The sequence below is a fragment of the Lentzea sp. NPDC051208 genome (assembly GCF_040682435.1).
Lineage (GTDB): Bacteria > Actinomycetota > Actinomycetes > Mycobacteriales > Pseudonocardiaceae > Lentzea > Lentzea kristufekii.
In genome coordinates, this window is the sequence record NZ_JBFBAW010000009.1 from 296,484 (window position 1) to 352,597 (window position 56,114).

Here is a 56,114-nt window from a genome sequence, read left to right on the forward strand (position 1 = left end):
TTTTGGGCCGGTTTTTGGGGGGGGCGGGGGGTTTTTTTTCGGGGGGGGTTGGGGGGGGGGCCCCCTACTCTCGTGACGGGACCCCACCGCCCTTGCCTTCTGGTAGGGACGGCTCGCCTTCGGCTTCGCGTGTTGTTAGGTCTTGCTTCTGTTTGCTGCGTATGCGGCTAGTGACACCAGTTGGGCTGGGTCCAGGGATGGGCGCACTACGGTTCGTGCTTTTGCCAGGTGGGCTTGTGTTACTTCTGCTGCTTCCAGGGATTCCCGCATTGCCGTCAGTGCTGCTTCTCGTACTAGGGCTGCGCAGTCTGCCGCTGAGTACATGTCCAGTTCGCCTGCCAGGGTGGCCAGGTCCACGTCTTCTGACAGTGGTGTGTTGCGGGATGAGGCCTTGAGGATTTCTGTGCGGGCCTCTGCGTCTGGTGGTGGCACGTAGACGAGGCGTTCCAGGCGGCCTGGGCGGAGCAGGGCCGGGTCGATCAGCTCTGGGCGGTTCGTTGCGGCGATCACCACTACGTCGCGGAGGGGTTCTACGCCGTCCAGTTCCGTCAGGAGGGCGGCTACTACCCGGTCTGCTACGCCTGAGTCTGATGACTGGCCTCGGCGTGGGGCGAGGGCGTCCACCTCGTCCAGGAAGATCAGGGCTGGTGCTGCGTCTGCTGCTCTGCGGAAGAGTTCTCGTACCGCTCGTTCCGACTCGCCTACGAACTTGTCCATCAGTTCTGCGCCCTTGACGGTCAGGACGTTCAGCTGGCCTGAGCCTGCCAGGGCTCGGACCAGGAACGTCTTGCCGCATCCCGGTGGGCCGTAGAGCAGGACGCCTCGTGGGGGTTCTACTCCCAGGCGGGCGAAGGAGTCCGGGTAGCGCAGGGGCCAGAGCGCTGCCTCGGTGAGGGCCTGCTTGACCTCCTTCATGTCGCCCACGTCGTCCAGCGTGAGGCCGCCGGTCTGGACTGTGTCCGAGGCCGACATGGAGATCGGGCGGACTGTGTTCAGGGCTCCCAGCAGGTCTTCCTGGCCCACTCGGGGTTCTGCCACCTCGCGTTGGCGCAGGGCTGCTCGTACTGCTGCCTCTCGGCGTAGGGCGCAAAGGTCTGCCGCCACGAAGCCCGGGGTGCGGGCGGCCACCTCGCCGAAGTCCACATCGGACTCCAGGGGGACGTCGCGGAGCAGTACGCGCAGGAGTTCTGTTCTGCCCGCTGTGTCCGGGAGGGGGAGGGTCAGTTCGCGGTCCACGAGGTCTGGGGCTCGTAGGCGGGCGTCCACTGATTCTGCCCTTGCCGAGGTGACCACCAGGGCGAGGTTCGGGCGGGAGATCGCCGTGCGGAGGATGTCCAGGACGACGGTGGCCACCGGGGGCGGGGTGGTGGGCAGCAGGGCGTCGATGTCGGTCAGGAGCAGGACCGTGGGCTGTTCCGGGACACCTGAGATCGCGTCGCCCAGCTGTTTGGCCATTGCGCCCGGTTCCAGGACGGCGATGCTCGGGGCGGCCAGTTCTACCAGCGAGGCGTCCAGTTGACGGGCCACCGCGCGGACGAGCGTTGCCTTGCCTACGCCTTCCGGGCCGCTGACCATTGCGGCCAGCCTTGCGGAGGCGCCCAGCTTCGTGAGGAGGTCGGGCTGGCGGAACATCAGTTCCAGCCACTCGGTGAGGCGGCGGGCCTGGTCGCGCTGGCCCACCAGGTCGGCGACGGAGAGTGCCTCGTGCTTCTCCTGCACCACGACCGGGGTCACCTCGGCCGCGGGGGCCTGCGCTGAGCGCCAGCCCACGACGCTCGACGGCTGCACGGCCACCGGACCCGCCGGGTCGGTCGAGGTGATGGTGATGAGTTCGTTGGTCCACGTCATGCCGATGGCGTTGGACAGCTTGCGGCGCGTCTCGGAGACGTTGGCGCCGGGCGGCGGCGCGAGGTCCTGGGGGAGCAGCGAGACGTTGTCGCCGACGGTGAGCACCTTGCCCGTCAACGCCATGCGCACGTGTTCCGGCGTGAGGGCCGTGGTGGCCAGGCGGGAGCCCGCGACGGTGATCGAGCGCGCGGCCGTGACCTGGACGGGGGCCACGACGATCTCCGAGCCCTCGACCACGCCCAGGTTGGTGAGCGTGACGTCGTCGACCAGGACGACGCCGGGCGGTTGGTCGCCGGCCGCGGCCAGGGCGGCGCTCACGCGGGCACCGGTCAGCTTCACCGCGTCCCAGGCGCGCAGGCCCAGGGCGTCGAGCACCTCCGGGTGGAGGCGGACTACGCCGCGCCGGGTGTCCAGTGCGGACGGGGACAGGCGAGCCGTCAGCGTGATCACGACGACGACTCTAGTTCCTCCGCGACCCTAAGATGCGGCCGTGAGCGAGCCTGGGGAGATTCCTGTTTCGGAGAACGGCGGTTCCCTGTTCAAGGTGGCCTTCGACCTTCAGGACGAGGGGGACTGGCCTCCTGTCCTGATCGAACGGATGTGGGCGGAGAAGACCGGCAAGTCGCAGCTGAAGGTGCTGAACACGCCGTTCTTCGCGCGCGGCATCGCGTTCGGCGACCTGATCTCGGCTCGTCCCGATCACGAGCGCAGGGAACTCGTCTTCGACGGTGTCGTGTCCGAGTCCGACCACTCGACCGTCCGCGTGGTCTTCATGTCGGACGATCACCGGGAGGCGGTCGAGACCAGGCTCCGCGAAGCCGGGTGCACCATCGCGACCTTGAGCCAGTTCGGAAGCCTGATCGCGGTCGACGTCCCGCCCACCACCGACTACGCGGAGCTGCGGGCGTGGCTGCTGCCGCAGGAGGCGGACGAGGCCATCGGTTTCGAAGAAGGCGCGATTTCGGCTGTGCACCGAGCCCAGCTGGCGGAGGGCTTCGAGGCGCGATGATCGAATCTTTCGGCTCGACGCGTAGCGGGAACGTGGTGCCACAACGGCGAAGGCCCCCGAACACGTGACGTGTTCGGGGGCCTTCACCGTCTGTCTCAACGCTTCGGCTGGCGCCTGAGTCCCAGCTGACGCCACGAACGGCGGCGCCCGTTGGCGCTGGGCGCCGCACCTTCCGCCGCCGCAGCGGTGGAGGCGTCACGCCGTGGCCGGCGCACCGCGCGCATGGCGGCACCGGCGACGCGACCGTGCAACGGCTGACGCAGGCCGAGACGGCGTGCGGCGACGCCGTGCGCGCGCTTGATGGCGCGGCGGTCTGCGCCCGTGACGGTCCACGCCTCGGGGTGCTTGGACAGCCACATGTACCGGCGCACCGAGTACGGCAGGTGCGCGAGGTACACGACCATCGCGATGATCAGTGCCACCAGCGGGTAGGTGATGATCGCCGCGGCCAGCAGTCCGATGAGGACCAGCAGAGGTGCGACCGCGCGCGGCGGCACCTTCACGGTCTTCACGGAGAGCGTCGGGATGCGCGACACCAGCAGCATCGCGACCACGACGGTCCAGACGCCGACGACGATCGGGCTGTTCCACCAGCCGTCGGTGCGCACCTGCTCCTCGATGATGAGGGGGAGCAGCAGCAACAGGCCGCCTGCCGGAGCGGGGACGCCGACGAAGAACTCCTTCGCGAACGGCGGTTGTTCCTTCTCCAGCAGCGTGTTGAAGCGGGCCAGGCGGACCACCATGCAGACCGCGAAGATCAGCGCGATGACCCAGCCCGCGCGGCTGCCCTCGAACTTCCAGAGGTAGACCGCGAGTGCGGGCGCGACGCCGAACGAGATGGCGTCGGCCAGCGAGTCGAGCTCCGCGCCCATCTTCGACGTCGCGTCCAGCATGCGGGCGATGCGGCCGTCCAGGCCGTCGAACACGGCCGCTGCCGCGATCGCGGCGATGGCCGCGCCCCACATGCCGACGTTCGCGAAGTGCACTGCGGACAGGCCCGAGCACATGGCCAGGACCGTGATCGCGTTCGGCAGCAGGCGAACGCCGGGCCCGCTGGGCGCCATCAGGCCTCCGGGAGTTCGGCGAGAACGGTCTCGCCGCCGATCGTGCGCTGGCCGGCCTCGACCAGGACACGGCTGCCACGCGGGACGTAGAGGTCGACGCGCGAACCGAAGCGGATCAGGCCGTAGGTCTGGCCGGCGGTGACCTTCTCGCCCTCGGCGACCTCGCACACGATGCGGCGCGCGACCAGGCCGGCGATCTGCACGACGACGAGGTCGTGGCCGTCGACGGTGCGCAGCCACACGGTGTTGCGCTCGTTCTCCTCGGAGGCCTTGTCGAGGTCGGCCGAGAGGAACTTGCCGGGGTGGTACGAGACCTGGACGACCTCGCCGTCCGCGGGCACGCGCTGCACGTGCACGTCGAAGACGGAGAGGAACACGCTCACGCGCGTCATCGGCTGGGAGCCGAGACCGAGCTCGGCGGGCGGGACGGCGTCGACCACGTGCGAGACGGTGCCGTCGGCCGGGGCCACGGCGAGGTTCGGACGGGTCGGCGTCACGCGCTTCGGCTCGCGGAAGAACCACGCCACCCACGCCGTGACCAGCGCGAGGACGACGCCCAGGCGCTTGAAGCGCAGCCGGACGAGGAGGGTCGCGATCGCCGCACCGGCGACGAACGGGCGCCCAGCCGGGTGCATCGGCGGCACCATGCCGCGCGCGAGTTCGAGGAAGTGTGAGACGGGCTTCTCGCTGCTCATCGTGTCTGTGGGTTCCGTAGCTTCCGTGGATTGTCGGGCGGCATCACGCTACGGCAACACGCCAAACCGCCCATCAGGACTGCCGGAAAGACAAGTGGCCGGTCGGCTCGTGCATCCCCCGACGAATGCACGGGCCGACCGGCACCTGCGGTCAGTGTAATCCCCGTCACATGGCGTGAACAACGTCGCTGGGTGAGCGTTCCGTCACAATCCGTCGATGCCGAGTGCCTGAAGTCTGAACCGCACGTCAGGTACCTGGTCAGGGTCCCGCACGGCGGGCGCGACCAGGTCCTCCGGGTAGAATGCAGCTCCGTCCGGCATCCGCAGCACGAACAGTCCGCCCCAGTTGAGTTCCAGCGTCGCGCGGTCAGTGGATACGAGCATGTCAGCGACCATGCACCCGAAGAGTTCCGTCACGGCGTCGACGGCGGCCTCGTGCACCTCGTCCCGGGTCAGCGACGCGTCCACCGGTGCTCCGGTCAGCTTGTGCAGCTGCGCGCCCTCCAACGCCCTGAGCACGTCGGCGACCGTCTCGCCGACCCTGCTCACCCGGCCCGCGTGCCGCAGCAGGTCGGCGTGGCGGCGGACCAGCACCGGCCCGGCCAGCGGGGCGAGCTCCTCCCAGGTGATCGGCGGCCCCTGCACGCCGACCAGCGCCGCGACCTCCTCCGGTGGCGTGCCGCCGAGCAACGGCCACGACGAGCGCTCGTCCATCGCCTCGGCGACGCCGCCGGTCCACGGGTACTGCCGCGCGATGGTGGCCACCCGTTCCCGGATCGGCGGGTGGCTGTTGAACACCGACGACGGTTCCTGCGCGGCCAGCAGCGGTTCGATCTCGCGCAGCTGGTGCACGCGTCGCGGGTGGTCGAGGTAGGCGCGGAAGCCCTCCAGCAACGGAGGCGTGCGCCCTGCCAGCACGGCCAGCGACACGTACCAGCGCTTGTAGTCCTCCCAGGCGACGCCCAGCGGGCCGCCGCGCAGCAACGACCGCACCGAGGCCTCGCGGCCGGCCGCCGCCACGGACACCTCGTCGGCGAAGCGCTCGTGCTTGCGGCTCTCCGAGGCCGCCGCCAGCGCGTACAGCTTCGCCCACGCGTAGAGGACGCCGACGAAGGCGGTGTCCGTCCTCGACACCAGCCCGAGGGCGGTCTGCGCGCGGGAGGTGAGCGCGGAGACCCGCGTGTGCCCGCCGCCGTAGTGGCCGAGCTCGTGCGCGAGCACCGACCTCAGTTCGCCGATCGTCATCCCGGCCAGCCACGGCAGGCCGAGCTCCATGTACCGGGTGCCCCGGCGTTCCCACACACCCGCGTTCGCCTTGTCGACGAGCCGGAGCTCGTCCGGGCTGCGGGTGCCCGCGATCGCCGCGAGCTCGTCGACGTGCCGCCACAGCTCCGGGTGCGTCGCGCGGGTCAGCGGGACGCCCTCCGCCCGCGGTCGCGCCCAGAGGGCCACCGCGACCGCGTACAGCATCGGTGCGCCCACCAGGACCGCCAGCGCCACGAGCCACCAGCCGCCCTCGGTCTGTCCCCGGTCGAACAGGACGGCCGCGAGCACGCCCAACGCCGTGACGATGCCCGCCCCGAGCACGAAGAACCCGGCGAGCATCACCAGTGCCAGCGCCGCTCTCATTTCCTGCTTCCCCCAGATCGTTCTGCTGCTTATTGCAGGTATCTCACGGTGACCTCGGCCCCCGCAGCCAGTTCGGTCACGTCCTCGGGCACCTCGATCAGGCAGTTCGACAGCGCGAGCGCCGACAGCAGGTGCGATCCCGGACCGCCGACCGGCGTCACGACCTGGCCGGACGACGGGTCGTGCAGGCCGCGCCGGAACTGCGTCTTGCCCGCCGGAGACGTCAGCCCCGTCGTGATCCTCGCCCGCGCGGTGGGGCGTTCGGTCTGCTTGTGGCCCATGGACGCCATCAGGGCCGGCCGCACGAACACCTCGAACGACACCTGCGCGCTCACGGGGTTGCCCGGCAGCGACAGCACCGGCACGCCCTCGTAGCGGCCGGAGCCCTGCGGCCCGCCCGGCTGCATCGCGACCTTGGTGAACTGCACGTCGTGGTCCGCGAAGGCGTCCTTGACCACCTCGTACGCACCCGCGCTGACCCCGCCGGACGTCATGATCACGTCCACCGAGCCCAGGTACGGCTTCAGCGCCTGGTGGAACGCCTCGACGTCGTCCGGCACGAACCGCAGCTGGACGGCGACGCCGCCCGCGTCCCGCACCGAGGAGGCGAGCATCATGCCGTTCGACTCGTAGATCTGGCCGAGCTCCAGCGGCCTGCCCGGTTCGACCAGCTCGGAGCCCGTCGACAGGACCAGCACGCGCGGGCGGCGGCGCACCGGCAGTTCGGGCAGGCCGAGCGCGGAGGCGAGGCCGAGCGTGGACGGGCGCAGCACGGTGCCCGCGGCCAGCACCGCGTCACCCTTCTGCACGTCGTCGCCGCCGATCCGGATGTTCTGGCCCGGCTGCACGGCCCGGTTGATCGTCACGGTCTCGGTGCCGCCGTCGGTCCACTCGACCTGGACCACCGCGTCCGCGCCGGGAGGCAGCGGGGCGCCGGTCATGATCCGCTGCACCGTGCCGGGCTCCAGCGGGTTCAGCTCCGTGCGGCCCGCCGGGATGTCGTCGGCCACGACGAGGCGGACCGGTCCGTCCGGGTCCAGGTCCGCGGCCCGCACGGCGTACCCGTCCATCGCGGAGTTGTCGAACGGCGGCAGGGCGAGCGGCGCGATGACGTCGGCGGCGAGCACGAGCCCGAGGCACTCCTCGAGCGGGAGCTGCAGCACGGGCATCGACCCGACGAGCTCCGCGACGCGCTGGCGGTGTTCGGCGACAGTGGTGGGGGACACGACTGCATACTGCCAACGTCGCGGTGATCGTGACGATCGACTTGCCCCTTTTCCTCCCGGAGGTGTTGTCAGTGCAGGTCCGGACCAGGCACACACCGACGTTCGGCGTGGCGAGACTCGTGCTCGCACCCGGCGAGGCGGTGCTGGCCGACCCGCTGACCATCGCGGCCACCAGCTACGGGCTCGTCGTCGAGGTGAAGGGCGCGGGCGTCAAGGCCGTCGCGCTGTGCACCGCGGGCGCGGAGGGCGGCTGGATCGACGCGGCGCCCGTGCTGCCCGGAGACCTGCACCAGATCGAACTCGACGGGACGCACGGCTGGTGCCTCGCCCGGCACAGCTGGATCGCGTCGAGCAGCACCGTCGCGATGAACCCCGGGGCGCCGCCGATGCAGGCGATCTTCGGGGGCGCAGAGGGATTCATGAACTACGCGCACGGCCAGGGCGCGGTGGTGCTCGCCTGCTACGGCGCACTCGACCTCGTGACGCTGGAAGCGGGCGAAGCGGTGACCGTCAGCAGCGATCACGTCGTGGCGTTCGCGGACACCGTGCAATGCCGTCTTCGGCCCTCCGCACCTGATGGCGTGCAATCCATTCAGACAGGTGAGGGCCTGGTGTTCGACTTCGCCGGTCCCGGTGCCGTGCTGACCCAGGCACGCGGTCCCCGCCGGCTCACCACCTGGTTGCGCGCCAACGGAGTCAGCCCTCGTTCATGACTCCGTAAGGAGGTATCCGCGTGAGATTTCTTTCTTTAGCGTTGCGTTCTGCGCTTTGCGTGAGATGCGTGATCTGAAGGAGGACGTCTTGGCTCTCGGTACCGTCAAGTGGTTCAACTCCGAAAAGGGATACGGCTTCATCGCAACCGATGGCGGGCCCGACGTGTTCGTGCACTACTCGGCGATCCAGATGGAAGGCTTCCGGACGCTCTCAGAGGGCGACCGGGTGGAGTTCGAGGTGCAGGCCGGACGGGACGGGCGCAGCCAGGCCTCGGACGTGCGCCGCGCCAGTTAGAACCGACCTGATCACAGCTTGGGCCAACCCCCGGCACGCCGATCCGGCCGGACGTTAGGCTGCCTCGCGTGTCGGAGGACCTGAGCGGACGGCGAATCGCCCATTACCGGATCGACGGTGTGCTGGGTCGCGGTGGCATGAGCGTGACGTACCGGGCCACGGACGTGAGACTGGGCCGGAAGGTCGCGCTCAAGGTCATCGGTGAGCACTTGGCGCCCGACGCGGAGTTCCGCGAGCGGTTCGTCGACGAGGCGCGCAACACGTCCGCGATCGACCACGCGAACATCGTGCCGCTGTACGACTTCGACGAGGTCGACGGCCTGCTCTACATCGCGATGCGGCTCGTGGACGGCCAGGACCTGTCCGGGCACATCAAGGAGGGGCCGCTCACCCCCGCGCGCACGTTGTCGCTGCTCGCCCAGGTGGCCGAAGCGCTCGACATGCTGCACGGCAAGGGCCTCGTGCACCTCGACGTGAAGCCGGCCAACGTGCTGGTGACCCAGAAGGAGGGCGTGCGCGAGCACGTCTACGTCGCCGACTTCGGCCTGACCCGCCGCGGCGCCACCGGCCACCGCACCCGAACGGGTGATTTCCTCGGCTCGCCGACCTACGCGGCGCCGGAGCACCTGCGCGGTGAGCCCGTCGACGGCCGCACCGACCAGTACGCGCTCGCCTGCATGCTCTTCGCCTGCCTCTCCGGCCGTCCCCCGTTCCAGGGCGGCGTGCAGGAGGTCATCGCGGGCCACCTCAGCAACGTCGTCCCGGCGTTGTCGCACCTCGTGGCGCTGCCGCCGGCGATCGACGACGTGATCCGCAAGGGCACCTCGAAGGACCCGTCGCAGCGGTACGCGAACTGCGCCGAGCTCATCAACGCCGCCCGTGTCGCTCTCGCCGGGGTCGCGCAGGGCTCGGCTCCCGCTCAACTCGGGCCGCAGTCCGGCTCGTTCCCCGCTCAGGCGCCGGTCTCCGGGCCGATGCCGGCGCAGCAGCAGGGGCAGTACCAGGGCGGCTACCAGCAGCAGTTGCAGGACCCGGTCCGGCTGCGCCCGCCGAACCAGGTGGGCGTGAGCGCGTTCACGTCGTCCGGCAAGAAGGAACGTCCCGCGTGGTTCGCGCCGGTCGTCGCGGCCGCGGTGGCGATCGTGGTGATCATCATCGTGGTGGTCATCCTCTCGCCTGGTGACGAGCCCGCCCGGCAGCCCAAGACGAGCTCGGCCCCGTCGCTGAACATCGGCGACGAGACGACCTCGAACAAGCCGCTGCCGACCTCTGTGCCGGTGCGCACATCACGCTGAGAGTCGCCTGCGAGTCGTCCGGAGCCGCTTGCACTCGACCGTGCCGAGTGCTAAACACGAACTAGCACTCGGCACCATCGAGTGCCAAGTAGTGAGGCTAGGACTGGTGAGGCCCTCCGGGGTCGTCCGTCGCGGGCACCGAGCCTGGCCACGCGAATCGTGTTCCGCTGTGGGCGTGTGCCCGCAGTGGCCCAGAATCCACATAGGCGGAGGAACACACCGCAATGGCCAAGATGATTGCGTTCGACGAGGAAGCCCGTCGCGGTCTCGAGCGCGGGATGAACATCCTCGCTGACGCCGTCAAGGTGACGCTCGGCCCGAAGGGCCGCAACGTCGTGCTCGAGAAGAAGTGGGGCGCGCCGACCATCACCAACGATGGCGTCTCCATCGCGAAGGAGATCGAGCTCGAGGACCCGTGGGAGAAGATCGGGGCCGAGCTGGTCAAGGAGGTCGCGAAGAAGACCGACGACGTCGCGGGTGACGGCACCACCACCGCGACCGTGCTCGCACAGGCTCTGGTTCGCGAGGGCCTGCGCAACGTGGCCGCGGGCGCGAACCCGCTCGGCCTCAAGCGCGGCATCGAGCAGGCCGTCGAGGCCATTGCCGAGCAGCTGCTGAAGAACGCCCAGGAGATCGAGACGAAGGAGCAGATCGCTGCTACCGCGTCCATCTCCGCCGCTGACCCCACGATCGGCGAGCTCATCGCCGAGGCGATGGACAAGGTCGGCAAGGAAGGCGTCATCACCGTCGAGGAGAGCAACACCCTCGGTCTCGAGCTCGAGCTCACCGAAGGCATGCGCTTCGACAAGGGTTACATCTCCGGTTACTTCGTGACCGACCCCGAGCGTCAGGAAGCGACCCTCGAGGACCCGTACATCCTGCTGTTCGGCTCCAAGATCTCCACGGTCAAGGACCTGCTCCCGCTCCTCGAGAAGGTCATGCAGGGCGGCAAGCCGCTGCTGATCATCTCGGAGGACGTCGAGGGCGAGGCCCTGGCGACCCTGGTCGTCAACAAGATCCGTGGCACCTTCAAGTCCGTCGCCGTCAAGGCGCCCGGCTTCGGTGACCGCCGCAAGGCCATCCTCCAGGACATCGCCACCCTCACCGGTGGCCAGGTCATCACCGAGGACGTCGGCCTGAAGCTGGAGAACGCCGACATCTCGCTGCTGGGCAAGGCCCGCAAGGTCGTCGTCACCAAGGACGAGACGACCATCGTCGAGGGTGCCGGTGACGCCGACCAGATCCAGGGTCGCGTCAACCAGATCCGCGCCGAGATCGAGAAGTCGGACTCCGACTACGACCGCGAGAAGCTCCAGGAGCGCCTCGCCAAGCTCGCCGGCGGCGTCGCCGTCATCAAGGCGGGCGCGGCCACCGAGGTCGAGCTCAAGGAGCGCAAGCACCGCATCGAAGACGCGGTCCGCAACGCCAAGGCCGCCGTCGAGGAGGGCATCGTCGCCGGTGGTGGCGTCGCGCTGCTCCAGGCCGCCGAGGTCGCCTTCGCGGGCCTGAAGCTCACGGGCGACGAGGCCACCGGTGCCAACATCGTCAAGGTCGCCGTCGAGGCGCCGCTGAAGCAGATCGCCATCAACGCCGGCCTCGAAGGCGGCGTCGTGGTCGAGCGCGTCAAGTCCCTCCCCTCGGGCGAGGGCCTGGACGCCGCGACCGGCGAGTACAAGGACCTGATCAAGGCCGGCATCATCGACCCGGCCAAGGTCACGCGCTCCGCGCTGCAGAACGCCGCGTCCATCGCCGCGCTGTTCCTGACGACGGAAGCCGTCGTCGCGGACAAGCCGGAGAAGAACGCCGCGCCCGCCGCGCCGGACGCCGGCGGCATGGACTTCTGAGTCCGTCCGCAACGCTTCACCTCTGAAAGGCCCGGTTCGCTTCGGCGAGCCGGGCCTTTCGGCTGTTCCGGACTTCGGGTGAGCGACTGCGATGCTGTGGGCAGGGGTGCTCATGGTGTCGTTCGATGAGGTCTCCGCCGAGTTGAACCGGGTGGTCGCCAAGCCTGATGAGGTGGCGGCGGCCCTGGAGCAGGTCGGCCCCAGTCCTGGGAATCGCCCGCGGACGGGGACGATTCGACCGGCGTGTACGCCACGCGTGGCGACGAGCCAACGGCTGACCCACCGACGTTGTACGTCGACACCGACACGAAGACGCCGTTCCCGGCGAATTCGGCGCTCCCGATCGCCCGAATCCTCGAGGCGCTGGAGGAGTTCCGTCAGACCGGTGAGCGTCCAACATGTGTCGACTGGCAGGAGTCGGACGTTTCCTGAGCGGTGAACCGACCGCGCAATCGTCGCGAAGCGGCGATGAATCGACCCTGCTGGTCAGCACCCGTCCAACCACCTGCGCAAGGTGACCACCCGCACGGCAAGCGACCACCCCGCTGAAAACACGGCGAACCAACGCGAGTAAGCCCGTGAAAAACCCCAGAACCCCAGTAATCCGCCTCAAAGCCGCCGTAAGAACCAGAAAACTCAAAGCATGATCGTGGGCGTGACGACAGTCCGCCCAGGCTCCCCGCGTGAATTCACCAAATGCACCAGGATCTGAGTCGTCCCAGCCGGCACGTCGGGCAACACGAACCGCCCACCGTCATCAGCCCGGGTGCAGGACGACTGGTGATCGGCCACCCGGACCTCGACCTCGTGCTCCCCGGCCGGCACCAGCCACCCGTCGATCCGGTGCCGTGACCCGGTCGAGGTGAAGTTCACCATCAACGTCAGGTTGTCCACGGTGAAGGTGATCGTGCCGGTCTGCCCGCCCCGGACACCGGCGAACGAGCCGGCGCGTTCCCAGCGGGCGACCTCGACGTCGAGGGACTCCAGGGCGATCGCGAACTTCACGCGGTCCACCAGGTCGGCGGGCGGCGGGTCCAGTTCGTCGACCAGCCTGTTCAGTTCGGAGAGGACTGCGGTGTCCTCGGGGCCCCTGCGGTCGTCGCGCGGGTCGATCTCGTTCACCGCGATCCTCCTTCCGTCTCCAGGTAGTTGCGCAGCAGAGTCAGACACCGTCCCCTGGTCGGACCGATGCTGCCGTGGGGCATGGCCAGTGCCTCGGCGACTGCCCGGTACTCGGCGCGGCCCGCGAGCACGGTGAGTCGCAGCAGTTCCTGGCACCTGGTGGTCAGGCGGCCGAACGCGAGCCACAGGCGGCGGTCGCGGTCGTCCAGAAGCGTCACGTCCTCGGGGAGGCCGGTGTCGGACTCGAGCTGTTCGGCGTATTCGTCGGACAGGTGGGTTTCCCGCTTGTTGGGTGTCCAGGTTCGGCGTGCTTCACGCCTCGTCGTGACAACCAGGTACCCGACCAGGGCTTTCGGCTCGTTGATGTTCTCGATGTTCTTCAAGAACGCGAGCCACACGGTCTGCACGACATCCTCCGCGGCGGCTCGGTCGAGGCCCTGACCGCGCGCCACGTGCCACAGCAGCGGGGTCAGTTCTGTCACCAGGACGTCCAGCGCGTGGCGGTTGCCCTCGCGTGCCGCCGCCACGCAGACCGCGTGCCGTTCGGTGCCTTCAAGCCCGTCCCACGGCGGACGGTCATCCGCCGTGTGCAGCTCGTCCATGCAGCACCTCCGATCGGCCGCCCTGTCAGCGCCGTCCGCCAACTCATGAAGGGCTAACTGGGCGGTAGATACCAAATTCACTCGATTGGAGCAGTATCACCGCCAGGATGACCCTCATCTTCCTCCGGGTATGCCAGCGGCCCGTGAATCCCCCTCCGAGTCACGGGCCGCCAGTGGTGGGAGCTCACGCCGGCCGGCACCCCTCGAACCGGCTGACGCGTGCTCCACGCCTGAACAAAGCGCTCATCAAGGAAGAGCGGGATGCAGGCGAGCAGATACAGCCTCTGACGCGCCGGACGGCCCGTGCGCTCCCGATTCACGAAAGCACATGCCGAAGACCGTTATGGTCTAGACCATGCCGATTCTCGAAGTGATCGCACTGGACGCGCAGGACGCCGAGGCCGCACAGGCCGGCGGCGCCGACCGGCTCGAACTGGTCGCCGACATGGCCTCGGACGGCCTCACGCCGTCGGTCGCCACCTTCAAGGAGGTCCTCGCGGCCGTCGACATCCCCGTGCGCGTGATGCTCAGGGACGCCAAGGGGTTCGCGCCCGCCGACCTGAAGGAGTTGCGCCGGAGGGCGGCCGAGCTCAGGGAGGCGGGCGCCACCGAGTTCGTCCTCGGCTTCCTCGACGCCGAAGGCGAGATCGACGAGGGCGTCACGCTCAACCTCGCCGCCGAACTGGCGGGATGCGCCTGGACCTTCCACCGCGCGCTCGACAACTCCCACGACGTCTTCCGGTCCTGGGCGACCGTGCAGACCCTCGGGTGCGACACCGTGCTCGCCGCGGGCAGTGCGAAGGGTGTCGAGGACGGCATCGAGAACCTGAAGAAACTCGTCACCCAGGCCCCGCCCGCACTGCTCGTCGGCGGCGGGCTGCAGGCCCGGCACGTTCCGGAACTGCTGGCCGCGGGCGTGAACGGATTTCACGTTGGTAGCGCCGTTCGTCCGTCCGGATGGGACTCACCGGTCGATTCGGCATCAGTTCGGGAATGGGTCAATCGTCTGGTCTAGACCCTTGCCCTTCGCCGTTCTACAGTCACGTTGCTCAATGTGAAATGGCTGTTGCACTATATGCAATGCGGAGGGCGCGATGAGGCTGAAGGCACTTGTGGCCGTGCTGGGCGTGGGCGCGGTGGTCGCCTGCGCACCGGTGCAGTCAGGTCCGACGAGCTCGGGCACGGACGAGCAGACGGGACAGCTGCGGGTCTGGCTGTTCGACGAGGTCAACCGCGGCCCCAAGGAGGCCGTGGTCAAGGAGGCGATCTCGGAGTTCCAGGGCAAGCACAGCGGCGTCACCGTCGACGTGCAGTACATCCAGGTGTCCAGCCGGGCGGAACGCTTCAAGGCCGCCTTCAGCGACCCGAAGAGCGCCCCGGACGTCGCCGAGTTCGGCAACACCGACCTCGCGGGCTACGTCTCCGCTGGCGGCTTCTCGGAGCTCGACCTGAGCAAGTGGGACGAGTCGAAGGACCTGGTCCCGACGATCCTCGACACGGCCAAGGTCGACGGCAAGACGTACGGCGTGCCGTGGTTCGTCGGCGTGCGCGCGCTGTACTACCGCACGGACGTGTTCACCGAACTCGGCCTCAAGCCGCCGGCGACGCTGGACGAGATCGCGCCGCTCGCCCGTGAGATCCGGCAGAAGAAGCCGGAACTGATCGGCATCTCCGCCGGTGGCAAGTACCTGTTCGCCGCGCTGCCCTTCATCTGGGCGCAGGGCGGGGACATCGCCAAGTCCGACGGTGGCAAGTTCACCGCCGCGATCGACAGCGCCGAGTCCAGGGCCGGTGTCGCCAAGTACACCGAGCTGATCAAGGACGACATCTGCCCGCCCGCCACCTGCGCGGGCAACGGCGGTGACGCGAGCGTCGAGGCGTTCCGCGCGGGCAAGGCCGCGATGACCATCGGCGGCGACTTCAACCGCAAGTCCGTCGACGCCTCCAGCGCGGCCGGCAAGTACGGCGTCGTGCCGCTGCCCGGCAAGACCAAGGACTCGATCGCTCCCGCGTTCGCCGGTGGCAACCTCCTCGGCGTCATGAAGGGCACGCAGCGCAAGACGCTCGCCACCGAGTTCACGCAGCTGCTCGCGTCGAAGAAGTACCAGCAGAAGATGTACGCGGCGATGGGCAACCTGCCGACGTTCACCGACGTGCAGAAGCAGGTCGCGGAGTCCGACAAGTTCCTGGAGCCGTTCACGAAGACCCTGCAGGCCGGCACGAAGTTCGTCCCCGTCACGCCGGCGTGGGCGAAGATCGAGGCGCAGACCGTGGTGCCGACGATGCTCCAGGAGATCGTCACCGGCGCGAAGAACGTCGACACGGCCACCGCCGACGCCGCCAAGACGATGAACGCGGCCTTCACGTCGTGAGCATGACCGCCAAAGGCCAGGGGCGGACCGCGTTCGCCTACCTGGCTCCAGCGCTGCTGGTCCTCGGAGGCCTGCTGGCCTACCCGATCTACCAGCTGGTGCTCATCTCGCTCTACGACTACGGCCAGGAACAGGTCAGCGGCGGCGCGCCGCTCGAGTTCCTCGGTCTCGGGAACTACCAGAACCTGCTGGGCAACCAGCAGTTCTGGGGTGTGCTCGGGCAGACCGTCGCGTTCGCGGCGGTCTGCGTGGTCGGCACGTTGCTAGTGGGCGCTTTTCTCGCGATCCTCGCCACGAGGGTCCGCACCTGGGTCCGGATGACGTTGTTCCTGGCGGCGCTCGGCGCGTGGTCCACGCCCGCCGTCGCCGGCTCGACGATCTGGCTCTTCCTGTTCGACGCGAACTTCGGGTTCGTGAACGAGGTCCTGGGCATCCAGGGCTTCTCCTGGACGTTCGACAAGTGGACGGCGTTCGGACTCGTCGCCGCACAGGTGATCTGGTGCTCGTTCCCGTTCGTCATGGTGACGCTCTTCGCGGGCATCAAGGCGATCCCGGGCGAGGTGCTGGAGGCCGCGGCACTGGACGGCGCGTCGGCGTTCCGCACGGCGTGGAGCGTCACGCTCCCGCTGCTGAAGCCGATCATCCTCGTGGTGACGATCCAGTCGATCATCTGGGACTTCAAGGTCTTCACGCAGATCTACGTGATGACGAACGGCGGCGGCATCGCCGGACGCAACCTCGTCCTCAACGTCTACGCCTACCAGCAGGCGTTCGCGGCGTCGGAGTACGGCCTGGGCGCGGCCATCGGTGTCGTGATGACCGTGCTGCTGCTGGGAATCACGATGTTCTACCTCCGCGCGCTGCGGCGGTCGGGGGAGGTCCTGTGAGGCGCTGGCTGACCGAGGGCTTCGTCCTCATCATCGCCGCGGTGGTCGCGTTCCCGCTGTTCTGGATGGTGCTGTCCGCGTTCAAGCCGGAGGACGAGATCATCTCGGCCGACCCGGTGCCCTGGACGACGCGGCCGACGCTCGACAGCTTCACGCGGGCGCTGACCGTCGCGAACTTCGGGCGCTACTTCATGAACAGCATCATCGTCGCGTTGATCGTGGTCGCCCTGAGCATCCTGATCTCGTTCCTCGCGGCGACCGCGCTGACCCGCTTCCGGTTCCGCAGCCGCACGACGTTGCTGATCATGCTGCTGGTGGTGCAGATGGTGCCGGTCGAGGCGTTGACCGTGCCGCTGTTCTTCCTGATGCGGTCCGTCGGTGACAGCGTTCCGGTCTTCGGCCTGAACCACCTCGGCTCGCTCGTGCTGGTGCACCTGGCTTTCAGCCTGCCGTTCGCGATCTGGATGCTGCGGGGCTTCGTCGCCGCGGTGCCGGTGGAGCTGGAGGAGGCCGCCACCCTGGACGGCGCCTCGCGGTTCCGGTTCCTGTGGCAGGTGCTGTTCCCGCTCGTCGCGCCCGGCCTGGTGGCGACGTCGGTGCTGTCGTTCATCCACGCCTGGAACGACTTCCTGTTCGCCAAGACGTTCATCATCTCGGCCGTGGAGAACCAGACCCTGCCGCTGGCTCTCCAGGTGTTCGTCAAACCCGACCAGAACGATTGGGGCGCGATCATGGCGGGCTCCACCCTGATGACCATCCCTGTGCTGATCTTCTTCGTGCTCGTGCAGCGCCGGCTCGTGTCCGGGCTCGCGGGGGCGGTGAAGGGATGAACCTGCTGCCACGCCCGGTGTCCTACGTGGACGGTGGAAGGCTCTGCGCGTACAAGGGCTGGGAGACCGTCCTCGTCGACGGTCCTCCCGGCGGCTACCGGCTGCTCTCGTCCGACGACGGTGTGCTGATCGAGGCCAGCGACGCGGCCGGCGAGATGAACGCGCTGCAGACGTTGCGGCAGCTGCTCGGCGCCCAGGCGTTCCGGGCCGCGGGGGAGAAACCGTCGGTCATCCCCGCGTGCGAGATCGTCGACTACCCGCGGTTCCAGTGGCGTGGCGTGATGCTGGACGTCTCGCGGCACTTCCTGCCCAAGCGGGAGGTGCTGCGGTACGTCGAGCTGCTGTCGGTGCACAAGCTCAACGTCCTGCACCTGCACCTCACCGACGACCAGGGCTGGCGCTTCGAGGTGAAGCGCTACCCGAAGCTCACCGAGGTCGGGTCGTGGCGGGAGGACTCGCGGTTCGGCGACCGGCGTTCCGCGGGCATGAAAGGCCGTCCGCACGGCGGTTTCTACACGCAGGAAGACCTGCGGGAGATCGTCGAGTACGCACGGGCGCGGCACGTCACGGTGGTTCCGGAGATCGACATCCCCGGTCACTCGCAGGCGGCGATCGCGGCCTACCCGGAACTGGGCGTGCACGGCGGTGGCGTCTGGACCGACTGGGGCGTCAACGAACGCGTGCTCAACACCGACGAGTCCACAGTGGACTTCTACCGGAACGTGTTCGACGAGCTGATGGACGTCTTCCCCGCGGAGATCATCGGGCTCGGCGGCGATGAAGCGCCCGGCCACGAGGACGGCGTGCTGGTCCGGGCCGTCGCGGAGCACATCGTCAGCAAGGGCCGGCGGCCGTACGGGTGGGACGAGGTCCTGGACGCCCGTCCGCTGCCTGCCGGCACGGTCGTCGCGTCGTGGCGCGGCGTCGAGGGCGGCATCACGGCGCTGGGCGAGGGGCACGACGTGGTCATGTGCCCTGAGCAGCACGTCTACCTGGACTACCGGCAGTCGGATTCGCCCGGCGAACCGATTCCGGTGGGAACGGTGACGACGCTGGAGGACGTCTACGCGTGGGAGCCGGTGCCCGAAGGGCTCACGGGCGAGGAACCCGGACGGCTGCTGGGCGCGCAGGCGAACATCTGGACCGAGCACCTCGACTCGGCCCGGCGGGTGGACTACGCGGCGTTCCCGAGGCTGGCCGCGTTCGCCGAGGTCGTGTGGTCCCCGGCGGAGAAGGATCCCGGGTTCGTGCGGCGGCTGCGGGAGCACCACCTCCCCAGGCTCGACGCCCTGGGGGTGGAGTACCGGCCCCTCAACGGTCCCCACCCCTGGCAGCGACTACCCGGTGTGCCCGGTTTTCCACGGTGATCACATCGCGGCGTCTTCCTCGGGCATGAGGATCCAGGCGGCGACGTACAGGAGGGCTCCGGTGCCGAACCCGAGCAGCGTCGCCGCCACGAGGATGATCCGCAGGATCGCGGCGTCCACCCCGATCATCTTGGCGACGCCGCCGCAGACGCCGGCGAGCATCTTGTCGCTGCGACTCCTACGCAGCTTCTTGACCTGGGCTGTCGCGTCGTTGAGCACGTTGTTCGTCATGCACCAAGACTCGCCGTTCTCCGGCTCCGGCACATCGGTGACCACCCCGAACCCGACCCTGATCCGGGGTGGTCACCCCAGGGTTCAGTCGAGGCAGAACTCGTTGCCTTCAACGTCCTGCATCACGATGCACGACTCGTTCTCCTCGTCGGCCTCCATCACGCGCACGCACACCGCGCCGATCGCCTCCAGCCGGGCACGCTCGGCCTGGAGCGCGGCGAGGCGTTCCGCGCCGACGAGCCCGGTGCCCGCCCGCACGCAGACGTGCACCCGGTTCTTGACGACCTTGCTCTCGGGAACGCGCTGGAAGTAGAACCGCGGGCCCTCACCCGTCGGGTCGGCGACCGCCGACCACGAACCGTCGCTCTCCGGCGGAGCGTCGTACCCGAGCACCTGGCTCCAGAACTCGGCGACGCGCACGGGTTCGGCACAGTCGAACGTGATCTGTACTTTCCTGATCGACCCCATCCGCCCAGGTTAGCCGTACCCTGAGGCCCATGCAGTCCCCCGAGGAACTGGCGTCAGGGCTCGACGGCGCGGGGTACCTGCCGGACGGCGGGATCGCCACGGCGGCGTTCCTCGCGGTGCGGATGGGACGGCCGCTGTTCCTCGAAGGCGAACCCGGCACCGGCAAGACCTCGCTCGCGCTCGCGCTGGCCAAGTCGATGGACGTGCCGCTGATCCGCCTGCAGTGCCACGAGGGCATCGACGCCACGCAGGCCCTGTACGACTGGGACTACCCGCGCCAGCTCATGCACCTGCGCGTGCTGGAGACGCGCGGCGAGGTGGACGAGGCGTCCCTCTACACACGACGGTTCCTGCTCGCCAGACCACTGCTTCAGGCGTTGGAGAGCGCACCGTGCGTGCTGCTCGTCGACGAGATCGACCGGGCGGACGACGAGTTCGAGGCGTTCCTGCTGGAGGTGCTGTCCGAGAACGCGGTCAGCATCCCCGAGTTCGGCGAGATCAGGGCGACGACGCCACCGCTGACCGTGCTGACCTCGAACCGGACCCGCGAGGTGCACGACGCGTTGAAGCGCCGCTGCCTCTACCACTGGCTGGAGCACCCGTCGCTGGAGCGCGAGGTCGCGATCCTGCGCCGCACCCTGCCCGGCCTCGACGAACGGCTCGCCGTCCGGGTCGCGGAGGCCGTGCAGAAGATGCGAGGGCTCGACCTGCTGAAGCCGCCGGGTGTCGCGGAGTCGCTGGACTGGGCGCGGGCGTTGCAGGCGCTGGGCCGCGCGGAGCCGGACACGACGACCCTCGGAGCGGTCCTGAAGTACCGGGAGGACGCGCAGCGCGTGATCGGGAGCACAATCGTGGGGTGACGGAAGCCTGCGTCGGGTTCACGCGCGTCCTGCGGGGCGCCGGACTGCAGTGCGGGCCAGATCGCGTGCAGGCGTTCCTGCGGGCCACCGAGCACGTCGACCTCTACTGGGCCGGGCGCCTCACGCTCTGCGCCGACCCGGACGACCTGCCGCGCTACGACGCCGCGTACCGGGCGTACTTCGGCGGCACCCCGCCCCGTCCGCGCACGAGGATCGAGCTCGACTCGATGACCGTCGGCGTGGCCGCGTCCGACGTGGAAGTGCTGAAGCACAAGGACATCTCCGAGTTCGACGCCGCACCGTGGATCGCCCGGTTGCACCCGCTCCCGCCGCGCAGACGCTCGCGCCGGCTCCGCAAGGCCCGTCGCGGCCGGATGGACCTGGCCCGCACGGTGCGCGCGATGATCGAGACCGGCGGCGAGATCGCCCTGCCGCGGCATCGTCGGCGAGGCTCCAAGCCACGCCGGCTGGTGCTGCTGATCGACGTCTCCGGCTCGATGGCGGCCTACTCCGACGCGCTGCTGAGGTTCGCGCACGTCCTTGCCCACGCGATGCCCGTCGAGGTCCGCACGATCGGCACCCGGCTGACCCGCGTGACCCGTCAGCTCCGGGAACGCGACCCCGAACGGGCTTTGCGGGCAGCCGGGCGGGCGATCCCCGACTACGAGGGCGGCACCCGGCTCGGTGACGCGTTGCGGCGGTTCAACCAGCAGTGGCGGCAACGGGGTGCGGTGGTCGTGCTGTTCAGCGACGGCTGGGAACGCGGCGACCCGAGCCTGCTGGCGACCGAGATGGCGAGGCTGAGACGCGTGAGCCACAAGGTCATCTGGGCCAACCCGCACGCGGGCAAACCGGGTTACCGGCCGGTGCAGAGCGGTGTGGTGGCGGCGCTGCCGCACGTCGACACGATGGTCGCGGGCCACAGCGTGCACGCGTTGGAAGAACTGCTGAAGGAGGTGCGCCGTGCGTGATGTCCTCTACGACCTCGCCGAACGGGTGGCGAACGGCGAGACGGTCGGGGTCGGCACGGTGGTCGCGACCTTCAGCTCGGCGCCCCGGCCCGCGGGTGCGGCGATGCTCGTGACGCAGGACGGCGAGGCCGTCGGCAGCGTGTCCGGCGGGTGCGTCGAGGGCGCTGTCTACGACCTGGCGCAATCGTTGGACACCCCGGTTCTGCAGCGGTTCGGAGTCAGTGACGACGACGCGTTCGCTGTCGGGCTGACCTGCGGCGGGATCATCGACATCTACGTCGAGAAGATCGACGCCAGCACGTTTCCCCAGCTCGGTGAAGTGGTGGAAACGGTCCGCGCGGAGGAACCTGTCGCCGTCGCGACGGTGATCGAGCACCCGGACGGCATCGGCCGTCGCATGGTCATCTGGCCGGACCGCCGTGACGGCAGCCTGGGCAGTGCGCGGATCGACGACGCCGTCGCGGACGACGCGCGCGGGATGCTCGCGTCAGGACGCAGCGGCGTGCTGCGGTACGGGCCGGACGGTCAGCGGCGTGGCGAGGGCATGAGCGTCTTCGTGAACTCGTTCGAACCGCCGCCGCGCATGCTCGTGTTCGGAGCGATCGACTTCGCCGCCGCGATGGCCCGGCTCGGCGCGTTCCTCGGCTATCGCGTCACCGTCTGCGACGCACGACCGGTGTTCGCGACGCGCAGCCGGTTCCCCGAGGCGGATGAGGTCGTCGTCGCCTGGCCGCACAAGTACTTGCAGGCCGAAGCGTCCAAGCTCGACGAACGCACGGTCATCGCGGTGCTGACCCATGATCCGAAGTTCGACGTGCCGCTGCTGGAGGTCGCGTTGCGGCTCAAGGTCGGTTATGTGGGAGCGATGGGATCCCGCCGCACGCACGAAGATCGCCTACAACGGTTGCGGGAAGCAGGCTTGACCGAAGGTGAGCTAGAGGCTTTGGCCTCGCCGATAGGCCTGGATCTGGGTGCGCGGACGCCGGAGGAGACGGCGGTGTCGATCGCCGCGGAGATCATTTCCTTGCGGTGGAAGGGAAGCGGCCGACGTCTGGTCGATCTTGGTGAACCGATCCATCACTGATCGGGTTGTTGAACCCCGCGAACAGGGAGCAAGCTTGAGTGACCCTCGTCACTCACGGCCCACCACCCTGGGAGGGGTCAATGCACATCTCGGTCAACGTCGACGGAGTGACATACGCCGACGAGGTCGAACCCCGCCTCCTGCTCGTGCACTACCTACGGGAGCGATTGAGCAAGACCGGCACCGTGGTCGGTTGCGACACCGGCAACTGCGGCGCCTGCACCGTCCACCTCGACGGCCACAGCGTGAAGTCGTGCCAGATGCTCGCCGTGCAGGCGAACGGGCACGAGGTCACCACCATCGAAGGCCTCGCTCGCGACGGCAAGCTGCATCCGGTGCAGGAGGCGTTCCACAGCAACCACGCTTTGCAGTGCGGTTTCTGCACGCCCGGCATGATCATGCAGGCGATCGACCTGCTCGCCGACGAGTCCGACCCCGACGACGAGACCGTGCGCAAAGGCCTGGAGGGCAACCTCTGCCGCTGTACGGGCTACCAGAACATCGTGCGCGCGGTTCAGGACGCCGCCCAGCGGATGAAACCCGGCGCAGGACCCAAGCAGGAACAGCACAGCGACGAGCACATCAGCTCCAAGCAGCCGGTAGGTGGCGAATGACCGCCACAGCGGAACCGGAGATCGGCAAGGCCAGGCTCCGCAAGGAGGACGCCCGGCTGATCACCGGCCAGACGAGGTGGACCGACAACCTCCAGCTGACCGGCATGCTGCACATGGCGGTGCTGCGCAGTCCCGTCGCCCACGCCCGCATCACCAACATCGACGTCGGCCGCGCGACGGCGATGCCCGGTGTGGCCGTGGTGCTGACCGGTGAGCACTTCGCCGCCGAGCAGGGCTCTCTGCCGTGCGCGTGGCCCATCACCGAGGACATGAAGTCGCCGCCCGCACCCGCCATGGCCGTCGACCAGGTCAACTTCGCCGGCGAGGCCGTCGCTCTCGTGATCGCCGACAGCGCCTACCACGCCGCGGACGCGCTGGAAGCGATCGATGTCGACTACGACGAGCTCCCGGTCGTGCTCGACATGGAAGAAGCCTTGCGGGACAACGATCTGGTGCACCCGGATCTCGGCACGAACAAGTGCGCGACGTGGATCTTCGACTCCGCCGAGGCCGGGGTGGGGACGAACGTCGAGGACGAGATCGCGTCCGCCGAGGTCGTGATCGAGCGGACGTTCCGGCAGCAGCGGCTGATCCCGGCGTTCATGGAACCGCGATCGGTCGTCGTGGACACGACCGCGGGCATGTTCACCGTCTGGTCGGCGACGCAGATCCCGCACATCCTGCGCTGGATGCTGTCCGCCGTCACGGGCATCTCCGAGCACAAGCTCCGCGTGATCGCGCCGGACGTCGGCGGCGGGTTCGGCGGCAAGCTCCAGGTCACCCCGGAGGAGCTGCTGTGCCTGCTGGTCGCCCGCCGCATGGGCCGCCCGGTGAAGTGGACGGAGTCGCGCACCGAGTCGATGCTGTCCGCGCACCACGGCCGCGACCAGATCCAGAAGATCACGCTGTCCGCCCGCCGCGACGGCACCGTGACCGGCCTGAAGGTCGAGCTGCTCGCCGACATGGGCGCCTACCTGCGCCTGGTGACGCCGGGCGTGCCGATCCTGGGCGCGTTCATGTTCAACTCGATCTACAAGTTCGCCGCCTACCGGTTCGTCTGCACCAACGTCTTCACGAACAAGGTGCCCACGGACGCCTACCGCGGCGCCGGACGGCCCGAAGCCACGTTCGCGATCGAGCGGATGATGGACGAGCTCGCGGTCGAGCTCGGCGTGGAGCCGATGAAGATCCGCGAGATGAACTGGATCAAGCACGAGGAGTTCCCGTTCGACACGGTCGCCGGCCTGACCTACGACTCCGGCAACTACGAGGCCGCGACGGCTCGCGCGATGGAGCTGTTCGGGTACGACGAACTGCGCGAGGAGCAGGCGAGGCGTCGTTCTTCCGGTGACGTGGTCCAGCTCGGCATCGGGATCTCCACCTACACCGAGATGTGCGGCCTCGCGCCGTCCCGCGTGCTGGGCGCTCTGCGTTATGCCGCAGGCGGTTGGGAGACCGCGTCGATCCGCATGCTGCCCACCGGCAAGGTCGAGGTCATCACCGGCACCTCGCCGCACGGGCAGGGCCACGAGACGGTCTGGTCGCAGATCGTCGCCGACAAGCTCGGCGTGCCGTTCGACGACGTCGAGGTGCTGCACGGCGACACGGCGACGTCGCACAAGGGCATGGACAGCTACGGGTCGCGGTCCTTGGCGGTCGGTGGCACGGCGCTGGTGCACGCGGCGGACAAGGTGCTGGCCAAGGCGCGGACGCTGGCCGCGCACATGATGGAGTGCGACGAGGCGGACGTGGAGTTCGCTTCCGGCTCGTTCTCCGTCCGCGGCACGTCGACGGCCCGTTCGCTGGGTGACGTGGTGCTGGCCGCGCACGTCGCGCACGACCTGCCCGAGGGCATGGAACCCGGCATGGACGCCGACGCCACGTTCGACCCGGACAACTTCTCGTTCCCGCACGGAACCCATTTGTGCGCAACGGAAGTCGACACCGAGACGGGCATGGTGCGCATCAGCCGGTACGTCGCCGTGGACGACGTCGGCACCGTCATGAACCCGTTGATCGTCGACGGTCAGGTGCACGGCGGGCTCGCGCAGGGCATCGCGCAGGCGTTGTACGAAGAGGCCACGCACGACGAGATGGGCACGCTGACGACGGCGACGCTCGCCGACTACCTCGTGCCTTGTGCGGCGGATCTGCCCGCGTTCCTCACGGACCGCACGACCACACCGGCGACCTCCAACCCGTTGGGTGCCAAGGGAGTCGGCGAGGCGGGCACGATCGCCTCGACGCCTGCCGTGGTCAACAGCGTGCTGGACGCCGTGCGGCACCTGGGCGTCCGGGACATCGAGATGCCGATGTCGCCGGAACGGGTGTGGACCGCGCTGCAGGGTCGTCCGGACCCCGGCGCGGGTGACGTGGCCGCTGGTGGGCTCGGTTCGATCGACGCGCAGGGAGGACAGTCGTGATCCCGGCGGAGTTCAAGTACCTGTTCCCGTCCAGTGTGGACGAGGCCGTGCGGATGCTCGCCGAGGAGGGCGAGGACGCCAAGGTCATCGCGGGCGGGCAGTCGCTCGTGCCGGTGCTGCGCATGCGGCTGGCGGCACCCACGGCGTTGATCGACATCGGTGGCCTGACCGAGCTGACGGGCGTGCGCGACGACGGCGACTCGTTGCTCATCGGTGCCATGACCACGCATTACGAGGTGCAGCGCGATCATCTGGTCCAGGACCACGCGCTGTTGCTCCGGCTGGTCACGGACACGATCGCGGACCCGCAGATCCGGCACCGCGGCACGTTCGGCGGCTCGCTGTGCCACGCGGACCCGGCAGGCGACCTCCTGGCACCGGTGCTCGCCCTGGACGCCGTGATGATCATCGCGGGGCCTTCGGGACGGCGTGAGGTGCCCGCGGCGGACTTCTTCGTCGACTACTTCACGACGGCGCTGGCGCCCGACGAGATCCTGATCGACGTCCGCGTGCCGAAGTACACGGGCTGGGGTGCGCACTACGAGAAGCTCAACCGGGTCGCGCAGGCCTGGTCGATCGTCGCGGTCGCGGCGGCCGTGCAGGTGCGCGACGGGTCCATCGCCGCTGCTCGGGTGGGGCTCACCAACGTGGGTTCCGGGCCGTTGCGCGCCACCGGGGTCGAGGCGGCCCTGGTCGGGCAGCCGGCTTCTGCCGAGGCGATCTCGGAGGCGGCCCTGCGCGCGTCCTCCGGCGACGGTTACAAGGACAACCTGGCGCGGGTGCTGACCGGCCGTGCGCTGACCGCGGCGGTCGCGGGATGAAGTTGACGCACTCGTTCACGTCGCCGGCGCCCGCCGAGGAGGTGTGGGAGGCGCTGATCGACCCCGAGCGGGTGGCGCCGTGCCTGCCCGGCGCCACCCTGACCTCGGTGGACGGCAAGACGTTCAGCGGGGAGGTCAAGGTGAAGCTCGGCCCGGTGCAGCTGCTGTACCGGGGGAGCGGCGAGTTCGTCGAGATCGACCCGGTGTTGCGCCGTGCCGTCATGAAAGCCGCAGGTAAGGATGCCCGCGGCAACGGCACGGCATCGGCCGTGGTGACCTTCGTGGTCGGGGATTCGGTCGAGGTCGAGACCGATCTGTCGGTCACGGGCCGTCCGGCCCAGCTCGGTCGCGGCCTGATCGCCGAGGTCAGCGGCAGGCTCGTCGACCAGTTCGCGGAATGCCTGGCGAGCACGCTGGGATCCGTGGATCCTGACGAGGTGGCGCAACAGCAGCATCTCCGAGTGGTACCCGACGAGCCGATCGATCTGATCGACACGGCAGGCGTTCCGGTGTTGAAGCGCGTGCTGCCCATCGCGGCGGCAGCGCTGGCGGTCGTGCTGTTAGTGGTCCTGCGACGCAGGCGGCAGCGCTGAAGCGAGCGGTCCGGTGGCCGGCCTTAACGCTGACCACCGGCCTGCTGCTGTCCGCGTGCACCGGTTCGCCGGTCGTCATCACCTCGGCGCCCGCACCGCCGGCGTCGACCTCCCAGGGCCCGCCCGCGCCGCGCTCGTTCGTGCTCACCGCCGGCGGCGACATCCTGATCCACCCGGCGCTGACCGACCAGGCGGTCGCCGACGGAGGCGCGGCCGGGCGCGACTTCCTGCCGTTGTTCTCGGGCATCAAAGAGGCTCTGAAAGCGGACCTCTCCCTGTGCCACCTGGAAGTACCGCTGGGCCCGAAGGAGGGCCCGTTCTTCGGCTACCCGGCCTTCCTGGCCCCGCCCGAGGTGGCGAAGGGCCTGGTCGACGTGGGCTACGACTCGTGCTCGACGGCCTCGAACCACACGCTGGACCGCGGCGTCTCGGCGATCACGACGACGCTGGACGCGATGGACGCCGTCGGCCTGAAGCACACCGGCTCGTTCCGCACGCAGGAGGAATCGGCCGCGCCGCTGATCCTGGACGCGAACGGCGTGAAGGTGGCGCAGCTGTCGTTCACCTACGGCTTCAACGGCATCCCGCTGCCCCAGCCGTGGCGCGCGAACCAGATCAACGCGACCAAGATCCTGGCTGACGCACGAGCCGCTCGTGCCGCCGGCGCCGAGGTCGTCGTGCTGTCAGTGCAGTGGGGCAACGAGTACCAGCACGAGGCGACCGCGGACCAGAAGGCGCTGGCCCGGCAGCTGCTCGCCGACCCCGCCCTGGACCTGATCATCGGGACGCACGTGCACGTGGTGCAGCCGTTCGAGAAGATCGGCAACAAGTGGGTCGCGTACGGGCTCGGCAACGAGGTCGCCCGGCACGCTGAGCCCCGTGGAGTGACCGAGGAGGGGACGATCGCTCGGTTCAAGTTCGAGCAGGGGGCCGCCGGGTGGTCCGTGGTCGAGGCTTCGTACACGCCGACCCTGGTCGAGCTGGGGCCGCCGATCCGGCTCGTGGACCTGACTCGGGTGCCGGCTTCCGAGCGGCGGACCGAGGCGATCAACCGGACCGAGGGGATCGTGTTCAGCTTGGGTGCCGACAAGCAGGGGCTGGCTCGGGGCAAGCCTTAGATCGCTTGAAGGTGTGTACTTGTGAGCGGGATTGGAGCGCCTCCATGTGCGACGGTGGTGGAGACGGAAGGAGACGCAGTGACCGCTCTACCCGATAGGCCTCCGAGGCGTCTGCTTGCTGTTGCGGCGGGTCCGATGACCGTTGCTCAGTACGCCGCGCTCGGAGAAACCGAAGACGGCTATACGGAATTGGTGAACGGCCGTCTGATCATGTCCCCCAGCCCTCTTCGCAATCACGTCGCTGCCGGGGTCAACCTGGTGGTGCAGCTCGTAGAACAAATTCCCGACGACTTCGAAGTTCTGTACGACATAGACGTGAACCTGGAACTGGCCCCGCCGGGCAAGCCCGGCTACGTCCGGCGCCCGGACTTGGTCGTGGCCCGACGCAGTGCCGGTCGGAGGCAGAACGCTGAAGGCGGCCTCATCAGGGCATCAGAGGTTGTACTCGCTGTCGAGGTGTTGTCGCCGAGTTCGCGCCAGACGGACTATCGCGCCAAACGGGATGAATACGCGTGGGCCGGTATTCCGTTCTACTGGATCATCGACCTGGACGAGCCGGTCTCCTTGGCGCCTATGCACCTTGCCGGAGAGTTCGGCTATCAAGAGGCGCCTGCCGAGACCAGGGTCTACGAGGCTGTCGAGCCGTTCCCGCTGAAGATCCAGATTGATCGGCTCACTCACTGAGCTTGCTCAGCACCCTGTCGTACCGACTAATCCAGGCCTGCGTGATCACATCGTTCACGAACTCCTCGACGCGGTCCGGCACGGGTGGTTTTGCGAGCACCGGCAAGTAGCCGTCCACGGGCACGAGTGAATCGCTCGTGACATCCCCGTCCAGCAGCGGCAACGTCGCCAGCCCGCACGCGTAGTCGAGCTCGGGCAGTGCCGCCGCCAACGCCACCCCGGCCGCCATCCCGACCGAGGTCTCCAGCGCCGACGACACCACGCACGGCAGCCCACACGCCTCGGCCACCTCCAACGCCTTCCGCACGCCTCCGAGCGGTGCCACCTTGATGACCGCGATGTCCGCGGCCCCGGACACGGCCACCTTCAGCGGGTCCTCGGCCTTGCGGATCGACTCGTCCGCCGCGATCGGCACCGAGACCTTTCTGCGGACGGCCGCCAGCTCTTCCAGCGTGTGGCACGGCTGTTCCACGTACTGGAGTCCTGCGGCGGCCTTGTCCATGGCCTTGATGGCGGCGACGGCCGTGTCGACGTCCCACAGCATGTTCGCGTCGACCCGGATCGCGCCCTGAGGCCCCAGCGCGTCCCGCACCGCTTCGAGACGCGCGCAGTCCTCTTCCAGCGTTGACTCGGCGACCTTCACCTTGGCCGTCGAGCAGCCCGACCTGGCCACGATCTCGTGCGCCCTCTCAGGGCTGACCACCGGCACGGTGCAGTTGACGGGGATGCGGTCCCGCACCGGCGCCGGCCAGCCGTCGTTCGCGGCCTCCAGCGCGCAGGCGAGCCAGGCCGCGGCCTCGGCGTCGTCGTACTCCTCGAACGGGCAGAACTCGCCCCATCCGGCCGGTCCTTCGAACAGCAGTCCGGTGCGCCGGGTGATGCCGCGGAACCGGACGCGCATCGGGATGGAGTAGACGTGCACGGCCCGATTCAAGCGCACTTCTGGAACTCCAGCGAATGCCCGCCCCCACGCAGGTTCACCGTGCCGACCGGTTGAACGGCGAGCAACGTGCACACGATCTGCTGCACAGCGGGAGCGCTGAGCAGCGAGACATCGCTCGACAGGTTCACATCCAGGCCGTTCGCGACCCGGTCCACGGTGGCCGGCGCGGCGTCGAACGGCACCTCGGTGACCAGCCCGCGGTTCTGCTCGGCGTTGGTCGGGCCCTGTGCGAGCAACGCCACGACGTCGAACCCGCTCAGGCTGCCCTCCGGCCGCCCGACCGGCACGACCCTGCCGCCGGGGGAGACCCAGTAGAGCGACGGCGAGGTGTTCTCGACGGGGCCGGTGGGGGCTTCGAGGCCGGGGATCGGGTCGGTGGGGCGGATGCCGCACGCGGTGAGGACGGCGAGGACGAGCACCGCGAGCCCAAGCTCACGCAGGGGTCCCCTCCCGGGGGTCCCCCTGTTTTCATTCTCCCAGGCGGCACCGACAGTTTTCGGCCTCACGACGCACCGTCCAGCGGCAGCCGCAGCGTGAACAAAGCACCGCCACCCGGCCGGTTGGCCGCCACCAGAGTGCCGCCGTGCAGCCGCGCGTTCTCCCACGCGATCGCCAGCCCGAGCCCCGAGCCCTCCGACCGCCCCCGCGACGAATCGGCCTTGTAGAACCGCGCGAACACGTGCGGCAGGACCTCGTCGGGCAGGCCCGGCCCGGAGTCCGCCACCTCGATCACCAGCAAGGGCCCCACCACCGACAGCTCGACCGACACCGGCGGCGAACCGTGCCGCAGCGCGTTGCCGACCAGGTTCGCCACGATCACGTCCAGCCGCCGCGGGTCCAGCCGTGCGCGCACCCCGTCCGGCAGCGACGCGGACACCTCCGAGAAGCCGCGCATCCGCAAGCACGTCCGCACCACCTCGGCCACGTCGACGTCGTCGAGCGCGAGAGCCGCCGTGCCCGAGTCGAACCTGGTGACCTCGATCAGGTCGTTGACCAGCCGCGTCAGGTTCAACGTCTCCCGGTTCACCAGCCGCGCCGCCTGCCCCGCCACGCCCGGCAGCGAAGCGGTCTCGGCGTCCAGCACGTCGGTCACGGCCGTCATGGCGGCCAGCGGAGTCCGCAGCTCGTGCGACACGTCCGCCACGAACCGCCGTGCGTCGGCCTCCATCCGCCGCAGCTCGCCGACGTGGTGTTCCAGCGAAGAAGCCGTGCTGTTGAACGTCGACGCGACGGACGCCAGTTCGTCCCGCCCGCGCACCGGCACCCGAGCGGAGAGGTCGCCCTGCCCGAGCTGCCAGGCGGCCAGCTGCAGTTCCCGCACGGGCCGCAGCACACCTCGGGCCGCCAGGAAACCCAGTCCCAGAGCCAGGAGCAGCACGGCGCCGCCGATCAGCCACGCGTTGCGCGCCAGTTCGTCGACGAACTCGATCTCCGAGGTGAACGGCCGCAGCACGTACACCTCGATGCCCGACGGGGCGCCGGACGCCACCCGCAGCTGCATGCCCACGACGAGCCAGACGCTGTTCGCGTACGACACGCGCTGCCAGCCGACGCGTCCGGTCGACACGAGTGCACGCAGCTCCGCCGTGATCACGGACGGGTTCATGCCTCCCGCGGCAGTCCCGTTGCCGTAAGCCAACGCCTGGCCTTCACGCCCGGAGACGCGTGCGGCGACCCGTTCCAGGGTGGCGACGTCCACCGCCCGCGCGGGCAGCGGGTAGAGCTGCTCGACGCGGTTCGTGGTCTCGATGACGGCGTTGTCCTGGGCGCGCTGCACGATCGCGTCGCGTGCCCGCACGTACCCGGCACCGGCGACGGCCGCGGCGGTCACGATGGTCAGCAGGGCGAACGCGAGCAGCAGTCGCAGGCGGAGCGTCACAGCGGTCCGAAGCGGTAGCCGAAGCCCCGCACGGTCTGGACGTACACGGGCGCCGCCGGGTCGTCCTCGATCTTCGACCGCAGCCGTTGCACGCACGCGTCGACCAGTCGCGAGTCGCCGAGGTACCCCTGGTCCCACACGGAACTCAGCAGTTGCTGCCGCGACATCACGCGGCCGGGCGAAGACGAGAGCTCCAGCAGCAACCGCAGTTCCGTCGGAGCCAACGAGACCGGCTTGCCGAACCGCGTCACGACGAGGCCCTCGCGGTCGATCGTCAGGTCGCCGTGGCGCTCGGCCACGAACTCGGCGGTGACGGAGGCGGACGAACGGCGCAACACGGCGCGGATCCGGGCTTCCAGCACGCGGGCCTGGGCCGGCTTGGCCACGTAGTCGTCGGCACCGGCCTCCAGGCCCGCGACCACGTCGATGTCGTCGTTGCGCGCGGTCAGCATGATGATCGGGAGGTCGCCGGAGGCGCGGATGCGGCGGCACACCTCGAACCCGTCCACGCCCGGCAGCATCAGGTCCAGCACGACGACGTCGGGCGTGACGCTGACCAGCAGTTCGAGGCCTTCCTCACCCGTGCGCACCGCGTCCACGGTGTGTCCCTGGTAGGTCAGGGCGAGCGACAGTCCCTCGCGGACCGCCTCGTCGTCCTCGATCAGCAGTACGCGCGGCATGCCCTCCAGCCTTTCCGACGGGTCTCATGGGGACGTTCGTGCGACGTCATCGTTGCGCAACGACCGCCCGTGCGCAGTTGTTGCAGAGCTATCACGCCGTGCGGACACAGCTTCGACAGTCTCTGTGACATGCGAAAAGTGCTACTGGCGGTGAGCTTCGCGGCCATCGCGGTGATCACCTCCGTCACTCCGGCGCTGGCCATCAGAGGCGGCGCCGAGGCCCAGGCGCCGTACCCGTTCTCCGGCTCGCTGCAGCGGCCCGACTCGCCGCGCGCGGATGGCCACACCTGCGGCGTCACGCTGGTCGCGCCGGGCTGGGCCGTCACCGCGGGCCACTGCACCCGCAACAACCCCAGCCTCGCCCAGGTCGGCAGGCCGAAGAACTGGTCGGTCCGGCTCGGCACGCTCGACGCGGGCAGCGGTGGCGAGGTGATCGAGGTCGAGCGGTTCATCACCCATTCGCCCGATCCCGTCCACGACGGCGACATCGGCCTGCTGAAGCTGAGGAAGAACGCGAGGGCCAAGCCCGTCGCGCTGCCGTCGGCCCGGCCCTCCGAAGGCGCCGTGACGCGGATCCTCGGCTGGGGCATGACGTGCGACCGCCGTGCTCCCGAGTGCTATCCGCAGAAGCTGCGCGAGGCGGACACCGTGATCCAGCGGACCGCCGCCTGCGACGGCATCCACGCTGATCGCGAGTTGTGCGTCGGCGCGCTGGACGGCAGCGTCGCCGCCACGAACATGGACTCCGGCGGTCCCGCGCTCGTCCGCGACGGCGGCCGCTGGGTGATCGCCGGCCTCGTGAGCGGGTCGGGCGGTGACGACCGGCCGGTCATGTACACCGACGTCCACCACTTCAAGGGCTGGATCGACGACGTCGTCACCGGGAAGATCAACCCGCCGGACACTCCCGTCCCGAACCTCGAGGGCGCCGCGTCACTGGCAGGAACCTGCTCGGCGTCCGTGGTCAGGACCGATCACGGCAAGCCCGGCGACCAGGCGCTTCTGCTCACCAACGGCCACTGCGTCCCGGAACGCCCTGCGCCCGGCGAAACCTTGAGGGACGTCGCGGTCGCGCTGCGGGTGACCATCGGCGACCGTCAGGGTTACCAGCAGGCCAAGGCCGAGACGAGGCGTCTCGTCTCGGCGACCATGACCGGCACCGACACCGCGCTCTTCGAGCTCGATCAGACGTACGCGCAGCTGAAGGCCAAGGGCGTGAAGATCTTCAGGCTCTCGGACAGGTCAGCCAGGCCGGGAGAACGCGTCGACATCATCTCGTCGGGCAACGGCAAGCGCTTCAGCTGCACCATCGAAGCCGTCGTCCCGCACCTGCGCGAAGAGGGCTACACGCAGGACAACGCCTACCGGTACGACCCCGCGTGCACCCCGTCACACGGCGGTTCGGGCTCGCCGATCGTGTTGAAGGACGGAGTCACCGTCGTCGGCGTGCACAGCACCGGCAACGACAGCGGTGAGCAGTGCACCGCGAACAACCCGTGCGAGGTCGCAGCGGACGGCACGGTGACCGTGCACCAAGGCGCCCGCTACGGCCAGCAGGTCAAACACCTAGCCGCTTGCGCACCCAGCCAGAGGCCTGGTCGACCACAACCACGAGAAGCAGCACCACGAGGATGTGCGTGACCATCTCGTCGAACCGGAACAGCTTGATCGACTGGTTGATCAGGAAGCCGATCCCGCCCGCGCCGACCAGGCCGAGCACGAGCGACGACCGCACGTTCACGTCCAGCCGGTAGAGCAGAAGTCCCGCCAGGGAAGGCAGCACGGTCGGGAGCACCGCGTGCAGCGCGATCTGCGGACCGGACGCACCGGTCACCTTCAGCGCGTCGCGCGGCCCGCGGTCGCTCTCGTCCATCGCCTCGGCCCAGAGCTTGCCCATCACGCCGGTGTTGTGGAACACCAGCGCCAGCACCCCGGCGAACGGCCCGAGCCCCACCGCCGTCACGAAGATCAACGCGAACACCACGTCCGGCACCGAACGCAGGAACGACAACACCGCACGGGCCGCCTGCTGCGCCCACGCCGCCGACGTCGTCGCCCGGGAAGCCAGCAGAGCCAGAGCCAGGGCGAACGGGATCGAGAACGTGGTGCCGAGCAGTCCGATGTAGAGCGTGATCACCGCTGCTTCCAGCGACTTCCCGAGCACCGAGAAGTCCGGCGGCAGCGACTCGGCGAGGAAGTCGGCCATGCCCTCCCAGCCCTCGATCAGCGCGGCGGGCGAGAACTCCGTGGCCTGCCAGGCCAGCGCGTGCACGGCGAGGAAGACCGCCACCGCGACCCAGACGACGGGCGCGGGCCAGCGGCGGCGAGGAACCGCGAGCTTCGGTGAAGCCGTGACACTCATGCCGCCACCGTCGCCTTCATCTCCACCACGCGATGTGCGTAGGTGCCCGCGAGTTCTGGTTGGTGCAACACCGCCACCACTGCCATTCCCTGTTCTGCCAGGGCTTTGAGCAGCTCCATCACCTGCACCGCGGCCTGCGGGTCGAGCGCGGACACCGGTTCGTCGGCGAGGATCACGCTGGCGCGCTGGCACAACGCCCGCGCGATCGCCACGCGTTGCTGCTGCCCGCCGGAAAGCCGCGCACACCGTTCCAGCGCACGGTCCGCGAGCCCGACCCTCTCCAGGCAGCTCATCGCCTCTTCCCGGACGTCCTGCGGGAAGAAGAACGAGCGGTGCAGCGCAAGCCGTCTCAGAGCGCCGGAACAGACGTTGTCCAGGGCGCTGCGGCGGCCGACCAGGTGGATCTTCTGGAACACCATCGCGGCGTTCCCGCCCACCTCGATCTCGCCGCCGTCCGAGGTCTCCAGCCCGACCACGCACCGCAGCGCCGTGGACTTGCCCGAGCCGTTCGGCCCGAGCAGCGCCACGAACTCACCTGGTTCGACCGAGAGGTCGAAGCCGTCCAGCACGGTGCGGCCGCCGAACGACTTGCGCAGGCCGCGGATGGCGAGCATCAGACGTCCTCTTCCTGGAGCCCCAGCGTGGTCGCGAGGTCGAAGAGCACCTTGTAGGTGCTGTTGTCCACCTGGACGAGCGGTCCGGGCGGGGTGACGTCGAGGAACGCGCCGACCTTCTCGACGTCGGCCGGCGAGAGCTCCAGCAACGCCTTGCGCACCTTGTCCTTGAACGCCGGGTCGAGATCACCGCGCACGGTGATCGGGTCGTTCGGGATCGGCTCGGACTTCCAGATCTGGCGGAACTTCGACTCGTCGAACGTGCCGGCCCCCTTGGCGGTCGCCAGCTGCTGGCTGTTGATCTCGGCGGCGTCGACCTTGCCGTTGATCAGCGACAGCATCGCCTCGGGATGCCCGCCCGCGTAGTCGAGCTTCACGTCGGCGACGCCGTGCTTCTTCAAGCCGTAGCGGGGAAGCGCGTCACCGGACGCCGACCCGACGCTGCTCAGGGCGAGCGACTTGCCGGCCAGATCCTCGATCTTCTGAGCGGGCGAGTCCTTCGCGACCCAGATGCCGGCGGTGTAGCTGGTGAGCTTCCCGGAGCCGTCCGCGAACGACACCATGGGCTCCGCCTTGGCCTTTTGCGACGCGAACACGTAGCCGAGCGGACCGAACTGCGCGATCTCCAGCTTGCCGTTGCGCATCGCCAGCACCTCGGCCGCGTAGTCGTCGACGACCTGCAGCTCGACCTCGCACCCGAGCTTGGTGGCCAACGCCTTCGCGAGCACCTCGTAGGCGGGCTTGAGCTTCTCCGGGTCCTCGTACGGCTCGACGCCGAACCGCACCTTGCCGTCGTTCGGGCAGTCACCGCCGCTCGAAGCGGAGTTCGTGGTGCCACAAGCAGTCAGGGCCAACGCCGCAGCGAGAACAACGCCGAGGGTTCTCATCAAATCTCCTGGAGGAGGTCGTCGAGCACGGCCGGGGCGAGGCCGAGCGCGGTGGTCATGCCGATGCCGGAGGTGACCGAGACGGCCCTGGTGAGGGGAGCGGGCGTCGCGGTCAGGAAGGGTTCGGGGGCCGACGCGTAGATGCCGCGCCAGCGTTCGAGCACGTGCAGCGAGGGAACGCCGAGCAGCCGAGCCGTCTCGGTGAGCACCAGGTCGTCCAGGTCCTCGGACCGGTACGGGTCGACCGTGCGGCTGTAGTGATGGGTGTCGCCGATCGTCAGCGAGCCGTCGGGGAGCTGGGTGAACATGAGGTTCAGCCCGGCTTCGACCAGCTCGGGGTGGTCGTTCGTGAGGCGCTGCCGGACCTTCTCGATGCTCGGGCACCGCGCGAACGCGTCGTAGCGCAGCATCGAGAACCCGGTCAGCACGGCCGGGTCGATCACGCCGCCGTGCGCGACGCGCAGCATGCGCAGCTGGCAGCGCTGGATCTGGCGCTCTTCGGCGATCTCGGGGAAGAACCTGTCGACGTCGTGGCCGACTGCCACGACCGCCGCGCGGCATCGGATCTCGCCGCGGGAGGTGCGGACCAGGCCCGGCTCGACGGTGAGCACGTTGGTCGACCAGTGGAACGTGACGCCACGATCGTTCAACAACCTGGCGATCGCGTGGACGGCTTCGCGCGGGTTGACGCGGATGTCGAGGGGCAGGATGGCGGCGCCGAGGATCGAAGGATTGTTCAACAATCCTCCCGTTGGATCGTTGAACGATCCGACACTCGCATTGTTCAACGATCCCTCGCGTGCATTGTTGAACAATCCAACACTCGGCTTGGTCGAAGATGCGACCTGCGCGGTGTTCAACGATCTGGCCTGCGGATCGTTCAACGATCCAACCTGCGCGTTGTTCAACGATTCGACAGGGGGCTTCCTGGCCGGTTCGGCTGTAGAACTGTTCAACGATCCGCTCGTAGAATCGTTGAACGAACCCTGGCCTGGATCGTTGAACGATCCTTCGAGGGAATTGTTCAACGATCCGACACTGCGGTTGTTGAGCGATCCATGTGTAGAATTGTTGAACAATTCGACGTTGCGGATCGAGGCGAACTCTTCGAGTACCGCAAGTTCGTCCTCCTCGCGAGCCAAGACAAGCGACCCGGACTCGCGCAACCAGAACCCGGCCTCGCGAGCCAGCGTCAACCACTCGGCACGCGCAGCCATCGCGTACGAGAAAGCCACCCCGTCCTGAGTGGTGAAACACCCGTGCCCGAAGTTGCGCACAGAAGCCCCGACCGCGTGCTCGTCACGCTCGACCACGGCCACGGAAAGCCCTCGCTGCACGGCGTGCCAAGCGTGCGCGAGCCCGACGATCCCCGCGCCGACGACCACCAGGTCCACACTTGTCATGACAAGAACGATGAGCGGCGACGGAACCAGAGGCAATGGGTGTTCTGATGTGTTCACTTGGAGTTCAGACTTGTTATGACATGTATCCTCAGCGTCATGGAGATGCCCCTGCACGAGCGCATCGCGGCCGACCTGCGGCGCCGCATCGCCTCCGGTGAGCTGGCCGTCGGAGATCCTGTGCCGTCCGAGTCGCAGCTGGGCGCGCAGTGGAACGCCTCGCGCGCGCCGGTCCGGCAGGCCCTGACGTCGCTCAGGGCCGAGGGCATGATCGGCGGCGGCCGCGGCAAGCCCGCGGTGGTGCGCCGGCACACGCTGTCGCAGCCGTTCGAGACGTTCCTGTCGTTCTCCAGCTGGGCCGCGGGCCTCGGACACGTTCCGGGGCAACGGACTCTGGAGATCGCGCGCCGCCCTGCCGACGCCGACATCGCCGACGCCCTGCAGCTCGACGAGGGCACGCCGGTGGTGCAACTGCTCAGGCAGAGGCTGATCGACGGCAGGCCGACGATGCTGGAGCGCACGACGTTCGTGGAACCGGTGGGGCGGCTGCTGTTCGACTTCGACTGCGACAGCGGCTCGCTCTACGCGTACCTGGGGGAGCAGGGCGTCGACATGACCGTGGCGCGGCACCAGATCGACGCCGTCGCGGCCGACGCGCAGGACAGCGAGTTGCTGGAAGTCGCCCTGGGGGCGCCACTTCTGCGGGAACGGCGGCGGGCGTCCGGAATGGACGGACGGCCGGTCGAGTACTCGGACGACCGCTACCGGCCGGACATGGTCAGCTTCTCGATCGAGAACTCCCAGCAGGCGCACCCGGCGCTGCTGCGGGACTGGAGAGCCTCGTGAACGGCGCGATGAAGGTCGACCTGGTGGTGCTGGACATCGCCGGCACCACGGTGGAGGAGCACGGACTCGTCTACAAGGCGCTGGCGGACACCGTGGTCGCGGCCGGCGGATCAGCGCGGAACGTCGGCGAGTGGATGGGCGCCGACAAGTACGAGGCGATCTCGTCGATGCTCGGCAAGTCCGAAGTGGACGGCGAGTTCCAGGACTTCCACGAGCGGCTCGCGAAGTACTACGCCGAGACGCCGCCTGCGTCGATCGCCGGTGTGCCGGAAGCGTTGGCACGTCTGCGGAGCAACGGCGTCAAGGTCGCGCTGACCACCGGCTTCGACCGCCCGGTCGTGGACGGCCTGCTCGACGTGCTCGGCTGGCGCGAGGGCGTGCTGGACGCGGTGGTCTGCGTGGACGACGTGAAAGCCGGTCGTCCGGCGCCCTACATGATCCACCGGGCGATGGAGCTGACCGGCGTCCGGGACGTCCGGCGCGTGCTGACCGCCGGCGACACCACGAGAGACCTGCAGGCGGGCACGAACGCGGGCGCGGCGTTCGTCGTCGGCGTGCTCAGCGGCAGCCAGACGGCCGAGGAACTCGGCGCCGTCCGGCACACGCACCTGTTGAGGTCCGTCGCCGAGATCCCGGCTCTAGTCGAGAGCGGCGGTGTGGCGTAGCTGCTCGGGTGCCGGGTCCGCGACCAGAACCCGCAGCGCGTCGGCGAACTGGTCGAAGCGCCGGTCGAACTCGGCCAGCTCGCGCGACGGTTCCGCGACCAGCGCCGCCCGGCCCGGCCTGGGCACGGCGCTCGCCAGCGCGTCGCGGAGGGGCTGGGCCCGGCGCAACGCCACGAGCAGCGTCCACAGCCGTTGCTCGACCAGGGCGACCTGCACCGGGTCGCCGGTCACGCGCAGGAAGTCCGAACGCACGGCGGTGGCGCGGCGGCGTTGTGCGGGGCAGGTGAAGTCGGCGGACCGGACGACCTGCGTGTCCGGTGCCGACCGGGCGAGTGCTTCCTCCGACCGGAACCGCCGCACTGGCGGGGTCCCGGCCGGGTTCCACATCCACCAGGTCGTCATCCGACCAGGTCGTCCGCGTCGACGATCTTGTACGCGTAGCCCTGCTCGGCCAGGAACCGCTGCCGGTGGGCGGCGTAGTCGGTGTCGAGCGTGTCGCGCGCGACGACCGAGTAGAAGTGCGCCTGCCTGCCGTCGCCCTTGGGCCGCAGGATCCGGCCGAGGCGCTGGGCCTCCTCCTGCCGCGACCCGAACGTGCCCGACACCTGGATGGCGACGGACGCCTCGGGCAGGTCGATGGAGAAGTTCGCGACCTTGGACACCACCAGGGTCCGGAGCTCACCCTTGCGGAACTGGTCGAACAGCTCCTCGCGTTCCTTGTTCTTCGTCGATCCCTTGATCACCGGCGCCCCCAGCTCCTCGCCCAGTTCGTCGAGCTGGTCCAGATAAGCACCGATCACGAGCGTCGGCTCGCCGGGATGCTGCTCCAGCACCCGCTTGACCACCGGGATCTTGGTCCGGGCCGTCGAGCAGAGCTTGTAGCGCTCCTCCGGCTCCGCTGTCGCGTACTGCAGCCGCTCGTTGTCCGTGAGGGTCACGCGGACCTCGGTGCACTCGGCGGGAGCGATCCAGCCCTGCGCCTCGATGTCGCGCCACGGCACGTCGTACCGCTTCGGCCCGATCAACGAGAAGACGTCGCCTTCCTGGCCGTCCTCGCGCACCAGCGTCGCGGTGAGTCCGAGACGGCGGCGCGACTGCAGGTCAGCGGTCATCCGGAACACCGGCGCGGGCAGCAGGTGGACCTCGTCGTAGACGATCAGGCCCCAGTCGCGCGAGTCGAACAGGTCGAGGTGCTTGTACTCGCCCTTCGACTTGCGGGTGATCACCTGGTAGGTCGCGATCGTGACCGGCCGGATCTCCTTGCGCTCACCCGAGTACTCGCCGATCTCCTCCTCGGTGAGCGAGGTGCGCGCGATCAGCTCCCGCTTCCACTGCCGGCCGGCCACGGTGTTCGTGACCAGGATCAGCGTGGTCGCCTGGGCCTCGGCCATCGCCGCCGCGCCGACCAGCGTCTTGCCCGCGCCGCAGGGCAGCACGACGACGCCGCTCCCGCCGGCCCAGAACGCCTGGGCGGCCATCCGCTGGTAGTCGCGCAGCTTCCAGTCGTTCTCCTCCAACTCGATCCGGTGCGCCTCGCCGTCGACGTACCCGGCGTGGTCCTCGGCCGGCCACCCGACCTTGAGCAGCAGCTGCTTGAGCCGCCCGCGCTCGCTCGGGTGCACGATGACGGTGTCGTCGTCGATGCGGGCCCCGAACATCGGCGCGATCTTCTTGTTGCGGAGCACCTCCTCGAGCACCGCGCGGTCGTTGGAGTGCAGGACCAGGCCGTGCGCGGGGCTGTTGGTCAGCACCAGCCGCCCGAACCGGCCCATGGTGTCGACCACGTCCACCAGCAGCGGCTGCGGCACCGGGTAGCGGCTGAACCGCACCAGCGCGTCGACCACCTGCTCGGCGTCGTGCCCGGCCGCTCGCGCGTTCCACAAGGCCAGCGGCGTCACGCGATAGGTGTGCACGTGCTCCGGAGCCCGCTCCAGCTCGGCGAACGGCGCGATGGACGTGCGCGCGTCGTTGGCGAGCGGGTGGTCGACCTCGAGCAGCAGCGTCTTGTCCGACTGGACGATCAATGGGCCATCGGTCACGCCGACAAGTCTCCCTGACGACGCCAAATGCGTTCGACCTGCGTCAACTGGTGACGACAACTGTGAGGCGACACACGAAGCCAACATGCCGTGTCGTACGTTCTCGCCCATGAGCACCGAGTCGACCGATCCCGTCGAGCCGCCGGCCGTGGTGACCCCGGAACCCGCGGAGACCGACGAGTCGCCCAAGAACAGCTGGCTGAAGTTCGTCATCGTCGGTGTGCTGGCGGTCGTGCTCGTCGGCGGCGGCGTGTGGGCGCTGACAGCGCTCAACAGCACCGGCGTCGGCGACTGCGTGAGCGCCTCGCCCAAGGACGTGGACAAGCCCGACGGTGACTGGGACATCTCGTCGAAGAGCTGCGACGACGCCGCCGCGACGCACCGGGTCGCCGCGGTCCTGGCCAACGCCGAGGACCAGTGCCCCGCGGAGGGCATCTACGAGCAGATGTCGTCCGGCGGCGGCAAGTCGATGTGCCTGATGCCGAACCTCGCCGAGGGCAACTGCTACACGTCGAGCGACGACGGCGCCTTCAAGAAGGAGGCCTGCACCAAGGACTCCCCGGTGAAGATCGTGAAGAAGGTCGACGGGCTGCCCGAGGAGGGCTCCGTGTGCCCCGAGGGCTCCAGCGAGCTGCGGTTCAGCGAGCCGGCCTCCGTCTACTGCATGGGTGTTCACGAATGATCCTGATCGGGTGAACCCGGTTGAGTTGAACCCCGCCTGACGCCGATACCCAGGCCATGAAGAAGGTCGGCCTGGGTGTTGCCGCTGTCATCGCGCTCGTGCTGCTCGGCGGGTTCGTCCTGAACCAGCTCGGCGACGTGGCGAAGGCGGCACGCGAGGGCGACTGCGCGCGGATCTCCGGCGCCCTCGACAACCCGACCTACCAGGCACTCGACTGCGGTTCCGAGCAGGCGAACGTCAAGATCGCCAAGGTCCTGGACTGGAACGAGAAGGCCTGCCCGTCCGGCGGCATGGACTACTCGACGTTCACGGGCGACGCCACGCTGTGCCTCATGCCGAACTTCGTCGAGGGCGCCTGCTACGGCCAGGACTCCGAGAGCGGCATCGCCAAGGTCGACTGCTCCACGAAGGACTCGGTGAAGGTCGCCAAGGTGTTCAGCGGCAAGGCCGACCGCGCCGCCTGCGGGAACTCGCGCGCGGCGGTCTTCCCGGAACCCGCGGTCACCTTCTGCCTGGAACGCGGCGGCCAGAAGCAGTAGCTCGTCCCCGCGGGGGAGGACCGCGTCAGCGGACCTGCTGCACCGCGACCACCCATGTGATCCAAGCGGCCGTAACGTTTCCGTAAAGCCCAAGCGCTTTCCTGCGCCACATGGCACTGTCTGCTCCGGCTGTGTCGGGGGGCATGGGCCATCTGGGGTATTGGGAAATGAGAGAACCGCATGAGCACGACTGAATCCGCTTCGCCCGCGTCTGCGCCGGAGCCCGCACAGGAGCCCGCGCCGAAGAAGACGAGCGTCGGCAAGCGGATCTTGACCTACGTCGTCGTCCTGATCGTCGTCGGCGGCGCGTTCTACGCGTTCAACTACTTCACCAACGACGCCGCGCAGGCGAAGGCCGGCGACTGCGCCGTCGTCTCCGGCACGTCGACCAAGCCCGAGTACAAGCCGGTCGACTGCGGCGCCGCCGAGGCGAACTACACGGTCGGCAAGGCCGGCGGCACGAGCGAGGTGTGCGGCGAGGGCTACGCCGAGTACACCCAGTCGCAGCGCCGCGGCCCGAAGACGAAGCTGTGCCTCGCGCCGCTCTTCTCCGAGGGCAAGTGCTACGCCGAGAACACCGGCGACGTCGGCGCGAAGGCCGTCGAGTGCACCGCGTCGGCCAGCTTCAAGGTGACCAAGGTCGCCAAGGACGCCGCTCCGCAGTGCGCGGAGGGTGCGGACCCGCGGTCCTTCCCCGAGGCGAAGCTGCACTACTGCATCGGCGCACCCGCCTAACAGGCTTGATCCAGCGAAACCGGAGCCGTGTCCCGCGGCTCCGGTTTCGCTGTCTTTCGCGTGACTCATCCGAGAGGAATCCAGTGACCGACCCCAACCACCCCCAGCAGCCAGGCCCTTACGGACCGCCTCCCGGTGGGCAGCCGCAGCAGCCGTACGGCCAGCAGCCCGGCCAGCCGAACCCGTACGGTCAACCGCCCCAGCAGGGCTACCCCGGCCAGCCCGGTCAGCCCTACGGCCAGCCAGGACAGCCCGGTCAGCCCGGTCAGCCCGGCGACCCGTACGCCCAGCAGCCGGGCCCGTACGGCCAGCCCCTGGGCCAGCCGATGCCCTACGGCCCGCCGCCGAAGAAGAGCGGCGCCGGCAAGATCATCGGGTCGATCGTCACCATCGTCGTGCTCGTCGGCGTCGGCTTCCTGGTGAAGTTCCTGATCAGCGGCGGCCTGAACGCCATCACCGAGCCGTCGGCCAAGCCGGGCGACTGCGCGAGCGTCACGGGCACCACGTTCAGCCCGAAGTACAAGAAGGTCGACTGCTCCTCGGCTGAGGCGAACTACTTCATCGCCAAGGCCATGAAGTCCACGACGGAGGCGTGCCCGAGCGACGAGTACGCCGAGTACACCGAGTCCGGCCGGCGCAGCTCGTCGCTGAAGCTCTGCCTCGTCGAGAAGCTCGAAGAGGGCAAGTGCTACGAGGAAGAACTCGTGAAGATGAACATGGAGGGCATGAAGCCCGTCGACTGTTCCAAGGGCAACAACGAGTTCGCCGTCCAGCAGGTCATGAAGGTCGAGAAGGTCGTCCGGGCGGCCACCGCGGACTGCGGTGAGGCGAAGGCCATCACCTACGCGGAACCCGCTCCGGGCATCACCTACTGCATCTCGGCCGCCGGCGGCCAGTGACCGCACGAAAAATGGCGGGCCGGTTCTCCGGTCCGCCATTTCTCATGCCACGAAACAACTAATTCGTCGTGCCGGGCGGCAGCAGCTGCTGCACGTCCAGACGCCCGGAAAGCACGTCCTCGGTGTCCATCATGTCGGCGACGCGCTGGAGCCGGATCGGGTTCAGCGACAACGGGAACGTGCCGACCGACACGAGGGCCGCGGTCGGTGCGTCGACGTCGGCGTAGCCGGTCAGCGAGTCCTGCACGGCGAGCTTGTTGGCCTGCGCGCGCTGCTGCGCCTCGCGCAGCACCTCCCGGAACACCTTCAGCGTCTTCGGGTTCGCCTCGGCGAACTTCTTCGACGACGCGTAGCCGGACATCGGGAAGTCCAGTGTCGGGCCGCGGGCGGTGTCGGTGACGATCTTCGCGCCGATCTTGCGCTGCGCCTTCGTGATGAAGGGCTCGATCATGAACGCCGCGTCGACCTGGCCGGCCGTGAGCGCGGCCTCCATGTCGGCGAACGCCATCGGCTTGAACTTGATCTTCTGCTTCTCGACCGCGGCGGTGTCCAGCACGGCACGCGTGGTCAGCGCGCCGATGTCGGTCTCGCTGTTCACGGCGATCGTCGGCTGCGGCTTCTTGCCGGGGTCGTCGTAGTCCGACGAGGCCGACGTGACCAGCGCCATCGAGTTCGGGCCGGCCTGGTAGGCCTCACCCTGCAGCTGCAGCTCGGTGCCCTCGGCAACCGCGCGGAAGAGGCTGACGTGCGTCGCCCACGTGAGGTCGAGCGTGGTGTCCAGCTGCTTGATGGCCTCTGCCTCGCTGGGCTGGTTGACCAGGCTGACCTGCAGACCTGCCTTCTCGAACAGCTTCTCGGTCAGCGCGATCCGCAACGGGGCCACGTCGACGACCGGCAGCACGCCGATGCGGATGACGTTGCGCTCCACGTCCGCGTTGCCGCCGTTCGAGGAGCTTCCGAACAGGCCGCAGCTCGCGGTCAGAACACACGTGATGAGCACTGCAGCAAGCCGCAGAGCTTTGGCTCGGGTAGCCATGGCACCTCTCGCCGGTAGGGCTTGGGTAGCTTCGAATTGATCAGTGAGCGTCGCCACAGACCAGGGCGTCCGCAGTCCGAACTGCGAGTTCGGACGGACGTGGGGTGTGCCGACATCCGGGGATGTTAACCACCTGAACGTATGAAACGACACCCCATCTCGATACGGTGAGTGCTTCTGGAGACTTCCCCCAGGGAGGGGGTGACCATTACCCTTCCGGCTCGGGTGGCACAGGTCGTAGTAGACCGACGTGTCTTCAGACGGGGTAGGGCGCCTCACCGGGCGAACAACCCCTGTGCTGCAATTCGGCCCGTTTGACGAGTCCATGCTCGGTCCTGGGGAGAGACCGGGACACTGCTGCTGGAAGAGGAAGCCCAGAGTGGCCCGACGTGAGAGAGGTCCCAGCCAGTTTGGCGTGGGTGACACCACACGCTCCGAAAGGCCCGAATCGGGTGACGGACTGGCTGCGCTGGGTAACGGACCGATGAACGTGACACCGGACCCGGTGAAGCACGACACCGGTGCCGGACCCGGTTCGGGATCTACCCGATCCGCGGGCTGGCGCCTGCGCAACTGGCGGTTGCGCACGAAGCTGCTCGCCGTTCTGCTCATCCCGACGGTCTGTGCGCTCGCCCTGGGTGGTCTGCGAGTCCGCGGCGACCTCCAGGCCGCGACGGAGTTCAACAACCTCGCGAACCAGATCCGCCTCGAGACCGCGGTCGCGGACCTGGTGCAGCAGCTGCAGCGCGAACGCGACCTGTCGGTCAGCTACGTCGCGTCGAACAAGAAGGTCGACAGGGTCGTTCTCGAACGGCAGCTGCGCCGCGTGAACGACACCAGCGAGGCGTTCAGCAACAGGATCGCCGAGCTCAGCTCCGACCTGAACTCGGCCGCCGTCGAGCGCTTCCAGGTCGCGGCCAAGCAGCTCGACCGCCTGAACAGCCTCCGCAACTCGGTGCGCGACACGCAGTACCCCGCCGAGGCCGTCCAGCGCACCTACTCGGAGTCCATCGAGACGCTCATCGGCCTCGGTGAGCAGACGATCTCCGAGATCAACGACCCGGAACTGGTGCGACTGCACCTGACCACGAACGCCATCGCGCGCATCAAGGAGCAGGAGTCGCTCAAGCGGGCGATCCTCCTGGACGTCTTCCAGCGCAAGGCGTTCACGCCGTCCCAGCTGCGTTCCCTGCAGGCGGCGGACGCCGAGCTCGAAGCGGCCCGCAACGACTTCCGCAAGTCCGCGACGCCCGAGCAGGCCAAGATCTACGACGACACCGTCACCGGCCTCATCGTCGACAACGCGAACGACATGCAGGAATCGGCGATCAACCAGCAGGCGGGCCAGAAGGACTTCACGCAGGTCACGCCCGAGAAGTGGGACATCGCCGCCACGCTGACGGTCAACCTGACCCGTGACGTCGAGAACCTGCTGGTCGAGCAGCTGCAGACCAAGACCGACGACCTGGCCGGCGACACGCGCACCAGGGCGTACATCGAGTCCGGCATCGTGCTCGTGATCCTCGCGCTCGCGCTGCTGATGGCGCTGTTCGTCGCCCGCTCGATCCTCAACCCGCTGCGCACGCTGCGCCGCACGGCCCTCGACGTCGCCGACCACGGTCTCCCCGACGCGGTCGAGCGGATCCTCGCGGACCCCAACCCGGAGAACGCGGCCAAGACGGCCGTCGAACCGGTGCCGGTGCACACGCGGGAAGAGATCGGTCAGGTGGCGCGCGCGTTCGACGCGGTGCACGGTGAAGCGGTGCGACTGGCCGCCCAGCAGGCCCTCCTGCGTGACAACGTCAACGCGATGTTCGTCAACCTGTCCCGCAGGTCGCAGGCCCTGGTCGAACGCCAGCTGAACCTGATCGACCGGCTGGAGCAGGACGAGCAGGACCCGGACCAGCTGGCCTCGCTGTTCGAGCTGGACCACCTCGCGACCCGCATGCGCCGCAACTCGGAGAACCTGCTGGTCCTCTCGGGTACGGACCTCTCGCGGCGCCTGACCCGGCCCGTCCCGGCCGCCGAGGTCCTCGGCGCCGCGGTCTCCGAGGTCGAGCAGTACGCCCGCGTGCAGGTCGGTCAGACCCCGGACCTCACGGTCCAGGGCCGCGCGGTCAACGACCTCGTGCACCTCATCGCCGAGCTGCTGGACAACGCCACGGCGTTCTCCGACCCGGTCACCAAGGTCACCGTTCGCACGGCCAAGACCCGCAAGGGCGAGCTGGCGATCGAGATCCAGGACCGCGGCGTGGGCATGGGCGAGCAGGAGATCATCGACGCCAACGAGCGGCTGGCCGACCCGCCGGACGTCGACGTCGCCGTCTCCCGCCGAATGGGCCTGTACGTGGTCGCGCGGCTCGCCAAGCGCCACGACATCAAGGTCCGCCTGCGCGGCAACGAGGACATCGAGGGCGGCACGACGGCGCTGGTGATCGTGCCGGAGACGCTCACCGCGATCCCCGGCCAGGCACCCGTCTCGACCCCGCCGTCCGGTTCCGGCTCGCTGGCCTCCGCGTTCGGCATGTCGCCGTCCTCGCCGGCACCGGCGATGCCGGCGCCGCCGATGCCGCAGTCCGAGCACACGACGGAGATCGGCACCACCGCGGTCAGGGCCAGCGGCATCGCCGGCGCCTTCGGCGGTGCCACCGGTGTCACGCCGCGGATCGACGAGTCGAGCCCGAGCAACCCGGGCATCCCGGTCAACTTCGTGCCCAGCTCGATCACCGACACCGGTGCGGGCGCGACGGCGATCCCGGTCTACAGCGACCCGCCGATCGAGGACGTGACGCCGTCCGAGCGGTGGCGCCGCGACCAGCTCGCGGCGGTCGAGCCGGAGGGCTCGTTCGGCGAGCCCACCCTCTTCACGGCCTACGAGGACCGCAACGAAGAGGCCGGCGAGATCTCCTTCGAGCCCGGCTACGAGACCACCCAGTTCGTGCCGATCCCGCCGATCGAGGACGAGCCCGCCTCGTCCAACGGCATCTCGCGCGCCTCGGCCGACGAGGGTCGTCTCGACATCGGGATGGGTCACCGCAACGGGACCTCGGAAGCCTCGCGCAAGAAGATCGAGCACGACCTGGACGCCCCGACCGAACGCCTTCCGATCTACGAGGCCGTCCTGTCGCAGTGGTTCCAGGCCGTGGGCAGCGAGACGTCCGCGTCGACGGCTCAGCCGGTCCGTGCGACCGCTGAGGACGACGCACCGGCCGCCACCAACGGACACGTCGAGTCGAGGCTCGGCGGGACGGACAAGGGCTCTGTCGAGTACATCGACGAGCCCCCGACGATCCCGCCGCTCTCGGACGGGCCCGAACCGGAGCTGCCGACCCGATCCCGCAAGCCTGTACCGGCGGTGGCACCCACCACCACGTCGGCCGCTGGTCTTCCGGTGCGCACGCCGCGCTCGAAGGTCCAGCCGGCGGCTGAGGAAGTACCCGCACCCGCCGAGCAGGAGCGAGTTGTGGAACCCGAGCCCGTTGTGGAGGAGACTCCAGCGGCGGCACCCACTTCCGAGTCGGCTTGGCAATCGCCTGCCGATGAGGGATGGCACGCGGCTCAGGCGTTGTTGAACAAGACGCCGGAGACGAAGACCACGGCAGGACTGCCGAAACGGACACCGAAGGCTCAGCTCGTGCCAGGATCTGCAGCACCCAAGCAGCAGTCCCTGTCGCAGACAGCACAGCGCCCGCCGCTGCCGCCCCGTACCGCTGACGCGGTGCGCGGACGGATGTCGAGCCTGCAGAGTGGTGTCAAGCGAGGCCGGCACGCATTGATCGAGGCATACGCTGGTGACCAATCGAGCCGGCAGAACGAGGAGCAGGAGTGACGACCGCAGCGCAGCCAGGCAGCTTTGGTTGGCTTATCACCGACTTCGTGCGGAGGGTGCCCGGAGTGGCACATTCCGTTGTGGTGTCCGCGGACGGGCTGTTGCTCGCGGGATCCCAGGGCCTGCCCCGGGACCGTGCAGAGCAGCTGTCCGCAGTCGCGTCCGGACTGGTCAGCCTCACCCAGGGTGCTGCCCGCTGCTTCGAAGCAGGCGGGGTCAACCAGACGGTCGTCGAGATGGAGCGGGGCTACCTGTTCCTCATGTCGATCAGTGACGGTTCTTGCCTTGCCGTCCTGGCGGCACCCAACTGCGACATCGGCCTCGTGGCCTACGAGATGACGCTGTTGGTGGAGAGAGTCGGTCAACAACTCACCCCTGAGCTGCGCGCGCAGCTTCAGGGCGTGGTCCGTCGCTAGACCTCATCTGAAGTTCAGGGGTGAGAACAAATGGCTGGTAGATCTGGCGCTAGAGGCCGAGGCTTCGGTAGGAACTTCAACTACCAGGAGTGGGCTTCTGGTGGGTTCCAGTTCGACGAGCCTGACGCGATACCCCAAGAACCAGAGGAAACCGAGGACGCGCCCCACGATGAGCGGGTTACAGGGCAAGGGCTAGGCGATATGTCTCAGCGTGAGGTGGACGACTCGTCGTCGTATCCGTACGACGACGTGCCGAACCGGTTCGACATAGACGGATACGGCTCCGGGTTGTTCGGCGGCCCCGGCGCGGACCTCTTCGGCCAGCACGAGATGCCGGAAGCGGTGCCGGAGCAACTGCCGTACACGACCGGTCCGCATCCGGTCTACAGCACTGGTGGCCAACCGGCGTACAGCACCGGTGCGCAGCCTCAAGTGCGTCCGGAGGAGAATGCTTCTGCGGACTCGGGTTCACTGGTGCGGCCTTACACACGCACCGGTGGACGCACACGGCCCGACTACGACCTTGCTATCGAGGCGCTGATTTCGACCAGCGAAAAGGGCCTCGAACGGGATGCCGCAGTACTTCCCGAGCACAGGTCGATCTGCGGGTTGTGTGTGGACACGCGGTCGGTGGCCGAGGTCGCGGCACTCCTACGCTTGCCACTTGGCGTCGTGCGGGTGTTGATCGGCGACATGGCAAGCATGGGTTTGGTTTTGATTCACCAGGGCGGTCTGGTCGTGGGGGACCGGCCTTCCATGGAATTCCTGGAGAGGGTGCTCAGTGGGCTTCGCAAGCTCTAGTCCCCAGGGCGCCGAGGGCGCACGGAAGCCGACGACGTCTGCCAAGATCGTGGTGGCGGGTGGCTTCGGTGTGGGCAAAACGACGTTCGTCGGCTCGGTGTCCGAGATCGTCCCGTTGACCACCGAGGCGGTGATGACCGAGGCCAGCGCGGGGGTGGACGACCTCTCCGCCACGCCCAACAAGGTCACCACGACCGTCGCGATGGACTTCGGCCGTGTGTCGCTCGACAGCGACCTGATCCTGTACCTCTTCGGTACACCGGGTCAGCACCGGTTCTGGTTCATGTGGGACGACCTCGTGCGTGGTGCCATCGGCGCCATCGTGCTGGTCGACACCCGCCGCCTGGCCGACGCTTTCGCCTCGATCGACTTCTTCGACGACCGGCAGCTGCCGTACGTCGTCGGCGTCAACTGCTTCGACGGCCTCCTCCACCACAGGCTGGAGGACGTGCGCGAAGCGCTGACGATCGACGAGTCGGTGCCGATCGTGACGTGCGACGCGCGCAACCGGCAGTCGACGAAGCAGACGCTCATCACGCTGGTGGAGCACGCGATGCGCCAGTGGATGTCCGTCCGCGCGGGCTGAACTCCTTCCGCCGGAGTACGACCGCACGCAAGACGGAACGAGGCGAGCGCCACCTTCGGGAACGGCGCTCGCCTCGTCGTCGTGTGCTGATTCAACTCGGTTGTCCGTCCAAGCGGTCGTCCCTTCGCCGTTCTTCGCCGCCGTCAGCCGATGTGCAGGCCGACGCCGATGCCGATGAAGAGGCCGTCGTGATGACCGTGGTGCCAGTCGTCGTCCCAGTCGTCGTCGTCATCCCAGTCGTCGTCGTCCCAGTCGTACCAGTCGTGCCAGTGGTGTCCGGTGGAGATCCCGAGGCCGATGCCGAGGCCGATGTCATCGGTCTTGGGGGCGGAGTCCAGCCGGACGTGGGCGGCGTTGTCGTCCTGGGTGATCGGAGCAGCCGCCGCCGTGCCGGACGAGAACGGCAAGGCGAGGGCCAGGGCTGTGAGGGTGGCGGCGACTTGGATCGCCGGCCGGGTGCTGACCATTTGTCGAACCTCCTAGGTCGATGAACGTGTCTCGGGTACGTCCACGTCAATCGACGCTAGGTCGCGCAACGCCCACTGAAGGGTGGTTGCCGTTCTCCATCGGGGGGTGACCGACCGTCAGTCCTCGTCCACCAAAGCGGCGGACGTGACGCGATGGAGAGGGAACCTGAGCACCTCTCCGTAGCTGTGGTCGTAGCCTTCCAGCACGCCACCCCCTACGACGTGCGGCTCGATCACGCGCTGTGCCGCCGTGCCGTGGGAGTCGACGAATCCGACGAGGACCCTGCGGCGCGCCCGCGCAGCCTGCTGGAGCAACGACAGGGTGGCGGACGGGCCGGCGCCGAGGTGCCCGGGAACGGCGATCCGTTCACCCCTTGGTGTCGCCGCGGCGCGATCACCGGCTCGGACCAGCCGGACGAGTTCACCCAGCCGCTCGTCGGGGTGCACGGCGGGTGACACCGGTTTGCGGGCACCGCGCTGCCTCGGCGTGGTCCGGCGGCCGCCCGGCCGCAGGTCGAGGACCTGGCCGTCCGGGCCCTCCGCAGCCGGGGCGAACCCCGCCGAGCGCAGCCCGTCCAGCACGTCCGCCAGCGGCAACGGGCTGACGAGCACGGTCGGGGCGATCCGCCGCAGCTCCAGCCGCGCCGCCTCGGGGTGCGCGAGGACCTCGCTGATCAGCACCGGGTCGTCGCAGCGCAGGAACGAACCCGCCGCCCCGCCGCGCAACCTGCCGTGGCGGCGCGCGGCGTCGTCGATCAGGTAGGTCAGCGACTGCGGGACGGGCGTGCGCGAGCGGGTCTTGAAGAGTTCCTGCAGCTCGTCGGCGGTGCGTCCGGCGTCGAAGGCCCGGCGCACGGTGGCCTCGCTGATCCGGTAGACCGTGGCGCCGCCGGCCGACTCGACGTTCGCGACCAGTGCCAGCTCGTCCGCGAGTTCCGGTTCGAGACGGCCGGGGGCGACGACGGTGAGGTCGGCCTGCACCAGCACGTGGTCCAGGGGCGCGGGCAGGGCGTCACCGAGGGACTTCGCGGCGTGGCCGGGGCCCTCGTCGAGCAGCACGCGGCCCGCGCTGGTGATCGCGCCGAGGGCGAGCACGCCGACCGCGGTGCCCTCCTCGACCGTCCAGCGCACCAGTTCGTCGCGCTGCCTGCCGCCCCGGCGCGGTGCGCGCCAGCCGAGCAGGAGGGCCAGGTCGGCGGGAGTCGAGAACGCGGTGCCCTTGGGGTACGCGCCGAGCGTCTCCAGGATCCACCGCCGGTCGCGCGGGGCCTGGGCGCGGCGGATCTCGTCCGCGAGCGGGTTGAAGAGCTTGTCCTTCTCGTCGCGGCGGCCGATCAGCGCGGGTAGCCGCGGCAGGTCGAGCCAGGCGTGCGCGAGCGTGGCCCAGCGGACCTCGGTGGTCGCGGCGAGCCAGACGTCGGCCTTGGTCGTCGGCACCCACTCGGGTTCCGCGGCCTCGGTGTTCGCGGCCAGGTCCGCGCCGACCACGAGCTCGATCAGCAGGGCTGCCCGGCGTTCGTCGACGTCGAGGTCCTTGGCGGCCTTGCGCAGCTCGCGGACGCCCAGACCGCCCGTCCGCAGCACCGGCGCCGGTTCGGCCGACCAGCTCGCGATGAGGTTCTCGGCGTGCCGGACGAGCTCCAGGGCCTCACCCGCGCCGGTGGCGTCGACGCTGCTCTGCTGGAGCGCGGTGGTCCTCGGCTTCGGCTCGGTGACCTGGATCGGGCCGAGAGGGCGGTCGCCGCGCAGTTCGAGGCCGATCTCCCGCGGCAGTTCGACCGTGCCGGGATCGCGCCGCAGCAGCAGACCGCGGGCGAGCAGCCGTTGCACGGGCGTCTCGGCCTTGTCGAGCGGCACGACGCGGGAGGCGTCCTTGGTGTCGCCGATGGGCGGTCCGGCGGCGAGCTTCTGCAGGACCCGCTGCTCGCCCTCGGTGATGCCGGTGAGGTCGTAGGTCTGCCCGGTTCCGCGGCCCAGGCCACCCGGATAGGAGCCGAACGCCTCGCGGGTGAGGGGAGGGATCGACAGCGCGTCGTCGTCGCCCCAGGCGAGGGCGAGGGACCTCAGTCTCGCGACCGCCTGCTTGAGCGGCCTGGGCTTCACGTCCGGCCCGAGGATCTGCGCGAGTGTGGGCAACGCCACGGGCCCGGCGTCCGCACCCTGCACGACCAGGGCTTCCAGCACGGTCAGCGTGAAGGTGTCGAGGTCCTCGCAGGCACGCGCGATCGACGCCCTGGTGCCGACCCGTGTCGCGAGCACGGACATATCGGCAGGTGGGGGCGTTGCCAGATCGGGGCGCGCGCGCAGCAGCGCGACGAGAGCAACGTCGTCCTGGGCGCGCAGCCAGTCGGCGAGTGTGATGCCGGACATTCTCACCACGGTATATGGGTCGCCGGAGAACACATCGTGCTCTGTCACACTTGTGCCCGTCAGCAGGCACCACCGAGGAGGAGAACGTGGCGAAAGGACGCCCTGAACGGGTCGACCCGCACTGGCCGGATGGCCCGGACGGCGGTCACCCCGTCACCGAACTGACCAGTGACCTGCAGGGTGCGCTCTCCCCGTTCGGCACGGTGACGTTCCCGCTGCCGTCGGAGGACCTCCCGTACAAGCACCCGGTGACCGAGATCAACAAGTCCTGACCCTGATCGCACGCGGGGACCTTTCGTACTCTCATGCGGTACGAAAGGTCCCCGCGTGCGTTTGTCAGAGGCGGCTTAAGACTCGTCGAGTCGGGTGAGTACCGCAAAGGGGCCGGGGATAGGCTCGTTTCCCGCTTGAGCTGTACTTCGTGGGAGGACGACGATGCCGGTCCCCGGCCCTGGTTACTCGATCACCGTTCGTCTGGAGGCGCCGCCGTCAGCGAGCGCCGCGGGTGACCTCACCTCGGCCGTCGGCCGCGCCGGTGGTGTGATCACGGCGTTCGACGTCGTGGAGTCGCACAACGACCGCGTCGTCATCGACCTCACGTGCAACGCGCTGTCCGCGAACCACGCCAAGGACATCACCGACACGCTGGAGACGCTGCCCGGCATCGTCGTCCGCAAGGTGTCGGACCGCACGTTCCTCGTGCACCTCGGCGGCAAGATCGAGATCGCGTCCAAGGTGCCGCTGCGCAACCGTGACGACCTCTCCCGCGCGTACACGCCGGGTGTCGCCCGCGTGTGTGAAGCCATCGCCAAGAACCCGGACGACGCGCGTCGCCTGACCATCAAGCGCAACACCGTCGCCGTCGTCACCGACGGTTCGGCCGTGCTCGGTCTCGGCAACCTCGGCCCTGCCGCCGCCCTGCCGGTGATGGAGGGCAAGGCCGCGCTGTTCAAGAAGTTCGCCGGCGTCGACGCCTGGCCGGTCTGCCTGGACACCCAGGACACCGAGGAGATCATCCGCGCGGTCGAGCTCATCGCTCCCGTGTACGGCGGCATCAACCTCGAGGACATCTCCGCGCCGCGCTGCTTCGAGATCGAGGCCCGCCTGCGCGAGAAGCTCGACATCCCGGTGTTCCACGACGACCAGCACGGCACCGCGATCGTCGTCGTCGCCGCCCTGCGCAACGCCCTGCGCGTCGTGAACAAGGACATCAAGGACTGCCGCATCACGGTCTGCGGCGTCGGTGCCGCGGGTTCCGCGATCATCCGCCTGCTGCAGGCCCAGACGCCGGGCGACATCATCGCCGTGGACGTCGACGGCATCGTGCACCGCGACCGCCCCGGCCTGGACTCGAACCTGAAGTCCATCGCCGCGTCCACGAACAAGGACAACCAGTCCGGTCGCCTGCACGACGCGCTGGTCGGCTCGGACGTGTTCATCGGTGTCTCCGCTCCGAACCTGTTCGGCGCGGACCAGGTCGCGACCATGGCGAAGGACGCCATCGTGTTCGCGCTGGCCAACCCGGACCCGGAGATCGACCCGATGGAGGCCCAGCAGCACGCCGCCGTCGTCGCGACCGGCCGTTCGGACTTCCCGAACCAGATCAACAACGTGCTGGCGTTCCCCGGCGTCTTCCGCGGCCTGCTGGACGCGCACGCCCGCACCATCACGGACGCGATGCTGCTGGCCGCCGCGCAGGCCATCGCCGACGTGGTCGACGGCGACCGCCTCAACGCGTCGTTCATCGTGCCGTCGGTCTTCGACAACACCGTTGCTCCGGCCGTGGCCGACGCGGTGCGCAAGGCAGCGACTTCGTAGGAGTTCCGCAAGGGATTTCGGCACAGGCCGTTGGCGCGAGTCGGGCATACGATCGCCGTATGACCAAGCAGTTCACCCACCTGGACTCCCAAGGCGCGGCCCGGATGGTCGACGTCTCCGGCAAGGAGCAGACCACCCGGACCGCCGTGGCGACCGGAATCCTGCACACGACCGCCGAAGTGGTTGAGTTGCTGGGCTCCGACGGCCTGCCCAAGGGCGACGCCCTGGCGACGGCCCGGATCGCGGGCATCATGGCCGCGAAGCGCACCTGGGAACTCGTGCCGCTGTGCCACCCGATCGCGTTGTCGTCGGTGGCGGTGGACCTGGCGCTGGCCCCGTCGGCCGTGCTGATCACCGCCACCGTCCGCACCACCGACCGCACGGGCGTGGAGATGGAAGCCCTGACCGCGGTCTCCGTGGCGGGCCTGACGCTGCACGACATGGTGAAGTCGGTCGATCCCGCCGCGTCCCTGGACGCGGTGCGGGTGGAGCGCAAGGAAGGCGGCAAGTCCGGCCTGTGGGAACGCCCGTGAAGGCGGTGGTGATCACCGCGTCCAACCGCGCCGCAGCCGGTGTCTACGCCGATCGCAGCGGACCGCTGATCGTCGAATGGCTTGAAGCGCGCGGGTTCTCGGTCTCCTCGCCGGTGGTGGTGCCGGACGGCGATCCGGTGCGCGAGGCGCTGACGGCCGCGGTGGCCGCCGGAGCCGATCTGGTGCTGACCACCGGTGGTACCGGGATCAACCCGACCGACCGGACGCCCGAGGCGACTCGCGCGGTGCTGGACTACGAGGTGCCCGGCCTGGCCGACGTCATCCGGATGTCGGGCTGGCCGCGGGTGCCCGGCTCCGTGCTGTCGCGCGGCGTCGCCGGGGTCACCGGGCGGACGTTGATCGTGAACCTGCCCGGATCGACCGGCGGGGTGCGGGACGGGCTGGACGTGCTCGCCTCGGTCG

General features: G+C 69.0%; 55 protein-coding genes and 2 pseudogenes (1 of these 57 only partly in view). 35 read left to right on the top strand and 22 right to left on the bottom strand.

The genetic code is table 11. The annotated features are described in order from the left end of the window. Positions 1–135: 135 nt before the first annotated feature. Positions 136–2,298: an AAA family ATPase gene (locus AB0M48_RS23910; protein ID WP_363845845.1), complete on the bottom strand. Its 2,163-nt coding sequence runs from the start codon at positions 2,296–2,298 to the stop codon at positions 136–138. 40 nt (positions 2,299–2,338) lie between these two features. Here AB0M48_RS23910 and AB0M48_RS23915 point away from each other — a divergent pair, with 40 nt between their 5' ends. Next, the gene (locus AB0M48_RS23915) at positions 2,339–2,857 is read left to right on the top strand and encodes a DUF4265 domain-containing protein (RefSeq protein ID WP_363845847.1); all 519 of its coding nucleotides are present in this window, start codon (positions 2,339–2,341) and stop codon (positions 2,855–2,857) included. A gap of 95 nt (positions 2,858–2,952) precedes the next feature. On the opposite strand, the gene pssA is transcribed toward AB0M48_RS23915, so the two are convergent. The 4 genes from pssA to glp form a co-directional block, all read right to left on the bottom strand. Beyond that, positions 2,953–3,921, bottom strand: a complete 969-nt coding sequence (pssA, locus tag AB0M48_RS23920; protein ID WP_363845849.1) for a CDP-diacylglycerol--serine O-phosphatidyltransferase — start codon at positions 3,919–3,921, stop codon at positions 2,953–2,955. Beyond that, positions 3,921–4,616, bottom strand: coding sequence for a phosphatidylserine decarboxylase (locus tag AB0M48_RS23925; RefSeq protein WP_089908648.1), 696 nt, complete (start codon positions 4,614–4,616; stop codon positions 3,921–3,923). Before AB0M48_RS23925 ends, pssA begins: the two co-directional genes overlap by 1 nt. A gap of 204 nt (positions 4,617–4,820) precedes the next feature. After that, a complete protein-coding gene (locus tag AB0M48_RS23930) occupies positions 4,821–6,245 on the bottom strand; it encodes a M48 family metallopeptidase (RefSeq protein WP_363845851.1) in 1,425 nt (474 codons plus the stop codon). 29 nt (positions 6,246–6,274) lie between these two features. Beyond that, a complete protein-coding gene (gene glp / locus AB0M48_RS23935) occupies positions 6,275–7,471 on the bottom strand; it encodes a gephyrin-like molybdotransferase Glp (protein ID WP_363845853.1) in 1,197 nt (398 codons plus the stop codon). 71 nt (positions 7,472–7,542) lie between these two features. On the opposite strand from glp, the gene AB0M48_RS23940 reads away from it, so the two are divergent. The 5 genes and pseudogenes from AB0M48_RS23940 to AB0M48_RS23960 form a co-directional block, all read left to right on the top strand. Beyond that, positions 7,543–8,184 (top strand): AIM24 family protein, encoded by a 642-nt coding sequence (locus AB0M48_RS23940; protein ID WP_363845855.1) that lies wholly within the window; start codon positions 7,543–7,545, stop codon positions 8,182–8,184. Between the two features lie 88 nt (positions 8,185–8,272). Next, on the top strand, positions 8,273–8,479 hold the full coding sequence (locus AB0M48_RS23945) for a cold-shock protein (RefSeq protein WP_090014840.1): 207 nt from the start codon (positions 8,273–8,275) through the stop codon (positions 8,477–8,479). A 68-nt stretch (positions 8,480–8,547) separates the two neighbouring features. Continuing rightward, positions 8,548–9,774: a serine/threonine-protein kinase gene (locus AB0M48_RS23950; RefSeq protein WP_363845857.1), complete on the top strand. Its 1,227-nt coding sequence runs from the start codon at positions 8,548–8,550 to the stop codon at positions 9,772–9,774. Between the two features lie 224 nt (positions 9,775–9,998). Next, positions 9,999–11,618, top strand: coding sequence for a chaperonin GroEL (gene groL / locus AB0M48_RS23955; protein WP_363845859.1), 1,620 nt, complete (start codon positions 9,999–10,001; stop codon positions 11,616–11,618). A gap of 237 nt (positions 11,619–11,855) precedes the next feature. Further along, positions 11,856–12,050: pseudogene (locus AB0M48_RS23960) on the top strand (Imm1 family immunity protein); the annotation flags it as partial. A 204-nt stretch (positions 12,051–12,254) separates the two neighbouring features. Here AB0M48_RS23960 and AB0M48_RS23965 read toward each other — a convergent pair. Continuing rightward, positions 12,255–12,740: a hypothetical protein gene (locus tag AB0M48_RS23965; protein ID WP_030480625.1), complete on the bottom strand. Its 486-nt coding sequence runs from the start codon at positions 12,738–12,740 to the stop codon at positions 12,255–12,257. After that, positions 12,737–13,342 carry a sigma-70 family RNA polymerase sigma factor gene (locus tag AB0M48_RS23970; RefSeq protein ID WP_030480626.1) on the bottom strand — a complete coding sequence of 202 codons (606 nt, stop codon included), beginning with the start codon at positions 13,340–13,342 and terminating at the stop codon, positions 12,737–12,739. The genes AB0M48_RS23965 and AB0M48_RS23970 overlap by 4 nt, the downstream gene beginning before the upstream one ends. A gap of 355 nt (positions 13,343–13,697) precedes the next feature. Here AB0M48_RS23970 and AB0M48_RS23975 point away from each other — a divergent pair, with 355 nt between their 5' ends. The 5 genes from AB0M48_RS23975 to AB0M48_RS23995 all read left to right on the top strand — a co-directional run bounded on the left by AB0M48_RS23975 (position 13,698) and on the right by AB0M48_RS23995 (position 18,798). Further along, the gene (locus AB0M48_RS23975) at positions 13,698–14,357 is read left to right on the top strand and encodes a copper homeostasis protein CutC (protein WP_363845862.1); all 660 of its coding nucleotides are present in this window, start codon (positions 13,698–13,700) and stop codon (positions 14,355–14,357) included. 79 nt (positions 14,358–14,436) lie between these two features. Beyond that, positions 14,437–15,714: an extracellular solute-binding protein gene (locus AB0M48_RS23980; protein ID WP_363845864.1), complete on the top strand. Its 1,278-nt coding sequence runs from the start codon at positions 14,437–14,439 to the stop codon at positions 15,712–15,714. 2 nt (positions 15,715–15,716) lie between these two features. Beyond that, the gene (locus tag AB0M48_RS23985) at positions 15,717–16,601 is read left to right on the top strand and encodes a sugar ABC transporter permease (protein WP_266041987.1); all 885 of its coding nucleotides are present in this window, start codon (positions 15,717–15,719) and stop codon (positions 16,599–16,601) included. Beyond that, positions 16,598–17,431 (top strand): carbohydrate ABC transporter permease, encoded by an 834-nt coding sequence (locus AB0M48_RS23990; RefSeq protein ID WP_245777631.1) that lies wholly within the window; start codon positions 16,598–16,600, stop codon positions 17,429–17,431. Before AB0M48_RS23985 ends, AB0M48_RS23990 begins: the two co-directional genes overlap by 4 nt. Continuing rightward, positions 17,428–18,798 (top strand): beta-N-acetylhexosaminidase, encoded by a 1,371-nt coding sequence (locus AB0M48_RS23995; protein WP_363845866.1) that lies wholly within the window; start codon positions 17,428–17,430, stop codon positions 18,796–18,798. Before AB0M48_RS23990 ends, AB0M48_RS23995 begins: the two co-directional genes overlap by 4 nt. Here AB0M48_RS23995 and AB0M48_RS24000 read toward each other — a convergent pair whose 3' ends face one another. Continuing rightward, positions 18,799–19,029, bottom strand: coding sequence for a PspC domain-containing protein (locus tag AB0M48_RS24000; protein WP_030480632.1), 231 nt, complete (start codon positions 19,027–19,029; stop codon positions 18,799–18,801). An 84-nt stretch (positions 19,030–19,113) separates the two neighbouring features. Continuing rightward, positions 19,114–19,497: a VOC family protein gene (locus AB0M48_RS24005; RefSeq protein ID WP_363845869.1), complete on the bottom strand. Its 384-nt coding sequence runs from the start codon at positions 19,495–19,497 to the stop codon at positions 19,114–19,116. A 29-nt stretch (positions 19,498–19,526) separates the two neighbouring features. On the opposite strand from AB0M48_RS24005, the gene AB0M48_RS24010 reads away from it, so the two are divergent. From AB0M48_RS24010 to AB0M48_RS24050, 9 genes are all read left to right on the top strand, one after another. Then, on the top strand, positions 19,527–20,357 hold the full coding sequence (locus tag AB0M48_RS24010) for a MoxR family ATPase (RefSeq protein ID WP_363845871.1): 831 nt from the start codon (positions 19,527–19,529) through the stop codon (positions 20,355–20,357). Beyond that, on the top strand, positions 20,354–21,328 hold the full coding sequence (locus AB0M48_RS24015) for a VWA domain-containing protein (protein ID WP_363845872.1): 975 nt from the start codon (positions 20,354–20,356) through the stop codon (positions 21,326–21,328). Before AB0M48_RS24010 ends, AB0M48_RS24015 begins: the two co-directional genes overlap by 4 nt. Then, positions 21,321–22,412, top strand: coding sequence for an XdhC/CoxI family protein (locus AB0M48_RS24020; protein WP_363845874.1), 1,092 nt, complete (start codon positions 21,321–21,323; stop codon positions 22,410–22,412). Before AB0M48_RS24015 ends, AB0M48_RS24020 begins: the two co-directional genes overlap by 8 nt. 80 nt (positions 22,413–22,492) lie before the next feature. Further along, positions 22,493–23,026 (top strand): (2Fe-2S)-binding protein, encoded by a 534-nt coding sequence (locus AB0M48_RS24025; protein WP_258947081.1) that lies wholly within the window; start codon positions 22,493–22,495, stop codon positions 23,024–23,026. After that, positions 23,023–25,449: a xanthine dehydrogenase family protein molybdopterin-binding subunit gene (locus AB0M48_RS24030; protein WP_363845876.1), complete on the top strand. Its 2,427-nt coding sequence runs from the start codon at positions 23,023–23,025 to the stop codon at positions 25,447–25,449. Before AB0M48_RS24025 ends, AB0M48_RS24030 begins: the two co-directional genes overlap by 4 nt. Next, positions 25,446–26,270 (top strand): xanthine dehydrogenase family protein subunit M, encoded by an 825-nt coding sequence (locus tag AB0M48_RS24035; protein WP_363845878.1) that lies wholly within the window; start codon positions 25,446–25,448, stop codon positions 26,268–26,270. The genes AB0M48_RS24030 and AB0M48_RS24035 overlap by 4 nt, the downstream gene beginning before the upstream one ends. Next, positions 26,267–26,863: an SRPBCC family protein gene (locus tag AB0M48_RS24040; RefSeq protein WP_363845880.1), complete on the top strand. Its 597-nt coding sequence runs from the start codon at positions 26,267–26,269 to the stop codon at positions 26,861–26,863. Before AB0M48_RS24035 ends, AB0M48_RS24040 begins: the two co-directional genes overlap by 4 nt. Positions 26,864–27,003: 140 nt before the next feature. Then, complete coding sequence (locus tag AB0M48_RS24045) at positions 27,004–27,981, top strand: CapA family protein (protein WP_363845882.1); 978 nt, start codon at positions 27,004–27,006, stop codon at positions 27,979–27,981. Positions 27,982–28,116: 135 nt separating this feature from the next. Beyond that, positions 28,117–28,665, top strand: a complete 549-nt coding sequence (locus AB0M48_RS24050) for a Uma2 family endonuclease (protein ID WP_363845884.1) — start codon at positions 28,117–28,119, stop codon at positions 28,663–28,665. Here AB0M48_RS24050 and AB0M48_RS24055 read toward each other — a convergent pair. From AB0M48_RS24055 to AB0M48_RS24070, 4 genes are all read right to left on the bottom strand, one after another. Then, complete coding sequence (locus AB0M48_RS24055; protein WP_363845886.1) at positions 28,655–29,587, bottom strand: o-succinylbenzoate synthase; 933 nt, start codon at positions 29,585–29,587, stop codon at positions 28,655–28,657. The genes AB0M48_RS24050 and AB0M48_RS24055 overlap by 11 nt on opposite strands. An 8-nt stretch (positions 29,588–29,595) precedes the next feature. Further along, positions 29,596–30,027: a GerMN domain-containing protein gene (locus AB0M48_RS24060; protein WP_363845888.1), complete on the bottom strand. Its 432-nt coding sequence runs from the start codon at positions 30,025–30,027 to the stop codon at positions 29,596–29,598. Between the two features lie 83 nt (positions 30,028–30,110). Beyond that, positions 30,111–31,487 (bottom strand): ATP-binding protein, encoded by a 1,377-nt coding sequence (locus AB0M48_RS24065; RefSeq protein WP_363845890.1) that lies wholly within the window; start codon positions 31,485–31,487, stop codon positions 30,111–30,113. Beyond that, positions 31,484–32,167, bottom strand: coding sequence for a response regulator transcription factor (locus AB0M48_RS24070; RefSeq protein WP_363845892.1), 684 nt, complete (start codon positions 32,165–32,167; stop codon positions 31,484–31,486). The genes AB0M48_RS24065 and AB0M48_RS24070 overlap by 4 nt, the downstream gene beginning before the upstream one ends. A gap of 129 nt (positions 32,168–32,296) precedes the next feature. On the opposite strand from AB0M48_RS24070, the gene AB0M48_RS24075 reads away from it, so the two are divergent. Further along, positions 32,297–33,808 (top strand): trypsin-like serine protease, encoded by a 1,512-nt coding sequence (locus AB0M48_RS24075; protein ID WP_363845894.1) that lies wholly within the window; start codon positions 32,297–32,299, stop codon positions 33,806–33,808. On the opposite strand, the gene phnE is transcribed toward AB0M48_RS24075, so the two are convergent. From phnE to AB0M48_RS24095, 4 genes are read right to left on the bottom strand one after another with little or no spacing between them, the layout of a single operon-like run. After that, the gene (gene phnE, locus AB0M48_RS24080) at positions 33,726–34,529 is read right to left on the bottom strand and encodes a phosphonate ABC transporter, permease protein PhnE (RefSeq protein WP_363845896.1); all 804 of its coding nucleotides are present in this window, start codon (positions 34,527–34,529) and stop codon (positions 33,726–33,728) included. The two genes, AB0M48_RS24075 and phnE, sit on opposite strands and share 83 nt — an antisense overlap. Beyond that, on the bottom strand, positions 34,526–35,143 hold the full coding sequence (locus tag AB0M48_RS24085) for an ATP-binding cassette domain-containing protein (RefSeq protein ID WP_363845899.1): 618 nt from the start codon (positions 35,141–35,143) through the stop codon (positions 34,526–34,528). The genes phnE and AB0M48_RS24085 overlap by 4 nt, the downstream gene beginning before the upstream one ends. After that, positions 35,143–36,030, bottom strand: coding sequence for a phosphate/phosphite/phosphonate ABC transporter substrate-binding protein (locus AB0M48_RS24090; RefSeq protein WP_363845901.1), 888 nt, complete (start codon positions 36,028–36,030; stop codon positions 35,143–35,145). Before AB0M48_RS24090 ends, AB0M48_RS24085 begins: the two co-directional genes overlap by 1 nt. Further along, positions 36,030–37,433, bottom strand: coding sequence for an FAD-dependent oxidoreductase (locus AB0M48_RS24095; RefSeq protein ID WP_363845903.1), 1,404 nt, complete (start codon positions 37,431–37,433; stop codon positions 36,030–36,032). The genes AB0M48_RS24090 and AB0M48_RS24095 overlap by 1 nt, the downstream gene beginning before the upstream one ends. A gap of 96 nt (positions 37,434–37,529) precedes the next feature. On the opposite strand from AB0M48_RS24095, the gene AB0M48_RS24100 reads away from it, so the two are divergent. Both AB0M48_RS24100 and AB0M48_RS24105 read left to right on the top strand, forming a co-directional pair. Then, the gene (locus AB0M48_RS24100; protein WP_363845905.1) at positions 37,530–38,276 is read left to right on the top strand and encodes a GntR family transcriptional regulator; all 747 of its coding nucleotides are present in this window, start codon (positions 37,530–37,532) and stop codon (positions 38,274–38,276) included. Further along, positions 38,273–38,941, top strand: a complete 669-nt coding sequence (locus tag AB0M48_RS24105; protein ID WP_363845907.1) for a phosphonatase-like hydrolase — start codon at positions 38,273–38,275, stop codon at positions 38,939–38,941. Before AB0M48_RS24100 ends, AB0M48_RS24105 begins: the two co-directional genes overlap by 4 nt. Here AB0M48_RS24105 and AB0M48_RS24110 read toward each other — a convergent pair. Beyond that, a complete protein-coding gene (locus AB0M48_RS24110) occupies positions 38,915–39,343 on the bottom strand; it encodes a hypothetical protein (protein WP_363845909.1) in 429 nt (142 codons plus the stop codon). The genes AB0M48_RS24105 and AB0M48_RS24110 overlap by 27 nt on opposite strands. Further along, positions 39,340–40,980, bottom strand: coding sequence for a DNA repair helicase XPB (locus AB0M48_RS24115; RefSeq protein WP_363845911.1), 1,641 nt, complete (start codon positions 40,978–40,980; stop codon positions 39,340–39,342). Before AB0M48_RS24115 ends, AB0M48_RS24110 begins: the two co-directional genes overlap by 4 nt. A 109-nt stretch (positions 40,981–41,089) precedes the next feature. Between AB0M48_RS24115 and AB0M48_RS24120 the strand changes: the two genes are divergently transcribed. From AB0M48_RS24120 to AB0M48_RS24135, 4 genes are all read left to right on the top strand, one after another. Continuing rightward, positions 41,090–41,662 carry a hypothetical protein gene (locus AB0M48_RS24120; protein WP_363845913.1) on the top strand — a complete coding sequence of 191 codons (573 nt, stop codon included), beginning with the start codon at positions 41,090–41,092 and terminating at the stop codon, positions 41,660–41,662. 56 nt (positions 41,663–41,718) lie between these two features. Then, positions 41,719–42,201: a hypothetical protein gene (locus AB0M48_RS24125; protein WP_363845915.1), complete on the top strand. Its 483-nt coding sequence runs from the start codon at positions 41,719–41,721 to the stop codon at positions 42,199–42,201. Between the two features lie 180 nt (positions 42,202–42,381). Next, complete coding sequence (locus AB0M48_RS24130; RefSeq protein WP_363845917.1) at positions 42,382–42,936, top strand: hypothetical protein; 555 nt, start codon at positions 42,382–42,384, stop codon at positions 42,934–42,936. An 83-nt stretch (positions 42,937–43,019) separates the two neighbouring features. Next, positions 43,020–43,835 carry a hypothetical protein gene (locus AB0M48_RS24135; protein ID WP_363845919.1) on the top strand — a complete coding sequence of 272 codons (816 nt, stop codon included), beginning with the start codon at positions 43,020–43,022 and terminating at the stop codon, positions 43,833–43,835. 58 nt (positions 43,836–43,893) lie between these two features. On the opposite strand, the gene AB0M48_RS24140 is transcribed toward AB0M48_RS24135, so the two are convergent. Next, positions 43,894–44,871 carry an ABC transporter substrate-binding protein gene (locus AB0M48_RS24140; RefSeq protein ID WP_363845921.1) on the bottom strand — a complete coding sequence of 326 codons (978 nt, stop codon included), beginning with the start codon at positions 44,869–44,871 and terminating at the stop codon, positions 43,894–43,896. A 484-nt stretch (positions 44,872–45,355) separates the two neighbouring features. On the opposite strand from AB0M48_RS24140, the gene AB0M48_RS24145 reads away from it, so the two are divergent. From AB0M48_RS24145 to AB0M48_RS24160, 4 genes are all read left to right on the top strand, one after another. Next, complete coding sequence (locus AB0M48_RS24145; protein WP_363845923.1) at positions 45,356–48,700, top strand: nitrate- and nitrite sensing domain-containing protein; 3,345 nt, start codon at positions 45,356–45,358, stop codon at positions 48,698–48,700. After that, positions 48,697–49,116, top strand: a complete 420-nt coding sequence (locus tag AB0M48_RS24150; RefSeq protein WP_030470879.1) for a roadblock/LC7 domain-containing protein — start codon at positions 48,697–48,699, stop codon at positions 49,114–49,116. Before AB0M48_RS24145 ends, AB0M48_RS24150 begins: the two co-directional genes overlap by 4 nt. A gap of 216 nt (positions 49,117–49,332) precedes the next feature. After that, on the top strand, positions 49,333–49,917 hold the full coding sequence (locus AB0M48_RS24155) for a DUF742 domain-containing protein (protein WP_245983028.1): 585 nt from the start codon (positions 49,333–49,335) through the stop codon (positions 49,915–49,917). After that, positions 49,898–50,503, top strand: coding sequence for an ATP/GTP-binding protein (locus AB0M48_RS24160; protein ID WP_093605474.1), 606 nt, complete (start codon positions 49,898–49,900; stop codon positions 50,501–50,503). Before AB0M48_RS24155 ends, AB0M48_RS24160 begins: the two co-directional genes overlap by 20 nt. 143 nt (positions 50,504–50,646) lie before the next feature. Here the strand turns inward: AB0M48_RS24160 and AB0M48_RS24165 are convergent, their stop codons facing one another. Both AB0M48_RS24165 and AB0M48_RS24170 read right to left on the bottom strand, forming a co-directional pair. After that, positions 50,647–50,970, bottom strand: coding sequence for a hypothetical protein (locus AB0M48_RS24165; protein WP_363845926.1), 324 nt, complete (start codon positions 50,968–50,970; stop codon positions 50,647–50,649). Positions 50,971–51,087: 117 nt separating this feature from the next. Then, on the bottom strand, positions 51,088–53,340 hold the full coding sequence (locus AB0M48_RS24170) for a helicase-associated domain-containing protein (protein ID WP_363845928.1): 2,253 nt from the start codon (positions 53,338–53,340) through the stop codon (positions 51,088–51,090). 86 nt (positions 53,341–53,426) lie between these two features. Here AB0M48_RS24170 and AB0M48_RS24175 point away from each other — a divergent pair, with 86 nt between their 5' ends. From AB0M48_RS24175 to AB0M48_RS24190, 4 genes and pseudogenes are all read left to right on the top strand, one after another. Next, the gene (locus AB0M48_RS24175; protein ID WP_363845930.1) at positions 53,427–53,612 is read left to right on the top strand and encodes a hypothetical protein; all 186 of its coding nucleotides are present in this window, start codon (positions 53,427–53,429) and stop codon (positions 53,610–53,612) included. Positions 53,613–53,775: 163 nt separating this feature from the next. Next, positions 53,776–55,158, top strand: coding sequence for an NAD-dependent malic enzyme (locus AB0M48_RS24180; RefSeq protein ID WP_363845932.1), 1,383 nt, complete (start codon positions 53,776–53,778; stop codon positions 55,156–55,158). Between the two features lie 59 nt (positions 55,159–55,217). Beyond that, positions 55,218–55,691: a cyclic pyranopterin monophosphate synthase MoaC gene (gene moaC, locus AB0M48_RS24185; RefSeq protein WP_363845934.1), complete on the top strand. Its 474-nt coding sequence runs from the start codon at positions 55,218–55,220 to the stop codon at positions 55,689–55,691. Continuing rightward, positions 55,688–56,114 (top strand): annotated as a pseudogene (locus AB0M48_RS24190) (molybdenum cofactor biosynthesis protein MoaE) (it continues 466 nt past the right edge of the window). The gene moaC and the pseudogene AB0M48_RS24190 overlap by 4 nt, the downstream one beginning before the upstream one ends.

Bases quoted from the DNA above. Each gene is read 5' to 3' on its own strand.
- pssA (WP_363845849.1), bottom strand. From the start codon at position 3,921: ATGGCGCCCAGCGGGCCCGGCGTTCGCCTGCTGCCGAACGCGATCACG.
- AB0M48_RS23925 (WP_089908648.1), bottom strand. From the start codon at position 4,616: ATGAGCAGCGAGAAGCCCGTCTCACACTTCCTCGAACTCGCGCGCGGC.
- AB0M48_RS23930 (WP_363845851.1), bottom strand. From the start codon at position 6,245: ATGAGAGCGGCGCTGGCACTGGTGATGCTCGCCGGGTTCTTCGTGCTC.
- groL (WP_363845859.1), top strand. From the start codon at position 9,999: ATGGCCAAGATGATTGCGTTCGACGAGGAAGCCCGTCGCGGTCTCGAG.
- AB0M48_RS23970 (WP_030480626.1), bottom strand. From the start codon at position 13,342: ATGGACGAGCTGCACACGGCGGATGACCGTCCGCCGTGGGACGGGCTT.
- AB0M48_RS23975 (WP_363845862.1), top strand. From the start codon at position 13,698: ATGCCGATTCTCGAAGTGATCGCACTGGACGCGCAGGACGCCGAGGCC.
- AB0M48_RS23980 (WP_363845864.1), top strand. From the start codon at position 14,437: ATGAGGCTGAAGGCACTTGTGGCCGTGCTGGGCGTGGGCGCGGTGGTC.
- AB0M48_RS23985 (WP_266041987.1), top strand. From the start codon at position 15,717: ATGACCGCCAAAGGCCAGGGGCGGACCGCGTTCGCCTACCTGGCTCCA.
- AB0M48_RS23995 (WP_363845866.1), top strand. From the start codon at position 17,428: ATGAACCTGCTGCCACGCCCGGTGTCCTACGTGGACGGTGGAAGGCTC.
- AB0M48_RS24000 (WP_030480632.1), bottom strand. From the start codon at position 19,029: ATGACGAACAACGTGCTCAACGACGCGACAGCCCAGGTCAAGAAGCTG.
- AB0M48_RS24005 (WP_363845869.1), bottom strand. From the start codon at position 19,497: ATGGGGTCGATCAGGAAAGTACAGATCACGTTCGACTGTGCCGAACCC.
- AB0M48_RS24010 (WP_363845871.1), top strand. From the start codon at position 19,527: ATGCAGTCCCCCGAGGAACTGGCGTCAGGGCTCGACGGCGCGGGGTAC.
- AB0M48_RS24025 (WP_258947081.1), top strand. From the start codon at position 22,493: ATGCACATCTCGGTCAACGTCGACGGAGTGACATACGCCGACGAGGTC.
- AB0M48_RS24030 (WP_363845876.1), top strand. From the start codon at position 23,023: ATGACCGCCACAGCGGAACCGGAGATCGGCAAGGCCAGGCTCCGCAAG.
- AB0M48_RS24040 (WP_363845880.1), top strand. From the start codon at position 26,267: ATGAAGTTGACGCACTCGTTCACGTCGCCGGCGCCCGCCGAGGAGGTG.
- AB0M48_RS24050 (WP_363845884.1), top strand. From the start codon at position 28,117: ATGACCGTTGCTCAGTACGCCGCGCTCGGAGAAACCGAAGACGGCTAT.
- AB0M48_RS24070 (WP_363845892.1), bottom strand. From the start codon at position 32,167: ATGCCGCGCGTACTGCTGATCGAGGACGACGAGGCGGTCCGCGAGGGA.
- AB0M48_RS24075 (WP_363845894.1), top strand. From the start codon at position 32,297: ATGCGAAAAGTGCTACTGGCGGTGAGCTTCGCGGCCATCGCGGTGATC.
- phnE (WP_363845896.1), bottom strand. From the start codon at position 34,529: ATGAGTGTCACGGCTTCACCGAAGCTCGCGGTTCCTCGCCGCCGCTGG.
- AB0M48_RS24085 (WP_363845899.1), bottom strand. From the start codon at position 35,143: ATGCTCGCCATCCGCGGCCTGCGCAAGTCGTTCGGCGGCCGCACCGTG.
- AB0M48_RS24090 (WP_363845901.1), bottom strand. From the start codon at position 36,030: ATGAGAACCCTCGGCGTTGTTCTCGCTGCGGCGTTGGCCCTGACTGCT.
- AB0M48_RS24095 (WP_363845903.1), bottom strand. From the start codon at position 37,433: ATGACAAGTGTGGACCTGGTGGTCGTCGGCGCGGGGATCGTCGGGCTC.
- AB0M48_RS24100 (WP_363845905.1), top strand. From the start codon at position 37,530: ATGGAGATGCCCCTGCACGAGCGCATCGCGGCCGACCTGCGGCGCCGC.
- AB0M48_RS24110 (WP_363845909.1), bottom strand. From the start codon at position 39,343: ATGACGACCTGGTGGATGTGGAACCCGGCCGGGACCCCGCCAGTGCGG.
- AB0M48_RS24120 (WP_363845913.1), top strand. From the start codon at position 41,090: ATGAGCACCGAGTCGACCGATCCCGTCGAGCCGCCGGCCGTGGTGACC.
- AB0M48_RS24125 (WP_363845915.1), top strand. From the start codon at position 41,719: ATGAAGAAGGTCGGCCTGGGTGTTGCCGCTGTCATCGCGCTCGTGCTG.
- AB0M48_RS24130 (WP_363845917.1), top strand. From the start codon at position 42,382: ATGAGCACGACTGAATCCGCTTCGCCCGCGTCTGCGCCGGAGCCCGCA.
- AB0M48_RS24140 (WP_363845921.1), bottom strand. From the start codon at position 44,871: ATGGCTACCCGAGCCAAAGCTCTGCGGCTTGCTGCAGTGCTCATCACG.
- AB0M48_RS24145 (WP_363845923.1), top strand. From the start codon at position 45,356: ATGAACGTGACACCGGACCCGGTGAAGCACGACACCGGTGCCGGACCC.
- AB0M48_RS24165 (WP_363845926.1), bottom strand. From the start codon at position 50,970: ATGGTCAGCACCCGGCCGGCGATCCAAGTCGCCGCCACCCTCACAGCC.
- AB0M48_RS24170 (WP_363845928.1), bottom strand. From the start codon at position 53,340: ATGTCCGGCATCACACTCGCCGACTGGCTGCGCGCCCAGGACGACGTT.
- AB0M48_RS24180 (WP_363845932.1), top strand. From the start codon at position 53,776: ATGCCGGTCCCCGGCCCTGGTTACTCGATCACCGTTCGTCTGGAGGCG.
- moaC (WP_363845934.1), top strand. From the start codon at position 55,218: ATGACCAAGCAGTTCACCCACCTGGACTCCCAAGGCGCGGCCCGGATG.